Here is a 57,671-nt window from a genome sequence, read left to right as displayed (position 1 = left end):
CCGCAGCCCCTTTTCCTCCGCCACGGCCTTCTCCAAGTCCTCAAGGAGCTCCGGGGCGACGACCATGCCCGCCGCGTGGTGATGCGCGCGGGCAACGGTCGAGTCCACGCTGACCAGGCTGAGATCGACGTCGTCGCGGGCCGCTGCCTCGGCGATCACCGCTTCCATGAGGGTCTGGAAGACTTCGTCACGCGCCCACGTCCGGAACCGGTCATAGATCGTCGACCAGGAGCCGTAGCTCTCCGGCACATCCCGCCAGGGGCTGCCGGTACGGAACCGCCACATCACCGCGTTGAAGTAGCTGCGCAGGTCAGGAATCGGTCCGAACGCCCCCAGCGGCAGGTGCGGCTCGATCAACTCCCACTCGGCATCGGTCAGATCACCACGAGTCACGCGACCGGTCTACCGCAGCCAGCACCCTCCTGAAGCGGGAATGACCGATCCCGTGATCTCAACTCAGAACAGGCCCTAGGAGGAGGCCGAGCGCGTCGTCAGTCTCTGACGCGACCTCAACTGCCCTGATCCGTCCGATGCCGTCCTCTCGTTGCGCCGCGGCGCAACGAGAGGACGGTCGCGCGAATGCACTACCGGCGACCGATCGGAGTGATCGACGCCACCGAGGACCGGCCCGCGGCCCGCGCCCTCGGCCGCATCGGCCGGGATGGGGCGTGGCTGGTGTGTCAGAGGGTGAGCAGGACCTTGGTGGCGCGGCGCTCATCCATGGCCTTGTAGCCCTCCGGGGCCTGGTCGAGGGGGAGAGTGAGGTCGAAGACCTTGCCGGGGTCGATCTTGCGGTCCCAGATGAGCTGGATCAGGTCGGGCAGGAACCGACGCACCGGGGCCGGGCCACCGAGGGTGTGGATCCCGGCGAAGAACAGCTCGATCCCGGGGATGGACACGTCGTAGTTGACGCCCACGTACCCCAGGTGTCCGCCGCCGCGGGTGGCGCCGACGGCCTGCATGAACGACTCCTGGGTGCCGACCGCCTCGATGACCGAGTGCGCGCCGTATCCGCCGGTGAGTTCCTTGATCTTCGCGACGCCCTCGTCGCCGCGTTCCTCGACGATGTCGGTGGCCCCGTAGTAGCGGGCCAGCTTCTGCCGCTCGGGGTGGCGGGACATGGCGATGATGCGTTCCGCGCCCAGTTGCTTGGCGGCGAGGACGGCCATGAGACCGACCGCGCCGTCGCCGACGACCGCGACGGTCTTGCCGGGTCCGGCCTCGGCGGCGACGGCGGCGTACCAGCCGGTGCCGAGCACGTCGGAGGCGGCCAACAGCGCGGGGATCAGCTCGGGATCGGGCTGGCCCGGGGTGGCGACCAGCGTGCCGTCGGCGTGCGGGATACGGGCCTTCTCGGCCTGCGTGCCGATCCCCCCGTGGACGAACTCGGCGTGGACGCACTTGGACTGGAACCCGGCCTGGCAGATCTCGCAGGTGTTGTCCGAGATGACGAACGATCCGACGACGAAGTCGCCGACCTTGACGTTCTTCACCTCGGAGCCGACCTCCTCCACGACGCCCACGTACTCGTGCCCCATGAGTGTGTGGTCGGCGGGCTCGATGCCGCGATACGGCCACAGGTCGGAGCCGCAGATGCAGGTCGCGGTCAGCTTCACGATCGCGTCAGTGGGCTCGATGATCTTCGGGTCCTCGCGCTCCTCGACCCGGACGTCACCGGCTGTGTGCATGACTACTCCACGCATGGTGGGTCTCCTCTTTCTGTGCGTCGGCGCCTGTGGCGCCGGTGGGATTCAGGGAGGCGCGGGATTCCCGCACTCTTTTCGGTATGCGCATTTCGCGCCTGCCCCTGCTGGAAGGGCGTAACCGGCCCCGGGCGGGCGTCACGCCGTAGCGGCCTGGGTGCGCGCCGCAGGACGGCGACGCTGGATGAGGGCGATGGTGATCACGGGGATCAGGGTCAGCACGGCGATGCCGGTGCCGACAGCCGCAGGGCCCGTGGCCCCCAAAGGGGATGCAAGGGCGAGACCGGCGATCCAGGAGCCGATGGCGGTGCCGAGATTGAACGCCGACACGGTCAGCGCGGACCCCAGAGTGGGCGCCTGCCCCGCGAAACGCACCCCCAGGGAGATGAGCACCGGGTTCGCGCCCAGCCCGAACAGCCCCAGCAGGGCGATGAGCGCGACCGTGGGCGCAGCGTGGCCGGACAGCAGGCAGAGCGCCAGCAGCAGGACCGTGGTCGCCGCGGGCGCCACGATCGTCGTCATGTGCGGACGCCTGTCCCCGAGGCGGCCTCCCACGAGGAAGCCCGCCAGGGCGCCGACGCCGAAGCCGACCAGCACCAGCGGCACGACGCCTGCGGCCAGATGGGCCCGGTCTGTCAGCAGCGGCGAGACGTAGGTGTACGTCGACAGCACACCGCCGGCGGTGGTCGCGCAGGCCGCCAGGACCAGCCACAGGCGCCCCGAGCGCAGAGCGGACAGCTCGGATCGGACCGAGACCGCCTGATCGCCGTCCGTGTCGGACGGAACCTTGGAGGCGATGAGTGCCATAGCCGCCGCTCCGAGGGCGGCGAGTGCCCAGAACGGTCCCCGCCAGCCCATGAGCTGCCCGGCGAAAGCGCCCAGCGGCACACCGACGACGTTGGCGAGCATCGCGCCGGCGCCCACGACACCCAGGGCGCGGGAGCTTGCGGCGGGACCGGCAGCGCGGGCTGCCACCACGTTGCCCACCGCCCAGAACGCTCCGGTCGCCAGCGCCGTCAGGAACCGCGCGGCCAGCAGCAGCGCGAAGCTGGAGCCGAGCGCCACGATGACATGCCCGACAGCGAAGATGCCCAGCGCGATGATCAGTGTCTGCCGCTTGGGCAGCCGCAGGGTCAGCATCGCCATCAGCGGCGCGCCGACGATCATCCCGACCGCGAAGACGGTGATCATCAGACCGGCCCGGGCGACGCTGACCTGCACGTCGCCGGCGATCTCCGGCAGCAGGCCCGCCACCACGAACTCGGTCGTGCCCATCAAAAAGGTGCCGAGAGCCAGCACGTAGACGACGAGCGGAAGCCGGGTGGGCGGACGCTCGCCGTCGTCGAAGCGTACGTCGGCGGGGGCTTGGAGGGTTCCTCCTCGCGTGGTCATGCGTCATCTCCGCAGGGATTGAAAACGGGGTGCGCATCCCACTGAACCGCTCCTGTCGCCCGCGCGGGAGGCTGCGTTTATCGGGGGCACAAGCTCAACCCCCCTCCCCACGGTTGTGGGCCGTAGCGTTGAGAGCATGGAACGCCGCCTGGACAACCGCGCCGACATCCGTGACTTCCTCGCCCGCCGCCGCGCCCAGCTCACCCCCGAGCAGGTCGGCCTGCCCACCAGCGGCCGGCGCCGGGTACCCGGGTTGCGCCGTGAGGAGGTCGCCGTCCTCGCCGGGGTGAGCACCGAGTGGTACACGCGGCTGGAGAAGGGCCACATCAGCGGCGTGTCCGACGATGTCCTCGACGCGGTGGCCCGCACCCTGCAACTCGACGAGGACGAACGCACCTACCTCTTCGACCTGGCCAAAGCCGCCCAGCCCAGCCCCGCCACCCGGCGCCGCCGCAAGCCCGTCGACGTCCCACCGCGCGTCCAGTGGCTGCTGGACTCCATGACCCTGTCCGCAGCGTTCGTCACCAACGGCCGCCTGGACATCGTGGCCACCAACGCGCTCGCCCGCGCCCTGTCGGGCCGATGTTCGACAGCAGCACCACCGACGAACGAGGTCGCCCCAACTTCGCCCGGTACTACTTCCTCGACGACGCCTCCCACGACTTCGTCGACGACTGGGACCGCGCCGCCGACATCACCGTCGCGCTGCTGCGCGCGGAAGCCGGCCGCTACCCGGGCGACAAGGCCCTGCGCGCGCTCGTCGGCGAACTGTCCACGGTCAGCACCGAATTCCGCACCCAATGGGCCGCCCACAACGTGCGCATCCACCACGGCGGCGTCAAACGCTTCCACCACCCCGACGCCGGCCTCCTCGAACTCACCTACCAGCCGCTGGACCTGCCCATGTCCGCCCGGGAGGCGTACTCCCTGACCATCTACACCGCCGAGCCGGGCACCCCCCACGAAGACCGGCTCAAGCTCCTCGCCAGCTGGACGGCCACCCCTGCTCTGCACCGGGGTGCACCCGCCACCCACGCCGGCCGCCAGGACAGGAACGCCGGCACCCACGGCCGATCTGACGGATGAGCAGGCCGAGGCGTACGGGACGTTCACCAAGGTGCCCACGCGCCCTGAGCTGGAGCGGGCGCGCGCCAGAGGCGAGGCGGTCGGTGAGAGTTCGCGGGGTCTCGGGACCGCGCGGGTTGCCGGCAGCACGTCGATCCCCGCCTTGGCGGCCAGGCGTGCACCGCGCCGCCGATGATGCCGAACCTGTCGTTCATTTCTTTACCTTGTGGTGCTGGGTCGGTGTCTTCGGGTGTACCCGCGCCCGAAGACCGTGGGGAGTTGCGGTCTCCGGGCGCGGGCGGTGTGTGGGCTGCGCGGGGTGGTCAGTGGCCGGATTCGACGTGTTCTTTCAGGGCCCTGCCGTAGCTCGCGTAGCCCTCCTCCATGTGGGACCGGGCGGGCTCCACGGTCTCCACGGCGGCCGTGCCGGTGAACTCCTCGGATTCCGTGAAGCGCGTTCCGCCCTCATGCGGCTCGAGGACGAAGGAGTGCTGCCCCATGAGAACCTCCGGGATGCCGCCCTCCCAGGCAAGCCGTCGCGGTGCCTCGTAGTGGAGCACCGTGAATCCGTATTCCCCGTCGTTCTCGGTTCCCAGCGTCACCTGGGCCCGGAGCCGAGTTCCGGGGAGGATTTCCGGCGGAACGTCCACGAAACGCAGCGCCGGGTGCCACTGTGCGTACCCGGCGAAGTCGGTCAGGACCTTCCACACTTTCTCGGCGGGAGAGACGATGTCGGTGACCGCGGTGACGACCGCAGTGCGCTGCACATTTCTCATGCCGCCTCCCTGCGGTTCTCCAGGACGATCTTGCCCCGCGCGTGGCCGCCGGCCAGCAGCTGCTGGGCCTCAGCCGCCTGGTCGAGGGGGAACGTCCGGTCCACGTGCACCGTGAGCTTCCCCTCCTCGGCGAGCTCCACCAGCCGGATCAGGTCATCGCCGTCGAGGTGGAGGTAGACGTCGATGGTTCCCGCGTACTCAGTGGTGGATCGCGTGATGGAAGCGACCCGCGCTCCAAGGGCGGCGATCTCCTGTGTCGTGGACAGGGAGCCACGCCCCGCGGTGTCGAGGACCGCGTCGACCCCGTCCGGGGCGATCTTGCGCACCTGCTCGACGAGCTCGTCGCCGTAGCGCACGGGCGTCGCTCCGAGGGACTCGATGAACGCGTGGCTGGCCTCGGAGCCCGTCCCGATCACCCGTGCGCCCCGCGCTACGGCGATCTGGACGGCGAGGTGTCCGACGCCGCCCGCCGCCCCGTGCACCAGCACGGTGTCGCCGGCGGTCACTTCAAGGCTGTGCACGATGGCCTGGTAGGCGGTGAGCCCGGCGACCGGCAGCCCGGCGGCCTGGGCCCAGCTCAGGTTCCTCGGCTTGCGCACGAGCTGGCGCGGTTCGGCCGAGATCTTCTCGGCGTAGGTGCCGTAGTGCATGGCCTGGCCACGGACGTATCCGATCACCTCGTCGCCCGGCCGGAAACCGGTCGTCGCGGCTCCGGCCTGCTCGACGACCCCGGCCAGGTCCCACCCGGGCGTCACCGGAAAGAAGGAGTCCACGAGAGGATCCGGGGCTCCGCTCTGGAATGCCAGGTCCGCCGGGTTGAGGGCCGCTGCCTCGATCCTCACCAGAACGAGATCGGCGAACATCTTCGGATCCGGAACATCGACGACCTCAAGGACCTCGGGTCCACCGAAACTCTGGTACTGAACGGCTTTCACAGCTCTGCCTCTCGTGCGGCGTGCGGGTCGGCACGGCGTAAGCACCTCATCCGGCCGAGGGGCCGGGGGCGCACAACCAAGCTGACCAGGGCCTCTACGGCGGAGCAATGACTGTCTGGGCAACGGGTAATACCGTGGAAGCATGAATCAGCTGGAGACCCGGGAACTCGTCTACTTCGTGGCCGTGGCCGAGACGCTGCACTTCGGCCAGGCCGCAGAGCGCCTCGGCATCACCCAGCCGCCTCTGTCCCGGGCCGTCGCCCACCTGGAGAGGCGGGTGGGCGTCCCTCTGCTGGAACGCACCACACGGAAGGTGACACTGACGGACGCGGGCGAGGTCTTCCTGGCCGAGTGCCGAACGATCCTGGCCGCGCTGGACACTGCCGTACGCAAGGCGCGTAAAGCCGCCGAGCGGCAGCGGGTCACCATCGCGGTACGGCCCGCCGCCGGGCCCGGCATCCTGCCCGCCCTGCTTGCCGCCGGCGCACAGAGCCCGGACGGCGTGCTCGCCGAGGTGGTGTTCACCTACGACGAGATCGGCGCCCTTCGGGACGGCACCGCGGACGTCGCCCTCATGTGCCAGACGGCGGCCACCCCCGGTCTCGAACTGATGGAGCTCGGCCCGGAGCAGCCGGTAGTCCTGCTCCCGGCGGGCCACGCCCTGGCGGAGCGCCCGTTCCTGACACTGACCGAGGTGGAGGCGCTGCCCGGATACGAGGCGGAACTGCCCAACGAGGCACTGGACAGCATGGTCGACCGCGTCGCACTCGGACGACTCGTGGTCGTCGTCGGAGACAGTGTCCGCGACCGCCTCGGCGGATCCGTAACTGCCGTGCCCGTCCACGGATACCCGCCCACCCAGTTGGTGCTGGCCTGGCTCCCGGGCGCGCGCCCGGCCGCGTCCCGCCTCACCGCGACCGCCCACGCCGTGCTGGACCGGCGCACGCAGCTGACGCAGGTCCTGGAAGACAGCGATCTCAACGGAACTCGGCCGTACGCGGACCGCGGTCAGCAGGATGCACAGCGGGCGGCAGCAGCCCGCGCCCCGGGGTGAGCCCAGGGTGTGCCGGATGTGCGGTCGGTGAAGTGCTGGTCAGCCGAGCGGGTCGGTGGTGTCGCGCAGGGTGGCCAGGGCCGGGGCGTACATGCGGGCCTTGATGGTGCCGAGCGTTTCGCTGGCCTTGGCCACCTGTGCCTGAGCGATCTGGACGGCAGTGGAGCGCACGGCGTCCTCGGGAACAGCTTGGTCGACGATGCCGGTGGCGGCGGCGTCGGAGCCGCCGTAGCGGCGGGCGGTGACCATGGCCTCGTGAGCGGTCTGCGGCGTCAGGCGCGACTGGATGAGGGCTGCCATGCCGAGGGTGAAGGGGATGTTGATGTCCGCTTCGGGCAGGCACCAGTAGCCGCGGTCGGCGCGCATCACGCGGAAGTCGTGGGCGAGGGAGAACATCGCGCCGGCGGCGAAGGTATGTCCCTGCAGCGCGGCCACCGTGATGACCGGCAGCGACAGCATCCGCGCGAACAGCTCATGGACCGAGACGACGTAGTCGTGGTACTCGTCGGCATGGGCGAACAGCCAGTCCAGGTCGAGCCCGTTGGAATAGAACTTGCCGGTGGCGGCGGTGACCAGGGCGCGGGGGCCTTCCGCCTTCTCCACCTCGTCGAGCGCGGTGCTGACGGCGGTGAGCCAGTCGGGGTGGAAGCGGTTCTCACCGTCTCCGAGGTCGAGGACGAAGACGTTGTCGTGGCGGTCGAGCGAGGGCATGGGGACTCCTTCGAGCTACGTGGGTGATGCGGCTGGGCTGCTGCGGGCTACGACCGGGTCCTGGGTTCGGCAGCGGAGCGGTCGCGCAGGGCGTAGAGGATCAGGTCGTGGATCTCTGCGGCGGCTGCCTCGATCGGGGCAGTGCTCCGCTCGGCCCGGCACATGATCACCGCGCCTTCGACCGCGGCGATGACGAAGGCGCCCAGCCGACGGCTGCGTTCCTCGGTCAGGCCGTGCCGGACGAACAGGGCCGCGAGCGCCTGCTGCCAGCGGGCGAAGACAGCGGCTGCGGAGCGGGCGAGCTGGGGTGCGTCGTCGTTGGTCTCGACGGCCACCGCGACGATCGGGCAGCCGGCCCGGAAGCCGCTCTCCACGAGCCGGTCGCGCCACAGCGCGAAGAACGCGTCGACGGCCTCCACCGGGTCGCCCGCCTGCATCGCGGCGTCGATGAGTCCCGCGATGAAGTCCCCCGCCAGCGCGACCGCCTCGTCGATGAGCTGCGTCCGCCCGCCGGGGAAGTGGTGGTACACCGACCCCCGAGGGGCTCCACTGTGCGCGAGTACCCGGTCGACGCTGGTCGCGCTCGCGCCGTACTCACGCAGCAGAGCGGCAGCACTGAGGATCATCCGGTCACGGCTGTCACTCCTGCGCGGGCTCATCGCGACCACCCTTCCGACGGCGAGGTAGCCCGCTCGAGCGAGCTACCTGTCGGTAACTTATGGGGTATGGCATAGAACATGCAAGAGGGGATCAGGTGGCGGTTCGGTCGGAGCCGACAAGTGCCGCCGGATCGACGCGCAGAACCTTTAGCGCTCCGCTCGGCCACCACGACCTGCGCCTATTGGGCAGCGGCTCCGCCAGGACCCTTTGGCGGGTGCAGGTCCGTCCCGGCCGGGCCGCCGCCCGTGAAGCGCTGCCGCAGTTGTTGCTTCCGCACGTCCCAGGTGTCGGGCCCGCCTGTCGGAGCAGCGGTCCGGCCGTACCGGACGCGAGCGTGCTGCTCTCCGGCATCGTCGAACGCCGCCACCTGGGAATCACCGGCCGGCGCTGAAGTCGCCCGGCCCCCGACTCCGGCCAACGGTGCCACCAGTCGCCCCGCCCGCCCGCCCGCGCGCGGACCGCCGTGGGGCGCTGTCCGCCTCCTCGCGGAGGTCTCACCCCGAAAAGACTTGCACCTGACGTTAGCGTGAGGTTTTAGCGTAGCTGTTGTCGGCCCCATCCATGGTGCTCCGACGCCGCATTCCTACGTGAAGGACTTCCCCCCATGGACATCGCCAACTCCGTCGCTCTCGTCACCGGTGCGAGCCGCGGCCTCGGCCGCCACTTCGCCACCCAGCTGCTGGAGCGGGGAGCGTCCAAGGTGTACGCCACCGCGCGCAACCCTGAGACCGTCGATCTGCCGGGAGCGGAGGTGCTCCGGCTCGACATCACCGACCCGGCCTCCGTCGCCGCCGTGGCGGAAGTCGCCTCGGACGTGACGCTGCTGGTCAACAACGCCGGGATCATCACCATCAACGGCCTGGTCAACGGCGACCTGGAGCAGATCGAACTGGAGATGGACACCGCCTACTACGGCCCGTTGCGCATGATCCGATCCTTCGCCCCGATCCTGAGGGCGGGTGGCGGCGGGGCGATCGTCAACGTCCTGTCGGTCGCGTCCTGGACCCCGTCCGAGTACTGGGGCGCCTACAGTGCGGCCAAGGCCGCCGCCTGGAGCCTGACCAACAGTGTCCGCCTCGAACTCTCCGCACAGAACACCCTGGTCACCGGCCTGTATCTGGGGCCGACCGACACTGACATGGCCAAGGGACAGCCGTTCGAGAAGAACGATCCGGCCGACGTCGTCAGGGCCGCGCTCGACGGGGTCGAGGCGAAGCAGTCCGAGGTGATCGCCGACGCGCGGTCCGCGCAGGCCAAGGCGAACCTGGCCCTCGATCCAGCCACGGTCTACGCACCGGCCGCAGCCACCGCCTGAGATTCAGGATCACTCACCACGGGCGCCGCGATACGCAACCGAGGAGCGCCCCTCATTCCCCCTGCTCAGAACGGAAGAAAACCCGCCATGAACGCCCCCACCTCGTCCAGGCCCAAGGCACTGATCGTCATCCCGTCAGCCGCTCTCCTGCCGCTCACCGAACCGGCAGGCCACCCCGGCGTCTCGACCGGGTTCTACCTGGTCGAGCTGGCACAGATCCTCAAGGAATTCGGCGACGAGTACGACTTCACCTTCGCCACCCCCGGCGGGTTCGTCCCGCAGCTGGAGATCAACGGCCTGGCCCTGTCGATGCACGCCGCTGCCAAGTTCAGCTCCGCGACGGTCTCGGCCACCGCCGCACAGATCTTCCGGTTCGACGTCGACACCTTCCGCGCCAAGCGGCCGGAACTCGTCGCCCGCCGGGACAGCGAACTCGCCCTCGCCCGCCGCCACCTGGGCCGTCTGCCCGTCTCCGAGGCGCTGCCGGGCAGCGACAAGGAGGTCGTGGTGCTGCGTGACGACCTGATCAAGTCGATGCAGGACCTGCCGGAGCACACCTTCCCCTCCGTCGAGCAGCTCGTGCACAGACACCGAGACCCCGAGGACGCCTTCGACCTGGGCGCGTTCGACTTCGTGCACATGCCTGGCGGCCACGCCCCCATGGTCGACTTCGTCGACAACCCCTGGATCGGTGAACTCCTGCACACCGCGCGGGAGAACCAGGTGCTGATCTCGCTGATCTGCCACGCCCCCGTCGCCATGGCCTCGGCCAAGTACCGGGTGAGCCCCGACGGCAGCGTCGTCACCAACCCCCAGCACGCCTTCAACGGCGTGCGGGTGACCACGGTCGCCAAATCCGCCGAACTCTTCGTCCTCAGCAACGGCTACCTCAAGATCCCCGGCAAGAAGGTGCGGATGGGCTACTTCATCGACGAAGCCCTCAGGGACGCCGGCTACCAGGTACAGACGACCACCAACCCGACCGCCATCAAGGTCATCTGGGAGGCAGACGTCCGCCTGCTCACCAGCAACGGCCCCCAGGCCATCGACGAGCACACCGCACGCCTGCGCACGCTTCTGCCCCGCCACTGACCCTGCCTCCCGGCTCAGGGCGCCGACATCATTAGGCTGAAACCTCAAAGCTGACGTCAGATGTAACTCTGGCGGGACACGAAACAGCAAGGAGCAGCCATGCGAATCGGAGAGGTCGCCGAACAGGCGGGAGTGAGCGTTCGCGCGCTGCGTTACTACGAGGAGCAGCGGCTGCTCGGCCCCACGCGTACCGCCGGGGGGCAGCGGGAGTACCAGGACGGCTCGGTCGAGCGGGTCAGGATGATCCAGCAGTTGTACGCCGCCGGCCTGTCGAGCAGGCTCGTTCGCGAGGTTCTGCCGCGGTGCATGAACGAGGGAGATTCGCCCGTCGGGTTCACCGACAGCCTCATCACCGAACGGGCCCGCATCGACCGTCAGATCAACGACCTGACGGAAGTGCGCGCCCGCCTCGACGAGATCATCGCTGTGGCCACGGACCCCAGTCACCCCGACCACTGCCACCCCGTCCGCGCCGGCCTTCCCGATCCCGCTTGATATCGGCCCCCGGTACCGCCCGATAGGGCCTGCCGCACGCCACCCACAAGTGGTGTGCGGCAGGCCGATTCAGAGACGGACCTCTCCGTGACCTCAGGCCGCTCCGGACATCGCGACATCAACGCGGACGCGGCGCAGGCCACCGCCAAGCGCATCGGCGACGTCGGCGGAAGCGCCCTCGCCGCCGAGTTCGACCTCGCCGACGAGCGGTCGGTACGCGCCCTGTTCGACACAAACGCCGTCGACCGGCCCGGCAGAGCCGACGAGCTCTACAACGTCGCCGCCAACGCCTCGGCGGACGTGCTGGGCCGCGACGGCGACCTGCTGGACATGGATCCAGCCGTATGGCGGCGCACCCTTGAGGTGAACCTGATCAGCTTCGCGCTCACCCCCGCGCGGCCGTTCACCTACCGCTCGCACAGGGCGGCGGAACGATCGTCAATACCTCCTCCGCGTCCGCACACGTGGGCGACCACCAGCGCGCCGCGTACCAGTCCGGCAAGGCCGGGATCAACGCGCTCACCCGCCACGTCGCCTCCCGCTGGGGCAAGCAGGGCATCCGGTGCAACTGTGTGTCAACCGGGGGGGTGATGACCGAGTCCGCAGAGAAGATGGCCCTGACTCTCCGCCAGTTGCAGAACGTCACAGATCGGCGGTTGGGACAGACCTTCTCACCTGAGTGGTGGGCGGTCACTCGCCGAGCCGACCGCCGCCTCTGCCCGTTTCCTCGCGGGGTCTCACCCCGAAAGACTTGCACCTGACATTAGCGTCAGGTTTTACCGTTGCGGCTGAAGTTACAGAACAGCGCCGGTAGTTGGCCGCCGACCGGTCTGGATCACTGCCACCTGGCCAGCGCCTGCGGCTCCCCCTCCCTCACCCCACAGAGGAAATCGTGCCCTTCCATCACATCTGCATCATGGTGAGCGATCCAGCGCGATCGCTGCCCTCTTCACTGGTTCGACTCCTCGACGCTCGACGGCATTCTTGGCGCGAAGAAGGCGGCAACCCGGATCGTGAACGTCTCCGATGACTCCGGCGCGAAGTACCTGCGCCACGGGGTGACCGGCATCAAGGAGCCGGGGCTCACAGCGCCTGACATCGATGATCTGTTTCAGCGTGTCAAGGCCGCTGGTATTGAGGTTCAGACCGACCGCATCTGGACCCCGATGCCCGGACTTCGATCTTCCTCTTCTACGAACCCGACGGCGCGCTCATCCAGGCCACGGAGGTCTCGGACGGTCATTCCACGCAAGCGAGGCGATGCTCGACGCGCTCGCCCGTTGAACCGCTCCGGAGCTGATGAAGGCTGTGATGTGCTCCAGGACCGACGGAGTTACCTCGCTGCCTCCAGGCTTCGACGAGCGCATTCGGGGTCCAGGCTTCGGTGTTGCCGCGTGACCCCCGGTTCATGGCGATCTGTCAGTTCAGAGATCGTGCAGTGCGCCACCACCTGGCCATGTTGCTCGCGCTCACCGCGTGTGCCGTGCCGGCCGGGGAGACCTCGCAGTACATGCTCTGGAGCCGGAAGCTCGGCCAGGGCGAACCCGACACCCCCACCACTGCCACTCCCGGCGGTGGCCGCGGACGAGGGCCCCAACTCCAAGTGACCTGGCCTGCTTTGCAGGCCACGCGGTACCTCGGCCTCGTCGAACACGGCGACGGTTCGAGCCCCCCTCGGGTGCACGGTTTCGACAGTCACGCCGTAGCCCCCGCACACCCCCACAGCCGCAGAGGCGGATGGCGGCCGGACACCTGGCGCCCGACGCATCCGCGGCACCCGATCGATATGGATCACAAGTGACACGCACACCCATACGCCCGAGAGCGGCCATCACCACTCTCGCGCCCCTCCTCGCCGGAGCCCTGACCCTCATGGCGGTCATCGCTCCCACCTCCGCCGCTTCCGACCCCAACTCCACTGGGAGCGACAGCAGGTACGGCGACGACACCTACATCGTCAAGCTCGCCGACCCACCCGTCGCCGCGTACGAGGGCGGGCTGCCCCGGCTGCAGCGGACTGCGCCCACGGCAGGGAAGCGGCTCGACGCCGACTCCGCCACGGTCGAGAAGTACGTGGCACACCTGGACGACCGTCGGGAGCGGGTCCTCGACGCCGTGCCCGGTGTCAAGACGCTCTACGACTACTCCTACACGTTCAGCGGATTCGCCGCCGAACTGACCGGCCGGCAGGCCGCCAAGCTGGCCTCCACTCCTGGTGTCGTCTCGGTGACCCGCAACACGGTCGCTCAGCCGGCGTCGACAGGTCCGGACGATGGGCCGAGGACGGACGGCCGGGCGGAAACCTACACCCGGACCGTGACCGATGGCCGGGACGGGGCCGGCGGCAAGGTCCCGGCTCCTGCGGCCCAGCAGCCGACCCCTCCCGACAGGGTGAGCGGCCCCCAGGGCCAAGGTCTTTCAGAGGCGCGGGGCACTGCGCGATCAGCCCTCACCGCACCCGCAGAAGCCCGAACACCGCACACCCCCGGCTCCCAGGCACCCCGTACGGCCCACCACGCCCAGTTCCCCGACACCCCCCGACTCCTCGGCCTCTCCGGCGCCAAGGGTCTGTGGGCGAAGGCGGGCGGCCCCGAGCACGCCGGAGAAGGCGTGATCGTCGGGATCGTGGACACCGGATTCGACCCCTCGAACCCGATGTTCGCCGCACTGCCGAATCCGCGCCCCGACGCCGAGGCCATCGCCAAGAAGTGGCACGGCGACTGTGACCCGGGCGACGACCCCACGCACAAGGTGACCTGCAACAACAAGGTGATCGGCGCACAGTGGTTCGGCGCGGGAGTCCCTGCGGACCGCGAAGACACCCCCTCACCGTTGGACACCAGCAGCCACGGCACCCACACCGGCAGCACGGCCGCCGGCAACCACGGCGTCGCCGCGTCGGTACCCGGCAGCAACGCCGAGGGCCGGCTCAGCGGTGTCGCCCCGGCTGCCCGCCTCGCCTTCTACAAGGCGTGCTGGCCGGGCTTCGGCTGCCCGACCGCGGACCTCACCGCCGCGATCGACAGGGCCGTGGCGGACGGCGTCGACGTCATCAACTTCTCCATCACCGGCACACTCACCGAGCAGCCCGACATGGAGGCCATGTTCAACGCGGCCAAGGCGGGCGTGTTCATCGCCGCTGCCGCCAACAACGGCGGCCCGGACTCCGTGCACCACACCGGCCCGTGGGTCACGACGGTCGCCGCGTCGTCGCACGACACCCAGTACACCACCTCCCTGGTCCTCGGCGACGGCCGCCGCTACACCCGCGTCGGCCTGAACCCGGGTGCCGGCTCTGCCCCGCTGGTCGAGGCAGTCGCCGTACGCAAGGACGGCTCGGACGCGGGCCGGGCCGCGCTGTGCGCGCCGGGCACGCTCGATCCGGCACGGGCGAAGGGCAAGATCATCGTCTGCGACCGAGGCGGTGCCGGCATCTGGGAGGACGACAAGTCGGACGAGGTCCTGGCGGTCGGCGGCAAGGGTCTCGTACTCACCGACACCCCGGCCTACGACGAGTTCCTGCCCCCGTACGTCTTCTCGGTGCCCCTGATCCAACTCGACCTGGAGGACGCGACGGCAGTCCACGCATACGCCTCCCATGCCGGCGCGACCGCCCGGTTCACGCCCACCCAGAGCAGCCACCGGGCCACCCGGGAGATCCTCTCCTTCTCCTCCAGCGGCCCGGACCACTTCAGCGACGGCGACCTGCTCAAGCCCGACATCGCCTCCTTCGGTCAGACCATCCCGGCGGGCGTGGTGCCCGGCAGCACCAGCTATTACCCCGGCCGGTTCAGCTTCTCCGACGGCACCTCGATGGCGTCCCCGCACATCGCCGGCCTCGCCGCCCTGCTGCGGCAACTGCACCCGGGCTGGTCACCGATGGAGATCAAGTCGGCGCTGATGACGACGGCCACGCCCACCGACGAGAACGGCGACCCCATCGGCCGCGAACTGGCCGACTCCGCCTCGCCCCTCGACTACGGCGCGGGCCTGCCCCGAGTCACCCGGGCGGCCGACCCCGGCCTGGTCTACGACTCCACCTCCGCCGACTGGACCGCCTACCTCTGCGCGATCGGCCAGAAGCCGACCACCGAGGACGGCACCGATGCCTGCGCCACGGCCACGAAGACCGACCCCAGCGACCTCAACTACCCGTCGATCGCAGTCGGTGACCTGCTGGCCGGTCAGACAGTGACGCGCACGGTCACCAACGTCTCGGCGCGCACCGCCACGTACAAGGCGAAGCTCCAGACCCCGCCGGGCTTCCGCGCCGAGGTCACCCCGAAGCGGCTGACGGTCACGCCGGGCGCGTCGGCGTCGTACAAGGTGACCTTCGAGCGTACGAGTGCGGCCCACAACGCCTGGTCCTTCGGCTCCCTGACGTGGAGCGACGCGCACAGCCACCACGAGGTCACCAGCCCGGTCGCCCTGCGCTCCGTACCGTTGTCCGCCCCGAAAGAGGCCGTGGTCACCGGTGGTGACTCCGCGACGCTGAGGCCCGCAGTCGACTGGAACGGCGAGCTGACCGCGAAGGCGTCCCTCTACACCGGCGAGAAGACCACCGGCACCCTCACGGGCACCGACCAGGCCGACTTCACACAGAGTCAGCACACCAACGACGCCGTCGTGAAACACCACGTCCACGTCCCCGCAGGCACCCCGTTCACCCGGTTCGCCATCACCTCCGCGGACCACGTCCCCGGCAGCAACCTCGACCTGTACGCCTTCGACACAAACGGCAACCACATCGGCGACTGGCCCGGCCCCGGCTCCGACGAGCACGTCGACCTGCCGCCCGGCGACTACGACGTCTACGTCCTCCAGTACGAACTGCCGGCCGGCACCACCAGCCAGCAGTACACCCTGTGGAGTTGGAAGGTCGGCCAGGGCACCCCGGCCGTGACAGCCACGGTCACCCCGACCGAGCAGAAGGTCTCGGCGGGTGACCGTCCGGAGGTCACGGTGTCGTGGCCTGACGCGAAACGCGGCCAGCGGTACGTCGGCGCCGTCGAGTACGGCGACGGGTCGACCACCTTCGGGCACACGGTGTTGACCGTCACGCCGTAGCCGCGCACCGGTAGCCGTTGGTGTGAACCATCGGTGAGCGATCCGCCCGTGCACTCCCCGAGGGCACGGGCGGATCGCAAACACCTGGCGTTCATCTCTCTGTCAGCCCAACTGCCCCGCTGGCACGTGAGGTTGGAAAGGATTCACTGTCCTTGAGGGCCGCGGTCTCCAGGCCCTCCAGCGGCTCCCCGATGTTCACCCGCTCCGTCTCCGCCATCGCTGCGAAGAAGCCGAAGCAACAGCAGCCTTCCGGGGCCGGTGGGGTCGTAGATGCCGGGCAGCGGCCCGGCGCGCATCTCAAGCACCAGGCCGTGCTCGGTCAGCGGGGCGGGGTGCGTTCCGTGATCACCACGCGGTGTTCACCGATGCTGTTGATCGGCGGTGCCGGGGCTGCTGGTGGGCGACGTCTTCTCGGTGGCCGCCCAGCTGGCGAGGAGTTGCAGGGCGTCGCCCTCGGAGGTACCGGGCGCGGCGGAGTAGGCGGTGAGGGTCAAGCCGGGCTGCGCGGGCAGTTCCATCGCGTCGAAGTCCAGGGTGAGGGCGCCGACGGCGGGGTGGTGGAAGGACTTGCGGCCGGTGTGGTGCAGGCGCACGTTGTGCTTGGCCCAGGCGGTGCGGAACTCCTCGCTGCGGGTGACAAGCTCGCCGACGAGTCCGGTGAGGTCACTGTCGTGCGGGGCGCGTCCGGCCTCGGTGCGCAGCAGGGAGACGGTGGTGTTCAGGGACTCCTCCCAGTCGGGGAAGAAATCCCGGCCCCGCGGGTCGAGGAACTGGAAGCGGGCGATGTTGACCGGGCGCGGGGCATCGTCGGCGTACAGGGGTGCGTACAGGGCCCGACCGAGGGGGTTGACGGCGAGGATGTCCAGGCGGCCGTTGCGGATGAAGGCCGGTGAGTCGGTCATGGACTCCAGGACGCGCAGGACGCTGTCCGGGAGAGGACCACGGGCGGGCCTGCGGCGGGCCGGGCGTTTGGCGGCGGCGCGGGCCAGGTCGTAGAGGTGGGCACGTTCGGCGTCGTCGAGCTGGAGGGCGTTTGCGACGGCGTCGAGGACTTCCTCGGAGGCTCCGGCGATGTGGCCGCGTTCCAGGCGAACGTAGTAGTCGATGCTGACGCCGGCGAGCAGGGCGACTTCCTCGCGGCGCAGCCCCGGCACCCGCCGGTTTCCACCGTAGGCGGGCAGCCCGGCCTGCTGCGGGGTGATCTTGGCGCGGCGGGAGGCCAGGAATGCGCGGATGTCGCTCTCGGTACTCACGCGTTCCAGGCTAAGCCGGACGGAGCACGAGTGGGGGGCCCTGTCAGTACCTGTAAGCCCAGGCCCTCCCCCACCCCTGCGATCCGCGGTTTCCTCGATATCGGCAGCAGCTGAGACCCCGGAAACCGGGCTGTGGCGGCTGCCGGAGGACCGGCCCGCCACACAGTGGTCCTGACCGCCCCGCACCGTTTTGATCAAGGAGTCACCGCATGCCGAAGCAGTCCGCACCCCAGGAACTCGCCGCCATCGCGCCCAAGCTCGTGGAGGTCACCGACGAGGTCCTCTTCGCCGACGTCTGGGAGCGCCCCGAGCTCTCCCCGCGCGACCGCAGCCTGGTCACCGTGAGCGTGCTGGCCGCCCTCTACCGCTCCGAGCAGCTCGGCTACCACCTTGGCGTCGCCCTGGACAACGGCCTGAGCGTCGAGGAGCTGTCCGAGGCCATCACCCACCTCGCCTTTTACGCGGGCTGGCCCAACGCCATGACCGCGATCAACCAGCTCAAGAAGATCGCCGACGAGCACAACGCCGCCTGATCAGCCCTCCCTCGCATTTCCCTCGCACCACTCCCACCACAGTGACGATCAAGGAGTAGAGCCATGGAACACATCACGTCCACGCCCACCATGAAGGCCCCCGCCGAGCGCTTCACCGGCGACGTCTACCTCAACATGATCGAGGCCCCCACCGAGCCCGCCCGCCTTGCGGCCGGCCTGGTGCGCTTCACCCCCGGCGCCCGCACCAACTGGCACTCCCACGTCAACGGCCAGGTGCTGTACGTCACCGACGGTGTCGGCCTGGTCGGCACCCGCGACGGCAGTGTCGTACGCATCAGCGCCGGTGAGACCGTCAAGTGCCCGGCAGGCGAGGAGCACTGGCACGGCGCGACCGACACTACCCTCATGGCGCACATCGCCCTCGTGGTCGGCGACGACAACGGCGACGGCACCGCCTGGCTGGAGCCCGTCACCGACGAGCAGTACGACGCCGCCCTCACCAACAGCTGACCGGCAGCCATCGCTCACTCCTCGCCCGACAGGGCCGTTGACCGGTGCCGCGCGTCGTGGTGATCTGGGCGAGGGCTCCGTCGGACAGCCCGAGTTTCTTTCGCTGGTTCGCCACTCGTCAGACCGAGACTTCAGGGATACGGCGCGGTGCGGGGGCGCTGCGGCCTGACCTCGGACGGCCTGCCCCCCGTGTCCCCCGTCCTCGGCGTGATCGAGAAGTGGCTGATCAGGCGCCGTGGGACGGGGGGCCGATGTGGTGGCCGGCACGGGTGACCGCTTTCCGCGCCAAGCCGACGGCAGCGACCGCCGGCACTCAGGCGAGGTCTGCCGGTATGGCGGCGGACGTGGAGGCGGAGGTGGACCGGTGGGTGGTGCGCCGTGGCCGCCAGGTCGTGGTGGTGGTGCCGGGCGCCAGGGTGGTCACGCCTCCGTCGGGCCAGTCGATCTGTGCTTTCGCGCCGGTGGGCACTGTCGTGTGCACCTTGATGCCCGAGGCGTGCAGCTCCCACCGTATGGCCACGCGCCCGTACGGCGACTCGTGGGCGGCAGCGGCCGAAGTGATGCCTCCGCCCGGGCGTGGGCGGAAAACGATGTCACGGTAGCCGGGTGAGGCAGCGGTGAGGCCGGCGACCGTGGTGTGCAGCCACTGGGCGATCGCGCCCAGGGCGTAGTGGTTGAAGGAGGTCATCTCGCCCGGGTTGACGGTCCCGTCGGGGAGCATGCTGTCCCAGCGTTCCCAGATGGTGGTGGCATCGTGCTTGAGCGCGTACAGCCAGGATGGGCACTCCTGTTGGAGAAGCAGTTTGTAGGCGGTGTCGGTGTGGTCCGTGGAGCTCAGTGCGGGTGTGACGAGCGGTGTGCCGATGAATCCCGTCTGGATGGTGTGCCCGCCTGCGGCGACCAGTTCGGCCAGACGCCGTCCGGCGACGTCCCGCGCTGCCTGACCGGGCAGGAGGTCGAACTGGAGGGCGATGGCATACGCGGTCTGGGTGTCGCTGGTCATCAGGCCGGAGGCAAGCACGTGGGCATTGATGAAAGCCTGGCGTATGCGCTGCGCGAGCTGCTCGTAGTGCTGCCGGTCGTCGTCGTGACCGAGGACTTCGGCCATCCGTGCCAGATGCGCGGTGGACCAGGCGTAATAGGCGGTGGCGATGAGGTGGCGGTCGGTGCGGCCGGCGCCTGGGTCGTCCGGGGGCGCCGAGGGGTCGAGCCAGTCGCCGAGTTGGTAGCCGCGGTTCCACAGGCCCGACGGGCCCGCGAGCTCGGTGATGAGATCGACCCAGCGGCGTGCGCTGTCGTACTGGGCGGCCAGCAGCCCGGTGTCGCCGGAGTCCTGGTACAGGGCCCACGGGGTCAGCGTCACGACGTCGCCCCAGCCGGCGCCGGGTCGGGCCGGCGTCCACTGCGGGCCGCCGGGGATGGTGGGTACGAACCAGGGCACGGTGCCGTCGTCGTGCTGCTCGACGGCGACGTCGCGCAGCCAGGACGCGAGCATGCCGTGGCAGTCGTACAGGAAGGCGGCGGTGGGCGCGAAGACCTGGATGTCCCCGGTCCAGCCGAGCCGCTCGTCTCGCTGCGGACAGTCGGTGGGAACGTCGACGAAGTTGCCGCGCAGGCTCCACACCACGTTCTCGTGCAGCCGGTTCACCTGCTCGTCAGAGCATTCGAACCAGCCCGTGCGGGCCATGTCGGTGTGGTGGACGCGGGCGACGATGTCGCGGTGGGGGTCCCCGCCGCGCCAGCCGGTGATCTCGGCGTAGCGGAAGCCGTGGATCGTGAAGCGCGGTTCCCATGTCTCCCGGTCCCCGCCCCGGAGGATGTACCGGTCGGTGGAGGTGGCGTCGCGCAGGGGGCGGACGCACAGCTCTCCGTCCTGGAGCACCTCGGCGTGGCGGACGACGACCGTGTGCCCGGCCGACCCGGTCACGGTGATACGGACCCGGCCGACGAGGTTCTGTCCGAAGTCCACCAGGAGGCGGTCGCCGTCGAGGGTGGTCACCCGGGCCGCGGCGACCTCCTGGGTGCAGCGCACCGGTGGGCCGGTGGGGGCGACCAGCGTTGCCGGATCCCTGGTGACAACGCCCACCGGTGACCAGTCGCCGTCGTCGAAACCAGGGCTGGACCAGCCGGGCTGTTCGTCCCGGGCGTCATGGGTCTCGCCGTCGAGCAGGCCGGAGGAGACGATCGGCCCCTGAGCGGCTCGCCAGGAGGTGTCCGTGCCGATGATGGTGCGGGTTCCGTCGCGGTGGACGATCTCGAGTTGGGCGAGGAGGGCGAGCCGGTCGCCGTAGAGGTTGGAGTGGCCGCCGTGGAAGCCCAGCCGTCCGCGGTACCAGCCGTCGGCCAGCCACGCGCCGATGGTGTTGTCACCGGCGCGCAGGTGTTCCGTGACGTCGTGGGTCTGGTAGCGCAGCCGGTGGTCGTAGCTGGTCCAGCCGGGCGCGAGGGTGTGGTCGCCGACCCGTCGGCCGTTGATCTCGATCTCGTACAAGCCGTGGGCGGTGACGTACAGCCGCGCCTGCTCCACCTCCGCACCGGCGTGGAAGTCCTTGCGCAGCAGCGGCGGGCGCCGGTCACCGTCGGGCGACTCCAGTGACTGCCACTGCGGTGAGATCGCGTGCGCCGTCCAGTCCGCCGGCTCCAGCAGTCCTGTTTCCAGGTGCAGGGCCGGGCTCCAGTCACTGGCCGGGCCGTCGGTCCCGCGGACCCGCACGCGTATCGCGGCGCGTTCCCGTGATGCCAGTGGCCTGTCGCAGGGCCAGTCGACGAGTACGGAGTCTTTGGAGATCACCCAGTCCGCGCGGTGCGTTCCATCCGTGCGGGTGACCTCGATCTGGTACGCCTGCTGCGTCCAGCCGGCCGGTGCGGTCGTCTTCCAGGAGACGCGGGGGGCGGGCTCACCGATGCCGAGCGGTTCCCGGTGGTGTTCCGCGGTCGGTGTGGCGACCGCCGGTTTCAGCTCGTGGTTCATCCCTTCACCGCCCCGGCGGTCAGGCCCTTGATGATGCGCTGGTTGATGAGCAGGTACAGCACCAGGGCGCCGACCACGTTGATGCTGATCGCGGCGAACAGTGGTCCGTAGGCCGTCTCGCCGTACTGTCCGGTGAAGTTGAGCAGACCCACCTGGATGGTGCGCAGGTCGTCGTTGGTGGTGAAGGTGAGCGAGATGAGCAGGTCGTTCCAGATGAAGAAGAACTGCACCAGCCCCACCGTGAAGACGGCGTTGCGGACCATGGGGAAGGCGATCCGCCAGAAGGCTTTGAGGATGCTCGCCCCGTCGAGGGTGGCGGCTTCGAAGACCTCGCGCGGGATCGACCGGAAGTAGGTGGCCATCATGAAGACGGTCAGCGGGAGGCCGGCCGCGGTGTAGGTGAGGATGAGGGGCCACAGAGTCCCGGACAGGCCGGTCTGGAAGTACACCCGGAACAACGGCAGCAGGATCATCTGGCTCGGCACCATGATGCCGACGAGAAACACGAGCAGGACCTTGTGGCGTCCGCGCCAGACCATCACCTCCAGGGCGAAGCCCGCGGCGACGCCGAGCAGGATGATGAGGGCGAGCGAGGGCACGGTGGCCAGCAGGCTGTTGCGGATGTACAGGGCGACGTGCCCGGTCGTCCACGCCTCGGTGTAGTTGTGCAGGCCCCAGCTCTTCGGCAGCGACCAGGCGGGGTCGTTGACGAACTCGGACTGGGTCTTGAAGGAGCTCAGCAGCAGCCACAGCAGCGGTGCCACCTCGATCACCAGCAGCAGGGCGACGAGTGTGTTGCGCACCAGGGGCCGGGTGTGCCGGCCCTTTTGCCGGGGCGCCGTGGGCGGGCGGGTGAGGAGTTCCCGCGGCGGTGCCGTCAGGGAGTCGGTCATCGGAGTTCAGCCCTTGGTCGGGTCGCGGCGCGAGAAGCGGAAGATGATCAGGGAGACGCCCAGGCAGACAACGGTGAGCAGTGACGCGATGGTGCTGCCGTAGCCGTAGTCGCCGTAGGAGAACGCGGTGCGGAACATGTACAGGGTCAGGGGTGTGGTGTCACTGCCCGGGCCGCCGTTGGTCAGGGCCAGGACCGAGTCGAACACCTTGAGCGTGCCGTTGATGCTGAACACCACGGACGACAGCACCACCGGCCAGGACAGCGGCAGGACGATGTGCCGGATCAGTCGCCATCCGGTGGCGCCGTCCATGCGCGCCGACTCGATCGTCTCCTCGGGGATGTCGAGCAGTCCCGCGTAGATGAGCACGCCGTAGAAGCCCATGGAGCGCCATACGTCCATCACGACCAGGACGAGGAAGGCCCCTCCGCCGCTGGCGAACCAGTCCCCGTGGTGGATGCCCAGCGCCTCGATGGCGGTGTTGGCCAGGCCGTTCTGCGGTGCGACGGCGAAGAGCTTCTGGAACATCAGGGCCACGGCGACGGTCGGCAGGATCACCGGGAAGAACACCAGCGTGCGGATGAGCGCGGACGACTTGCGCAGCACGAACACGTAGAGCAGGGCGAGCAGGTATCCGAAGAGCACCTGCCCGACGCTGACGACGACCCCGTACTTGAAGGTGAACCACAGGGCCGAGTGCGCCTGCGGGTCGTGCCACAGCTTCTCGAAGTTTCCGAACCCGTCGAAGGTGAACCCCTCGATGACGTTCCCCTTGAAGAAGGTGTAGCCCAGGGACCAGCCCATCGGTACCAGCATCACCAGTGTGTACACGAGCAGTGCCGGACCCAGCAGGATGGCGAGGGCGCGGCGGTCTCCCAGAACGGAACGCATGTCGGCTCTTTCAGGTCTTTCACGAAGGGTTCGGAACGGTTCGCGGGTGGCGGCGGACGGGTCAGCCGTTGTCCAGGTCCGTCTGGATCTTCTGCATGAAGTCCTTCGCGGAGAGGGACCCGTTGACCAGCGGCGCGGCGTTCGTCTGGCTGGTCTCGGTCGCCTTCGTGTTGAACAGCGCCTCGAACCACAGGGTGCTGGTCGTGGTCTTCGAGATGGTGTCCTGCACCTGCTGCGTGAGCGGCGGCAGCGTGCCCGTGTCGCCCTTGGGCTTGAACCCGGAGATCGTGCCCTGGTCCTTCAGCGAGCCGGCGCCGTAGTTCTTCGCGGTGCAGGAGAGCCAGTCGCCGACCTTGGCGTTGTACGCCTTCGCGGAGACGGCGACCGGGAGACCGACGTTGGCCGGAATCTGGTCCGCGGACCCCTTGCCGCCGGACACGGTCGGGAACGGCATGAAGCCGACGTTGTCCGCACCGATCTTGTTCTTGGTCTTGTCGTTGAAGTCGCCGAGCTCCCAGCTGCCCATGTAGAACATGGCGGCCTTGCCGGTCAGGAACTGCTGCACCCCGGTGTCGTAGTCGATCGATCCGACGCCCTTGCCGAAGTAGCCCGCCTTGCCGAGGTCGGCGATGGCCTGCGCGGCCTTGACGTACTCGGGGTCGGTCAGCTTCGCCTTGCCGTCCGCGACCGCCTGCAGGGCATCCGGGCCCAGCTCCCGGTAGAGGTAGCCGCTGATGAGACGGGTGAGGGGCCACCCCTCCTTGCCGGCCGCGGAGAAGGGGGTGACGCCGGCGCCCTTCAGCTTCGCCGCGGCCGCGACCAGTTCGTCGTACGTCGTCGGGGCGGCGATGTGGTGGGCGGCGAGAAGCTTCTTGTTGTACCAGATGCCCTCGATGTTGAACTGGTAGGGCATCACGTTGAACTTGCCGTACAGGTTCTGCACCGTCTTGACCGCGGCCGGCTGGACGTCGTCCCACACCCCGAGGTCCTTGAGCGTCTTCTCGAGGTCGAGGACCTGGCCGGCCTTGTCCAGCGTCTTGGTGAGCTGCGGGGTGCCTCCCGCCGCGAACTGCACGGGCAGCGCGTCCTGCCCGGCGAGAAGCTGCACCTTCTGGTCGACGTTGCTGATCGGCAGCGTCTGGATCTTCAGCGGCAGAGCGGCGTCCTGCGTCTTGCACGCGCCGGTGCTCAGGGTCTTGAGCTCCTGCTGGACGATGTGGTTGTCGTCGTTGATGGTGAGGGTGTACGCCTTGGCGCCGCTGCTCGACGCGCTCGTGCCGCCGCCGCAGCCGCTCAGCAGCAGGCCGGCGGTGGTGGCTGTCGCCAGGATGGCGAGGTTTCGGGGCTTGAGGGTGTGGTGCACGGGGTTGCTCCTCGCGGTGCACAGCGCTTTGAAGCGCTTCAATGTTGCCCGGAACCTACGGCCCGCTACACGGCCGTGTCAAGGATGATTCGTCGGTATTTCCGAACCGCAATGTGTGCACGACGACAGGAATCGGGCGCGGCGAGGTGCCTGGCTGAGGGCACGGGCCTGGCCCTGGGGCGGAGGCGGGTGCGGGCTCCGGCTCCGGCTCCGGCTTCGTGTGGTGCGCGCGCTGGGGCGGGACTTCGGGCAGAACTGCGGAAGCCGAGCTCCCTTCGAGGCAGAGCACCGGTGCGGGACTCGGGGGCAGAGCTCGGGGTACGGGACAACTCCGGCGGAAGACTCCGCTGCTCAGCGCGGCGCGCTGGTGCGGATGATCAGCTCCGGCTCCAGCACGACGGTGGCATGACGATGCTGCTCACCCGAGGCCACCTCGTCCATCAGCAGCCGCATCGCTTCCTGCCCCATCGCCCGCCCGGGCAGGTCCACCGCGGTCAGGGGCACCGCCGCAGAACCGGCCGTGCGGTTGTTCTCGCATCCGACGACCGCGATCTGGTCGGGTACGCCGATTCCCGCCACCGTGTGCAGCTCGTGGATGATGCCGTTGGCCAGTTCGTCGGCGACGACGACGAGGCCGTCCGGCAGGTCGCCGGGTTTCCGCCGGGCGAGGTCCTTGCCGACCAGGTGCCCGTGTGCCGTGGTCAGGCCGCCGCTGTCGATCTCCTCCAGCGTCACGCGGGCGCCGGCCTCCTCGACCGCCGCGCGCACTCCCCTGCGCCGGTCACGCACGGGCTGGTAGTCGTCATGTGCGACGACGTAGGCCAGCCTGGTGCGTCCGGTGTCGATGAGGTGGCGTGCCGCGAGATACCCCACGTGCTCGTTGTTGACCAGCACCGAGCAGCACGTGCCCGGTTTGGGCGCGAAGTTGAGCAGCACGATCTGGCGTCCGTGCGAGCGCATCCGGGCGATGCCGTCGGTGGAGTCCTCCATCGGGGCCAGCAGCACTCCGGTGACCCGGGCCTCGTCGAAGAGATCCAGGTACTCGTCCTGGAGCCCCATGTCGCACGTGGTGTTCGCGAGCAGCAGGTTGAGGCCGGCCGCGCGGGCCGCCTCCTGGGCGCCGTGCGCCATGTCGATGAACAGCGAGTTCTCGATGTCGGCCAGCACCAGCCCGACACTGTCGTTCGACCCGGACGCCAGCGACCGGGCCGCGTCGTTGCGCACGAAACCCAACCGGGAGATGGCTTCGCGCACGCGCTGCGCCGTCACCGGGCTGACCTTGGCCGGATGGTTCAGCACGTTGGAAACCGTGCCGAGCGAGACGCCCGCCGCCTTCGCGACGTCCTGCATGCTCGGACCGGCGTGTCCATTTGCTCGTGGACCTGCGGCTGCCACGACGCTCCTCGACTTCCGGTCTCGTTCGACCTGAACACGACATTGACGTGACCAGGCTGGGGTGGACACGCGCAGGATACATGCTTCTGTTAAAGCGCTCCAATGCTCCTTCCTGACCCCGCACTTCGGCACGACGGGTACGGGCACGGACACCGAGGTCACGGCACACCTTCCCGGGTGACGGGCGAGTCGCCGGACGCTCCCGAGCTCAGCCGCCGCCCGACCGGCGTCCGACCGGCGTCCGAGGAAACACCCCTGTGCGCACCGAGCCTCGCCTGCGGAATCACTGCGCAGACTCTTGACGAGCGGCACAGAGGGTGCCAGCCTCGCACCGCTGAAGGGATTGATGCGCTTCAATCCCGACCCCCCACCTCTCGCATCCCCATCCCAAGCGTTGACGGTCCCGGATCCTCGCCGGTAATGGCTCGGCCGATCAGCTGCCGTTCTCCGTCCGGAGCACACAGCGAGCTCCCCGCCCGCGCGCCGTCCTCGCCGTCCTTCTCTCACCGCCGAGGGAGTTACCCACCCATGCACAAGAACAGAAGATCGTGGGCAAAGGCCGCCGCCATCGGCGCCGTGGCCGCTCTGGCGCCCTTCGCGATACCGGCCGTGTCCGCCCACGCCGTCACCTACAGCGGCGGCGTCATGTGGCAGCCGCCGAGCGGGGCCCCCTCCTACGGCTCGCTCTACGCCCACGCCATCCGGCTCGAGCACAGCACCGACTCCAACGGCACACTGCTGGCGTCCTTCGAGCAGTACTCCGGAAACGGCATGCCGGTGTACCGCAGCACCGACTCGGGGCGCACCTGGACACAGATCTCCACGATCCACGACCAGGTCAACTCCTGGAACAACATCCAGCTCGAACCCGTCCTCTACGAGCTTCCGCAGGCGGTCGGCTCGTTCCCCGCGGGCACGATCATCGCGGCGGGTGACTCCATCCCCACCGACAACTCCAAAACCAAGATCGACATGTACGCCAGCACCGATCACGGAGTGACCTGGAGCTTCGTCAGCTCCATCGCCACCGGCGGAGACGCGGTCGCCTCCAACGGGCACACCCCCGTGTGGGAACCGTTCTTCCTCGTGGCGAACAACAAGCTCATCGCCTACATCTCGGACCAGCGGGACCCCGCACACGGCCAGAAGCTCGCCCACTTCACGACGACCGACGGCGTCAACTGGTCGTCCGAGGTCGACGATGTCACGTACGCGGACTACAGCGCCCGGCCGGGAATGGCGATCGTCACGCGCCTCGGCAACGGCAACTACATGCTCACCTACGAGGTCTGCAACGCGTCGAGCAGCAGTTGTCCCGTGAACTACAAGATCGCGTCCAATCCGGAGACCTTCGGATCGGTCACCGGAACGCAGCTCGTGACCACGGACAACATTCGCCCCGGAGGCAATCCGTACGTCACCTGGCTTCCGACGGGCGGCCCGAACGGCACGATCGTCGTACAGGCGTACAGCGACCAGCAGCTGTACAAGAGCACCGACAACGGGGCGACCTGGGTGCGCATGTTCTCCAACACGGTTTCGGGTTACAGCCGCGGGCTGCTCCCCCTCGCCGACGGCAAGAGCCTGCTGGTCACCCGAGGCGGCGTGCTGACCACCAACGGCACGAACAAGGTGACCTACGGCATCGACGACTACGGCGGCGGCATCTCGACAGGCGCCGGCTACAAGGTCCAGAACGTCCTGAGTTCCCAGGTGCTGGGCGTGCCCAACGCCAACTCCGGGTCCTCGGTCGTCCAGGCGCCGGACAACGGAACCCCGGACCACAACTGGCAGTTCCTTCTCCAGAGCAACGGGTACTACCGCATCCTGAACACCTTCAGCGGCAAGTACCTCGCCGTCCCCGGTGGATCGCTGTCGTCGGGCGCCGGTGAGATCCAGTGGACGTCGACGGGCGGTGCGGAGCAGGACTGGTCGGTCGAACCGGCGCCGGCGGGCGGATACACCATCACCAACCGGCGCAGTGACCTGGCGCTGACCATGGCGACCGACGCGAACGGTCAGACCTCGACGAACGAGCAGGTCACCCAGGCGCCGCTCACGTCCTCGGCGAACCAGCGATGGAACCTCGTGCAGACCGCGGCTCCCGACTTCACCAGCGGACAGTTCGTGATGGCCAACGTCAACAGCGGAAAGTACGCGGAGGTGGTCGGAAGCGGCGACGGAACACAGGCCGACCAGTACCGCAACGTTAACCATCCGGACCAGTACTGGACCTTCACCCAGACCGGCTCCTACTACACGATCACGAACGCGGCCTCGGGCGACCTCCTCGACTCGGCCGGGGGCACCAGCAGCGGCAGCGCGGTCGTCCAGAAGCCGGCCTCAGGCGGAACGTCCCAGCAGTGGTCCCTGGTCGACACCGGAGCCGGTAAGTACCAGGTGGTCAACCGTGCCAGCGGACTGGCTCTGTCCGTGACCAACGCATCGACCGGCGACGGAGCCCTGCTGGACCAGGAGTCGACCTCGACGGCGTCCGCACAGCGGTGGGCGATCACGAAGATCAACTAGCCGCGCTTTCCAGCAGGCGGCCGGTCGGCCAAGGCACCCCACGGCAGAACGCCCACCTGCGCCTGCGCCGTTCACGCGAGCCGGTCGGGCGGCCATCAGCCGCCGCCCGGCACTGCTCCTCGCCCGGCCTTCGCCCCCGTGCCCGTGTCCGGCCCGCCTCACGAGCACGGGGGCGTGAGGCGGGCCGTATCGGGCGGCGGACCACCACGGGCCGACCATGGCGAGCCGACCGACGACCACCGAGCGCCGGCTGTGCGGCCGAACCTCGCATCAGCCACACAAAGGAGTTGCGCATGACCAGCCAACGCAGCGGAGGCCCACGCCCCGCAGGCCGCCGGCGACACGTCCATCCCACCCTCGCCGCCCTGCTGGCCGCCGCACTGGCCGTTCTGGGCCTGGTCGCAGCCGGCCAGGCGCACGCTCTCAGCGGGGACACCCGGATGCACGACCCGTCCGTCATCAAGGTGGGCAGCTGCTACTACGGGTTCTCCACCGGGTTCGAGCACGACTCGCTCAACCCGAGCGGCTCCATCACCGAACGCAAAACGTGCGACAGCACGGCGGCAACCGGCTGGACCAAGATCGGCAACGTCTGGGACTCCACCCCGTCCTGGATCACGGCCAAGCTCGGTTCCACGCCGCCCAACATCTGGGCCCCCGACATCAAGTACTTCAACGGCACGTACCACCTGTACTACGCCGGTTCGCTCTGGGGTTCTTCGTATGCGGTCATGGGCCTCGCCACCGCCACGAACATCGAAGGCCCCTGGACCGACCAGGGCATGGTCACCGACGTCAACTACCCGATCGACCCCAACGTCGACTGGGGACCCGACGGCCGGCTGTACATCTCCTGGGGGTCCTGGACCGGCTCCGGCACCTACATGCACGTGCTGGACCAGTCCACGGGCAAGCTGTCCACGACCGACAACAACCTCTGGCACATCGCCGTCGGCATCGAGAACCCGACGATCATCCTCAACGGCGGCTACTACTACCTCTTCGGCTCGAAGGGCACCTGCTGCAGCGGGGTCAACAGCACCTACTACACCGCGGTCGGACGGTCCACCAGCATCACCGGGCCCTACCTCGACCAGAACGGCGTGGACATGGCCGCCGGCGGAGGAACCCCCGTGCTCGCCGGCGCCTACCCGAAGGTGGCGGCCGGGGGCGCGGACGCCTACGACGACGGCACGTCGAAGTACCTCGCCTACCACTACTACGACGGGAACAACAACGGGCAGGAGACCCTCGACATCCGCCAGGTCACCTTCGCGAACGGCTGGCCCGTCCTGGCCGCCCCGCTGGGCTCCGCGAACAACCACCTCCTGAACCGCAACACCGGCAAGTGCGCCGACGTCTGGTACGCGAGCACCGCTGACGGGGCAGCCGTGAACTCCGGGAACTGCAACTCCGGAACCAACCAGCAATGGGTGCCGACCCCCGTCGGGTCCGCCTACCGGCTGGTCAACGTCAACAGCGGGAAGTGTCTGGAAGTCGGCGGCGCCTCCACCGCCGACGGCGCTGTGGTCGACCAGTCGACCTGTAACGGCGGCGCACAGCAGCTCTGGACGAAGAGGCCGGTCATCGGTGGATACGTCACCTTCACGAACGCCAACAGCGGCCGATGCCTCGAAGTCGCCGGGGCGTCGACCGCCAACGGAGCGGCCCTGGACCAGTCGAGCTGCGACTCCGGGACGAACCAACAGTGGCTGGTCGTCTGAGACGAGCGAGCAGTCCTCGACGGCCCCCGGACCGAGCCCGTCGAGGAAGCCCGGCCGACTCCGGCAGTGAATAGCTCCGGGTCTGGTGAAGGCTCCACCGGTCCCGGAGCGGTTCACTCTGCTGGAACCGGCTCTTCGGACGCATGTGCGAATGCAATCGCAAAGTAGGCGCACCCCGAAAACGTCACAGGGACACGGGCAACATGAGGCGCCGACCGCATCGTGCCCGACAGCGCAGCCGCTCTCATGACGAAGCCGCGCCGGAGCTCTCCGGTGCGGCCTCGTCGTCTCACGGCTCCACGCAAAGCCCCCAGGCGGGGCCTCGCCGTATCACAGCCCCTATGAGCGGGGGGCTGACTGTAGCTGTTTTACCAGGTGGAAGACCTCCCGGGCCGCGTAGCGTTTGAGGCAGCGGACGATTTCGCGCCGCGTCTTTCCCTCCTTGATCCGCCGCTCGTAGTAGTCCTGAGTGCGCGGGTCGACCCGCAGGCGGGTGAACACGATGCGGTGAAGCGCGGCGTTGGCCTGCCGGTCGCCGCCGCGATTGAGGCGACGGAAATTGCCTGCGTCCCGAGGAACGCTCGACAGGGCTGACACCGCACAGCGCGGCGAACGACGCCTCGCTGTCCAGCCGTTCCGGGTTGTCCCCCACCGTGATTAGCAACGTGACCGCTGTGTCCGGGCCGATCCCCACCACGTCGAGCAGCTGCGGGGCATGCCGTTCCACAAGCCGGGTCAGACGAGCCTCCACGTCGCGGACCTCCTCGGAGAGCTGGCCGATCCGGTGGGCCAGAAGGCCCAGCGTGATCCGGGTGGCCTCCACCACTGACTCCGCGCCGGCCTCCTCGCGACTACGCGCATCGGTGAACTGCGCGCAGGTACGGAAGAGTTCGGCATTGCCCAGTCCGGCCAGTTCCTCCCGCAAGACGGGGTCCGCAGTGACGAGTACGGCCTTGAGCTGGTTGATGGCCTGGGTGCGGGCTTTGACGGCCGACGCCTTCGTGAGTTTGTACATTCGCGCGATCTGTACCGGCCCGTCGCCCGTTTTGGCCCGAGCGGAGGCCCGCCCGCTAAACACGGCTCGCGCCGCATTCTGGGCATCGAGCGGATCCGACTTGCCACGCCGCCGGCGATCCGCCTGGTCCATCCAGTTCACGTCGAACACGTCCACACCCTGGGCCAGCAGATAGCGGGACAGGGACGCTCCATAGGAGCCGGTCCCCTCCACCCCGGCCCGCCTCACGGCTCCCGACTTCCTGGCCCACTTCAGCAGATCACGGTATGCAGCCGCGGTGGCCGGGAACTCGTCGGTGGCAAGGACTGCCCCTGTCACTGAGAGCACCGAGGCTACGTGGGCATCCCGGTGCGTATCCACTCCCAGAACCACCTCCCCTGCCGGGCGACGACGGCCGGTCTTGGGAGCAGGCGACGTACTGGGCACGGTCGCACCAGACATGCCCGTTCCTCTCCTCCCGTCCGATACCACGTCGCGTTGCCGGTACCGGGCCGCGTCAGACGGTCAGAATCGTGAGGACGCCACAACTATCGACAGGCCCCTATCGGGACACACCCCGCCGGCCCGGCACCGACAACGCACCATCCCCGACCACCGGCCGACACTGTGACACCAGGACACTTCAGTCAGAAATATAATGAGTCAGGCCATGGGCCCGGGACAGCACCCGCCCATCCTCCCGCCCCCGTCTCACCACCGCTCAGGAACCGCAGGACATGCTCAATCCCCTTCACGCAACACCCCGAAACTGATCCCGGCCGAGCGCAACAGGCGCACGGAGACAAACTGTGCGTTCAGGGGGCGGAGTTGCTCGTCGGCGGAGGCACCGCCACCGGCCAGCCCGACTGCGGCAACCAACCCTGTTGTCAGAGACAGTACTTACTCTCAAAATATGCCCCACAACGTGCTGCAACGCGGTCACGGGATCACTATCAACCTGAGTGCACCAGACCTGGGTAACCCCGACCGCCCGTGGCTCCTGCTGGAGATTCACCGCAATTACAAGCCCGACCTTCTCTACTGCCTCGGGGCCCATGAATACGGGACCGTCTGCCGCGGGTTCATGACCATCGTCGAGAAGAACGGCCGCTACCACGCCCGGCATGTGACCAGGGGCGAGGTGTCCGAGACAGCGGGCGAGAGCGAGCTGCACAAGGCGCTCAAGAAGCCGGGACAGCAGCGGCACGTCCGCATCGCGGTCCTGCACGCTCGCCGCCGTCACCAGCACCACCAGCAGCAGCAACCCCAGCGCGTCCACAGCCAGGTGCCGCTTACGGCCGCCCACCTTCTTCCCAGCGTCCCAGCCCGACGTGGTGCACGGCACGCTTGCCGCCGCCCGCAGCGACTGCGAGTCCACGATCGCCGCCGTCGGATCGATCTTGCGGCCCTCCTTGACCCGGACCGCATCGCGCAGCCGGTCGTGCAGTTCGGTCAGCAGCCCGCTGACCTGCCAGCGGCGGGCGAAGGCATGCACCCGCCGAAACGGCGGAAAGTCCGCCGGTAGATTCCGCCTTATGTGGAATCGAGTCGGGCTAGTACTGCGGCCGATTGCAGAGGAAGCAGCCGTCCCAGAGCGGGAGCGCGCTGAGGACGCGGTGGCGCACGCACGAGGCCATCGCGGCCTCTTCCGGGCCGGGGAAGCCGCGTGCGGCGCTGCTGTCGGCGGGCGTGAGGTTCCCCCGAAGAGGTGTGGAAGGTCCTGACCGACTTCGCCGGATACACACAGTGGCACCCCGACCTGAGCTTCGTCGATGTGCCCACCGAAGTCCGGCCCGGAACCGTGCTGCGGGCCCGTCTGTCGACCGGATCCGAGATCGACGGGGAGTACGACTTCACGGTCCTGCACTACGAGGCACCGCGACGCCTCGCACGGGAGGGCGGCATCCCCGGCGTCGTCACGGGGGACCATTCCTTCCTCCTCGACCCCCATGACGGCGGAACGCGCTACACGGAATCCGAGACTTTCACCGGCCCGGCCGCCGTGGAAACCGTGGAGCCCAACCGGGCCCAAATGGAGAAGAACTCCGCGAGCTACGGCAGGGCCCTGAAAGAGCGACTCGAATCCGGCCACTGACCACTCCCCTCGCAGCCCACACACCGGACGTCCGTCCGCGCACCGGAACACTTCCGCGCCCGCAGACCACACGGTCTGCGGGCGCGGGTGTACTCGAGAACGCAGCCCCCGAAGGAACAGCAATGAACCACACGCTCGGCATCACCGGAAGCGGCAACATAGGCGGCGCGGTCGCGCGCCTGGCCGTCAACGCGGGGATCGACGTGGTGCTCAGCAACTCGCGCGGTCCCCAGACCCTGCGAGGCCTCACCGACCGCCTCGGCCCCCGGGCGCGTGCGGCCACTCCGGCAAAGGCCGCCGCGGCAGGCGACTGGACACTCGTCGCCGTTCCCTTCAGCGCCGTGCCCCACCTGCCCATGGACGCCCTGGCGGGGAAGATCGTCATCGACGCGAACAACTATTACCGCCTGCGGGACGGCGTCATCGCCGAACTGGAGACGGGCAGCCTCACCGCGGGAGCTCTGTTCCAGCGGTACGTGCCGGGCGCGCGGACGGTCAAGACGTTCAACACCATCTACTTCGAGCACCTCGTCTCCCTGGCCCGTCCCGCCGGCTCCGCGGACCGCAGCGCGCTCCCCCTCGCCAGCGACGACGACGTGGCCAAGCAGTCCGTCACCGCTCTGCTCGACCGCCTCGGCTACGACACCGCCGACGCCGGCACCATGTCGGAGAGCTGGCGCATCCAGGAGGGCAGCCCCGCCTACGTCCTCCCCTACCTGTCCGACCCCCGACTGCCCTGGCCTCAGGACCCGGGAAAGCCAGCCGCCGCCAAGGAGATCCACACGGCCCTGGAACAGGCAGGCAGCAGTTCCTGAGGAGGACGGATCCGACCAACGAAACGCACCTCAATTCCGGGGCGGCGAGCCCGGACAGGCGACAGCTCAACAGCGCATAACCGAAGTGGGACGGATTTCGGGCTCTCGTCTCCGTCGACGCGGGCCAGGTGGTGCTGCGCTCGAGGCGCGGCACCGACATGGGCCGTCGTTTCCGGAGGTTGTGGGAGGGGCCGTGCAGTAGCCGGACGCGACCGCCTGGACGGCGAGCTGGTCGTATGGGACGCCGCGGGCCGCCTCGCGTTCGAGCGGTTACAGAACCGGCTTGTCCGGCGTGGTGCCGGGGCGGCTCGGGCGGCGGAGGAGTGGTCGGTCCACTTCGTCGCGTTCGATCTGCTGCGGCTGTCCGGGACGACACGACCGAGTGGGCGTATCGGCGACGCCGGGTCGCGCTGGAGTCCGTGTTCGCCGCCCGTCGGCTGTCGGCGCCGTGGGCGCTGTGCCCGTCGACCACCGAGGCCGACGTCGTGCGCGAGTGGCTGACGTGGGCGTCGGTCGAGATGGGGAAGTCGGCGTCGACGTCGCCCGCGACGGCGGCCAGGTCGTGGCATCCCTGCATGCAAGAGACCTGCTGATGGTCAGCCGACCGTGCGACTCAGGTCCAGAATGGCGGTGCGGTTGGCCCCCAGGAGGTCGAAGACGTCGAGTTCCGTGGTGTCGATTTCGGCGATGTGCCAGGCCAGATGCTCGCCGGCAGCAAGTAGCGCAGGAATTTGGACGTCGCCGGTGCCGATGGGGGTCTGCTGCTCCCCGTGGCCCACTGGCCCGTCCTTGAGGTGCACGGCGACGGCGCGTCGGCCGAGCTGCGTCAGTACCGCTACGGGGTCCTGGCCGGCGGCGGTGGCCCAGTAGACATCGAGCTCGGCGAGGAGCCGCTCGCCCGCCAGTTCCCAGAAGACGTCGTAACCAGCACGGCCGTTGGGGAGCTTGGCCCACTCGAATTCATGGTTGTGATAGCCGAGGTTGATGCCGTGACCGGCCAGTTCTTCGGAGGCTGCGGTCAGCCGCGCCGCGAAGGCGGGCAATTGGTCGGCGTCGCCGAACACGTTGCGTTCGAAGCCCTCGACGAGCTCTGGAACCGGGACGAAGACCGTGTCCGTGCCGAGGATGCGGCACTCTTCCACGAGTGGTGCGAGGCCGCCGTCAGAGAGAGCAGCATGTACCGACGAGACCGTGAGCCCGGCCGAGTCCAGGGCGGAGCGCAGCTCGCGGGCCCGCTCGACGCGCTCAGCCGGGGTGGCCTTCCAGTGTCCGAAGCCGAACGGCTCGACGTGGCGGTACCCGAGATCTGCGATGCGTGCGAGCGTACCGGCGAGGTCGGAGAAGAGCGCTTCGCGGACGCTGTAGAGCTGGACGGACAGGCGGGCCTTGCTGCTCATGGAGTCCTCCACGGACCGAAAGGGACTGGACGGCGGGCAGGGATATCCGGGGCGCGGAACCCGCGCTGGATCGTGTGCCAGTGCTGCGGGAGTGAGTGGTGTGTCAGCTGAGGCCCGTTTCAGAAGATCAGGGGACGCAGGGTGCGGTGGGCGATCTCCAGGCCCTGGGTGACCTTCTCGGGCGACCCACCCCACACGGGGTCCTCGTGTTCGACGGAGAGCGTGCCGGTGTAGCCGTGCTCGTAGAGGCGGTCGATGATGCCGGACCAGTCGACCTGGCCGAGACCGGGGACGCGGTAGCGCCACCAGCCCATGTCCCAGGGGTTCGCGGAGCGGTCGACGGCGGGTCCGAAGTGGCCGTAGCGCTGCCGGTCGGCGGGACGCAGTTGGACGTCCTTCGCCTGGGCGTGCACGATGCGATCGATGTACGGGGCGATCGTCTCGACCGGGTCGATGCCGATCCATGTCAGGTGCGAGGGGTCCCAGTTGAGGTAGAGACCGAGGTCGAACATCCACTCCCACAGCTCGGGCGAGTAGGCGAGGTTGCCCGGGGATCCGTCGGGATGCCAGCCCTCCATCACGCAGTTCTCGATGATGATCCGCACGTCGCGCTCGCCCGCGTACTCGACGAGTTCGGGGAAGACGCGCTCTGCCTCGGCGAGGTTCTCGGCGATGGGACGTGTCCAGTCGCGGCCGACGAACGTGCCGACGTACGGGACGCCGAGGAGATGGGCGGTGTCGATGGCGTGCTTGAGATGGGTGCGGATCTCTTCGCGGCGGCCAGGGTCGGGGTGGAGGTTGTTCTCGTAGTAGGCGAGGGCGGACAGCTCCAGAGCGTGCTGTTCGAACAGGCCACGGGTCGCGTCGGCCTCGCGCTCGCCGAAGGTGGCGACGGGGAGGTGAGCGGCCTCGAAGTCGCGGCCGCCGGAGCCGGGCCAGACCGCGACCTCCAGAGCCTGATAGTCGTGACCCGCCGCCCAGGAGGCGATCGTGGGCAGGTCCCACTGCGGGAGGCAGGCTGTCAGGAATCCCAGTTTCATGCGTACTTCACCTTGGTCCAGTCACCGGTACGGGAGGAGGAGAGGAAGGCGTCGACGAGGCGCGCGGCGCGCAGCCCGTCGGCGAAGGTCGGCAGCCCTTCCGGGGCGGCGCCCCCGATGGCCGCGTAGGTGTCGGAGACGAACGCGGCGAAGCAGTCGGCGTATCCCTGGGGGTGGCCAGCCGGCAGGACGGACAGCCGGCGTTGCTCGGCGCTGCCGTGATGCGGGTCACGGTGCACGACGCGGCTTTCGTGTTCGGCGCCGAGCCAGATGGTCTCCGGGTTCTCCTGGTCGAAGACCGCGCTGCCGCGGGATCCGTCGAGCTCGAACCACAGGCGGTTCTTGCGCCCTGCGGAGACCTGCGAGACGGTCAGCGAGGCGAGCAGGCCGCGCCGGGTCCGCAGCAGGAGGGTGGCGCAGTCCTCGGTTTCGACGCGGGTGCGCGGGCCGTCCGCGGAATGGGCCGAGAAGGATGCGGTGTCCGCTGCGGGCCGCTCGCCCACCGCCACCGAAGAAGCGGCGGTCAGCTCGGTGAAGGTCTCGCCGGAAACCCATTGGACCAGGTCGCACCAGTGCGATCCGATGTCGGCGAAGGCCCGGGAAGCGCCGCCGCGCGCCGGGTCCACACGCCACCCGGACGCCTCGGGCGAGAGCATCCAGTCCTGCAGGTAGCTGCCGTGCAGCAGATGCCACCGGCCGAATTCACCGTCCAGGCGTCGACGGCGGATCTCCCGTACGAGCGGGTGGTAGCGGTAGACGAACGGCACGGTGGCGGTCAGTCCGCTCCGCTCCGCCGCCGCTGCCAGCCGTTCCGCCTCCTCGACGGAGACGCCGAGCGGTTTCTCACAGACGACGTGCTTGCCGGCCGTCAGAGCCTGAAGGGTGTAGTCGGCGTGGGTGTGGTTGGGAGTGCAGACGTGCACGACGTCGACACTGCCGTCGGCGAGCAGTGACGGCAGATCGTCGTACGGGGTGGTGCCCCACCGTCGGGCGACCTCCTGGCTGCGTGCGGGTGAGGAAGCGAGCACGCCGACGACGTCGCCGCCCGCGGCGCGGATCGCCCGGCGGTGGACCTCGGCGATCATCCCCGCGCCGATGACCGCGGCGTGGAGCGGGCGACTGGCCTGTGTTGCGGACGGGTTGGTGGGCGGAGCCATGACGGACGCCCTCCCTTCAACTTGTGCGATTTCTTGCGCCCCATGGGGGAACTGACGCTGCGCGGTGATGGGTTCAGCGGCCGGCGAGGGCGCCACCGATGCCGCCCACGCTGAAGTACCGGTGCAGCGCGGCGAAGACGATGCACGGGGGGAGCAGCATGATGACCGCGACGGCCATGACGCCGCCCCAGTCGGTGGCGTTCTGCTGGAAGAAGTTCTGCAGGCCGACGGGCAGGTTGAGGACTGCGTCGGAGTGCAGGAACACCAGGGCGACCAGGTAGTCGTTCCACGCCAGTAGGAAGGCGAACACCGCCGCGGACAGGATGCCGGGGTAGGAGTTGCGCAGCACGATTCGGGAGAAGGAACCGAACACGGAGAGGCCGTCGACCCAGGCGGCCTCCTCCAGGCTGGCCGGGATGGAGTCGAAGTAGGCAGCCATCATCCAGGTGGTCACGGAGATGGTGCTGCCGACGTAGATGATGGTCAGCCCGAGAAGGTTGTCGACCAGGCCCATCCGGGAGAACAGGATGAACAGCGGGATGACTGAGGTGATCACAGGGAGGGACTGGAGGACGAACAGCAGGAGGGAGAAGCCGCCGACGACCTTGCCCCGACCTCTGGAGAGCACATAGCCGGCCGGTGCGGCGACCACTACCGAGACGACAACCGTGGAGCATGCCACCAGCAAGCTGTTGGCGAGCCAGCGCAGCACGTCGGTGCCACGGAGGACTCTCTCGAAATTCTCCAGGGTGAACAGGGACGACTCGGAGCTGCCCGCTGCGGGACGGAAGGCCAGCAGAACTGTGGTCAGTACCGGAGCCATCGCCAGGAGGGTGATGACGAGCAGGACGGCGAACCGCAACCACTTTGAACGGGAGGCCCGGGCACTGATCCCGGTCGTGGGCGGCTGCACTGTCGCGGGTGCGGCGGCTTGAGGGGCGAGGCTCATGCGACATCGGCCTTTCGGATCCGGCTGAAGAGCAAGGCGGAGACGATGACCAGGACGAAGGTCATGGTGAACGCGATGGCGACGCCCGGGCCGGTCTGGAAGTCCTGGAACACCTTGCGGTAGGCGAGGACGATCAGGGAGGACGTGGCGTCGACGGGACCACCGCCGGTGAGGAGGTAGATGGTGGGAAAGTCGTTGACGCAGAAGATCGCCATGAGGACCCAGGAGATGTATGTGCTCTTGGCGGTCATCGGCAGGGTGATGAACCGGAAACGCTGCCACGGCCCGGCGCCGTCCAGGCGGGCTGCCTCATAGACGGAGTCGTCGACGGAGGCCAGCGCTGAGGAGCTCATCAGCATCATGAACGGAAAGCTGAGCCACACTTTCACGACGCACACAGTGATCACGGCGAGGGTGGGGTCCGCGAGGAACAGGACGTCGCCGAAACCCAAGGCGCGCGCGATCGTCGGCAGCGGACTGTCCCGCGTGGCCACCAGCCAGTTCCACGCAGTGGCGGACACGACGATCGGCATGACCCAGGGGAGCAGCAGCAGGACGCGGAACACCTTGGCTCCGGGCACCGGCATGCGCAGCAGGAGGGCGAGGCCGAGGCCGATGGCCCAGCTGCCGAACACGCCGGCCAGCAAGAACACGACGGTGAACAGAGCCGCGTTGCGGAACTCGGGGGTGGGGAGTGTCAAAGTGAAATTCTGGAGTCCGACGTACTGCCCCGTGTTGATCAGCGAGCCGTTGTGGACGGCTTGGATCGCTGCGTAGACAAGGGGATAGGTGCAGATCAACAGCAGCAGAACGACCGATGGTGCGGCCAGGAGGAGCATGGTGCGCTTGCGGGAGGGTCGCATCCTCGTCGTGGTGGGCGCGGTGGTCATGGCGCGTTCTCCGGATCGGTCGTGATCACAGGGCGATGGAGGCGATGCTCTTTTGAAGGGTGGTCAGGGCCTGCCTGGGCCCGGTGTCCCCTCGGAGGATCGTCTGAGTGAAGCGGTACAGGGCGCTTCCGCCGTCGACGGCGGCCAGCCGGGCGGTGCCGCGCTCGGCGTAGGTGCGTGAGATCGGCTGCCACTCCCGGACGATCTTCACCTGGCGCGGATCACGGGCGAGCGCTTCGCTGTCGGCGATGGACTTCAGCACGGGCAGTGCGGTGATGAGGCCCTCGTCCCAGTAGGTTTGCAGGTGTTGCAGGTAGTAGCGGAGAAAGCGCTCGGTTGCCGCGGGCCGAGTGCCCGAACTCTTGTACATCATCAGGTTGTTGACGTAGTAGAGCGCGCCCTTGTCGCCGTGCGGTCCCGTCAGCGGTGACGCCACGTCCAGAAGGTCGCCCGTGTCGCCGACTCGGCTGGGCAGGCCGGAGTCGTGGATCCCCATGGCTACCTCACCGGACTTCCACTGGCCCAGGACGTTGTCCGCGGAGTAACCGAGGCAGGCCGGATCGATGATCTTCTCTTTGACGAGCTCCTGGGCGAAGTCCATGGCCTCGATGTTGCGATTGGTGACGCAATCGGGATTGCCGTCGGGGTCGAAGAGACCGCCTCCGTTGCCGAGCATGAGGCCGATCAGCATCTGCGTCCCGGCGGTGTTTCCGGCGCCGGCGCCCGTGCCGTACGCGTAGTGGCCGGCTTTCTTGAGCCGGCGTCCGGCGTCCAGCAGCGAGTCCCAGTCGGTGGGCACTGAGGTGCCGGTCTCGTCGAGAACGCGCTTGTTGTACCAGAGCACGCGCATATCAAGTTGCCAGGGGATGCCGACATAGCCGTCGGCGGTGCGCATGGTGTCCAGTACGCCGGGCAGGAAGACGTCGTCCGCACCCGCAGCGTGCAGGTGCTCGACGACATTGTCGGCATGGTGGATCGCCCCCTGCTGCTCGAACAGGAACGCCTGGAAACTGGCTCCAGTGCTGATCGCGGGACCCTTGCCAGCGGCGATGCCCGTGGCGAAGGTCATGTAGTAGTTGTTCCACGGCACGGACTGGTACGACGCGCCGCGCGCTCCGTCAGCGGTGCGGTAACCCCGTGTGACCCGTTCGGCGAGGCCGCTGTAGGCGGGCGGGCCCCACGGCATGTCCCAGAACCGGACGACACGTGATGCGGTTGCACTGCCGCAGGCGCTCAGGAGCGGCGCGGTGGCGGCGGCGCCGAGCAAGCCGAGGAAGGCCCGCCGCCGACTGCCGCCGGGGGCGTGGGTGGTCCGTGCGGTCATGGCGATCCCTCGTGGTGTGTAGTGGCGCGACCCATGGTGTGCAGGTCCGCAGCGAGCGCGTGCAGGTCGGCAGTGGCTGCCGCTTCGAACCCCGGCGACTCGGAGACGCTGAGCAGTCGGTGTAGTCGGCGCCAGGCGGCTCGGTGCGGCGATTCGTAGTGGGTCGGCCAGGTATGAGAGCCGTCGGGCGAGGTGACGGTGAGGAGTGCCGGGCGCGCCGTGCGCCAACTGGGAATCTGCAGGTGGACAGCACGACCTGCGCCTATGAGCCGCACGGACGCGGTCGACGCGAGAGCATCGGTCAGTACGGTGCCCAGCAGCCCGGTACGCCCTCCGACGGTGGCGGTCGCGAGGAGACCGCGCTCGGTGCGCAGGTGAGTACGGATCTCATCCGCCGGGTTGCCGAGAACACGCAGCAGTGCCAGCTGGTCCAACAGCGCCTGACCGAGGTCATGGTCGGTCGGGAGGGTGAGGCGGCATTCGATCGCGCTTGCCGGATCTGAGGCAGCGGTGTCTCGCAGGGCTTCGGCGGCCCGAGCCGACGTCGGGGTGCCCGCCCAGGGGCTGTCGAGGACCACGGCGGTACCGTGCTTCCCGGCCAGCTCGGCCAGGGCCACGACGTCGGCGGGGTCGGCCGGAGCCGGGTGGCGGACGACGAGGCCCACTGCGCCGTCCTGGACGGCGGCGGCGGCCGTATCGACCCAGCCTCGACTACCCGACAGCGCACGCACGGGCACGCGATCGACGGTGACCGGACGGAAAGAGAGTGGAAGCGTGGCAAGGACGGCCGCGGTGTCGGCGTCCGCGTAGACATCGAAGGTCCGCCGGACGTCGGTTCGGGCGGTGCCGTTGGTGCCGGTCATGCGGCTTCCCTTGAATCCGGTGCGATCAGTTCGGAGGCTGCGTCGGCGAGGCGCAGGGCCAAGCGCAGGTCGGCCAGGTCATGTTCGTGGCGGACGCCGTCGACGACCTCGCCGCGGGCAAGCGCGGCAACCTGTTGCCACTCGCCTGCGTAGCCGTTGCTGTCGGCGGGCTCCGCCATCGTCGTCGAGTCGCGGGTGCGCAGCGCTGCTCGGGCCGACCCCGCCTGCACATAGCTGGGGGTGAAGTCGAGACGGAGGGCCTCGGTGTCCGAGACCACCTCCAGCGTCCAGTCCGGTTGCCATGTGGCATTGACGACGGCGTGCAGTTCCACGGTCCGCCCGGCAGCGGTGAAGACGATGTGGTAGCCCCAGGGCAGCAGCGGTCGAGCCTCATGGACTACGAGGTCGTCGATCTGCGGAAGGAAACTCCTGATCAGTGGGAGGTCGTGGACGGCGAGGCCGAGGACGCCGCCTACCACGACCTCGGCCTGAGCGGCTGGGTCCGCCATGTCCAGGGCGGTACTGGCTGTGTGGCGTCCGTATACCTCGGTGGCCAGTTCCTCGTAGCGCGAGTTCGGTGGCAGGACGATGGAGGAGCGGATGGTGTGGGCTGTGCACCTCAACTCGGCTGACCGGCGGTCGGCCCACAGCCAGCCCGGATCGAACAGGTGCATGGCGCCGACGACTACAGGTACCCCGGTGCGCCGGGAGGCTTCGCCGATCAGTTCGGCTTCGGCTATGGAAACCGCGAGAGGCTTTTCGCACAGGACTGCGCGTTTGCCCGCCTCGCAGGCTGCGATGACCTGCTCGGCGTGGAACCGGTGCGGACTGCACACGGCCACCACCTCTACGGCGGGATCGGCGATCAGGGCATCGGCGTGAGCGGAATGCCGGGCACCGACCGCCGCACCTACACGAGCGGCAAGACTTTCGTCAGGGTCACTGAGGTGGCGGACAGCGAAGGTGTCCGCCAGGGAGGCAAGGGCGGGCAAATGAACGGTCTGTGTCACAAGCCCGGCGCCAATGAGGCCGACGCCAAGCCGTTCGGGGGGAGCCATCCCACTCCTTCACGCCAAAAGTAATCAGTCGTTCATGTTTCAACGCGGTGAACAGTAAGCAGGTGATAGCTTTTGGGGCAAGGGGTTGTACGAGGATTTCCGAAGGGCATGGCATGGCGAGTGGGACCAGGGGGCCGCGCGGGCCGTACCGCACCGGCATCAAAACGCGCGAGCAGATCGTGCTCGCGGCGGCCAAAACCTTCGGAGAAAAGGGATACCGGGCCGCCTCGCTCCGACAGATCGCCGCAGACGTCGGTCTGTCGCCTGCAGCCCTGCTACGTCACTTCGAACGCAAGGAGGACCTGCTCGCCGCGGTCCTCAAGTGGTGGGAAGACGAGACCGCCCACCGCGAGAACCCCGACCTCCAAGGTCTGCGCGCCATCGACCAACTGCGCACGTCGATGGCCTACCACCTCGAGCACCGCGGACTGCTGGAGCTCTTCATCACGTTGACCGCGGAGGCGGCGGCCAACCCTGAGCACCCGGCCCGGGACTTCGTCCGACGCCGCTACGCCCAGGTCGTCCGCACCAAGACCGACCAGCTCCTCCAGGCCGTGCAGACCGGTGAGATCCCGCCACTCACAGAGGCCGACGCCGAGTCGGACATCCGTGCGCTGCTCGCCGTCATGGACGGCCTCGAACTCCAGTGGCTGCTCGACCCGAACATGGATCTGGTGGGTACCTTCAACCGGTACCTCGACCACGCTTTGGCCTGTTGGAGGGCCGGCACGCGACCGATGCCCTGAGACTGAGCTTGGCGTTTAACGTTGCAGGTCACCCGACCTGCTGATCTGCGGTTCTTTCCGGGACAGCGGAGGCGGCCGTTCTCCACGCTTCGAGATGTCGAGTCACGAAGTACAAGAGAACGGCCGCTGTGTATGAGTCTGTCTGCTGATGCGCCCGCGGGTGAGGCGTTGGACGTGTTGTCCCGCTTTCGGGTCGAGTTCTACGAATGCCTCTACGCTCGCGCGGATGCGCTCTTCGAGCTCACTGACGCGGTGCTGTGCGCGGACGGGCCGGTGAAGACGCTGGTCGAGCTGTCGCTGGCGGTCGAGCACCGGCGCGGGCACGGTGCGCTGTACGCGGCTTTGGACCGCGGTTGGCTGGAGCCGACGCGCCTACGTCGCACGCTGGCCGGCCTGCCGCTGCCGAAGGCGGCCGACGGGCGGATCGTGTTGGCCGTGGACGTGAGCAACTGGCTCCGTCCTGATGCCCCGACCAGCGACGATCGGCTGTTCTGCCACGTCTACGGACGTGGTGACCGCAAGACGGACCAGTTCGTGCCGGGCTGGCCGTACTCCTTCGTTGCCGCGCTGGAGTCCGGCCGCACCTCCTGGGTCGCGCTGCTGGACGCCGTGCGCCTGGGACCCGCCGACGACGCGACGCTCGTCACTGCCGCCCAACTGCGCGATGTCGTTCAGCGGTTGACGCAGGCCGGGCACTGGCGGCCGGGCGACCCGGAGATCCTCATCGTGATGGATGCCGGCTACGACGTCGCCTACCTCACCCACGCCTTGGCCGACCTGCCGGTGATGCTGCTCGGGCGCCTGCGCTCGGACCGGGTCATGCTCCGCGACCCGGGCCCGACCCGTTCCGGCCCGAAGGGCGGGCGACCCCGTCGGCACGGCGGTGTCCTTACTTTCGCCAAGCCTGACAGCTGGCACGAGCCCGACGTCACCACAGTCACGGACACCACCCGCTACGGCAAGGCCGAGACGATCGCCTGGGACCGCATGCACCCCAGGCTCACCCACCGCGGCCCGTGGCTGAACCACGCCAAAGAGGAACTGCCCATCCTGCACGGCATGTTGATCCGCCTCCAGGTCGAGCGCCTGCCGGGCGACCGCGACCCGAAACCGGTCTGGCTGTGGTGCTCCGCCAACGCCGCAACACCGGCGGACGTGGACCGCTGGTGGCAGTCCTTTCTCCGCAGATTCGACCTGGAGCACACCTTCAGACTCCTGAAGCAGACCCTCGGCTGGACGGCACCGAAGGTCCGCCACGCCGACAGCGCCGATCTGTGGACCTGGCTCATCATCGCCGCCCACACCCAGCTCCGCCTCGCCCGCCCACTCACCGAGGACCTGCGCCGCCCCTGGGAGCGACCCGCCGCACCCCGCCGCCTCACCCCCGCCCGCGTCCGCCGGGGGTTTCGCAACGTCCGCGCGACGGCGGCCCGTCCGTCGGCCGCACCGAAACCGTCCAAGCCGGGACCGGGACGGCCTCCCGGCTCGAAGAACAGGCAGCGGGCCACACGTCACGACGTCGGCAAGACGGTCAAACGTGCTGAATCGATCAAGGAACACCAAGCCCGCCGAGGATAAACGCCAAGCTGAGTGGGTGTTCTGCAAGCCATCGTGTCAGGTTGTCCGGTTGAGGAGTGCGGTTGACCGCTTCAGGAAGTAGCCGCCCCTGCTCACGTCGAAACCGATGCGGTCCTCCTGACCGCATGCGGTCAGGGGTCTGCGCCACGTACTCGTTCTGCGAGACTGGGGTGACGCTCTGGAGGCACAGCCCTTGAGGAGTGGATCTCCCGGTGCTCCGCGCGTTCGGTACCCGCTTAAAGCGCAGCAGATCCTCTGCCACACCGCCGCCTGGCCGCGCCCTCCGGCCACGAGGATGACCTGCGCCAGCTCCTCAGGTGTACGTCTACGCAGGACCGCCGTCGGAGCGAGCTGACGCGGGTCCCCCCTGTCACGAGCGATCACAAGCGGGTCACCAACCCCGCGGACTCACTCATGTCACAAGACTCTGACCTGGACTTACGCGCTCGCCCTGGATCAACTGGACGCCCATGGACGGTTTCTACGACATGTGCCAGGTCGTGCCGAGCGAGGGGCCCAGGATGAGGACTGGTGCCTCTTCCGGCCCGTCAAAGCGGTATTGCAGGGTGTTGGACGTACTCTCACTCACCCGACTCACGCTCCCACATCTCACGAATTCTCACGTACTTGGGTCGGAACCCCGTGCAAGGCGTCCCACGTTGTGGCAGCCTCGCGAAGATCCTCCGCATCGGGCTTCACATGTCGCCTGTCGCCGGCCGGTGGCGGCCGGGTGCGTGAGACACGATGCGCGTGCATCGTACAGACGGAACCTCAGCGGGTCAGCTTCACTTGGCGACCGGGCCCGGGGTGTGACGGTGTGGCCGGTGCGGTGGCGGCCTCGGTGCCGAGGGCGGCCAGCCCCAGGGAGGCGCCGATCTGGCGCGAGCTGTTGGTTGTAGCCGTTCGCACCGGCGACCCAGCGGTTGGCGAACAGGCCGAGCCGGACCGGCGGTTCGCGGGAGGTGGTCCGCTCGACCTGGAGGAACGCGGCCAGCAGCGCGACGGCGACCGCCAGGGTCGTCGGGGTGACCGGCGAGGTCCACGCGTACCGATCGGTGCGGACGACGCCGAAGACCAGCAGGATCAGACCGGCCGTGCCTGGCCGCCATCGGCGACCAGTGGGCCGCGTCGGCCGCACGGGACACACCTCCCGGGCCTGCGCGCGTTCGTCGACGGGCTGCTGCCCGAAACCGCGTCCGCGCACCCGGCGAGCCACTCGGCCGACTCCCGCTGAGGCGGCATGAGCGGCGGCCCGGACGGACGTGGTCGACGTGGTCGACGTGGTCGACGTCGGCCGCGGGTCGTCGCTCAGAAGTCGTCGGAGCCGCCCAGGCCGGTCAGGGCGCCGACCGGGTCCGGGTCGCAGGTGCCGCGCGGCCACCAGTCGTCACGGCCCGGCTCCGACTCGTACGCGTACCACAACCCGTCGCGGCCGAAGCGGAGTTGGACGTGACCTCGGGGGTGGGTGAGGTGGTTGCGCCAGGGGCGGAAGGCCGGGAGGTCGGCGGCGAGGAGGAGCGAGCGGGCCCGGTCGAAGCGTCCGGCGGGCGGGTCCCAGGGCTCCTCCAAGGCCGTGAGCCCGTCCGCTCCGCCCTGCCGCCAGGCGGCGACCGCGCGCGCCAGCTCGGCCGGGGTGCGTCCGGCGGCTGCGGAGAGCGAGGCGTACAGCGAGCGTGTGGCGACGGTGAGGCCCGCGCCGGGGCGGGCCGCGGCGAGCCGTACGGCGTCCTGCCAGAGGGTCAGTTCGCCGATGTCGTCGTGTCCGGTGAGGAGCAGGGCGTGGGCGCGGGCCGCCGCGTCGGTGGCGAGGTGGTCCAGCGCGAAGGAGTCGGGTCCGTTCGGGGCGGACGGGTAGGCGGGAGGCTGCTCGGGGTGGGGCGGCACCGTCAACGGGGCGGGGAGGGACGGGAGTCGGCGCCTGCGCCCGTCCGCGCGGTCCGTGACGTCCGTGAGCGCCTCGGTGGCCCGTACGCCGGGCAGGGACTGCGGCTCCTGCTCCTGGGCGGCGCGGGCCGCGCGGGCGGCGTTGCGCCGGGACAGCGCGTCGAGCAGCTCGCGTTCGCCCCGGCCGCGCAGCAGGAGCAGCACGAACGGGTCGGCGTCCAGGAGACGCGCGGTCTGGTAGCAGAGGGCGGCGGCGTGCTTGCAGGGGTGGCCGCGGTCGGGGCAGCTGCACTGCGGATCGAGGTCGCCGGGGCCGGGCAGCAAGGGCACCCCGCACTCGGCGAGGGACTCCGGCATCTCCTTGTCGAGCAGCGCGGCGATGTGCCCGGGGCGCTCCACGGCCGCCTCCAGGAAGCGCTCCCAGTCGTCGTCGGCGAGGGTGCGCAGCCGTACCTGTACGCGGTACGGGCGCGGGCGGCTGCCGTGCACGTAGGCGAGGACGAGCCCTGGGGTGACCGTGATCGCGTCCACGTTCCCCTGCTCGGCGTAACCCCGCCCGCGCACCAGCCGCTTGACGTCCAGCGCGCCCTCCTCCAGCGCACCGACCCAGGCATTGCCCCACCAGGTCCCGGCGAAGCGGGCGCCTGCGGCGCCGCCCGCACCGTCGGCACCGGCGGTCCGGGGGGAGAACGCCGGGAAGGTACGCCGGTGATCGCCGTCGCGGGAGGGTGCGGCCATGGAGCGGGGGGCGCGGTCGGGGGCCGGAGCGGGAGCAGGAGTGGGAGTGGGAGTGGGGTGGTCGGCGGGGGCGGGTTCGTCGGCTGGGGCGAGCCGGTCGCCAGGGGCGGGTCGGTCAGCAGGGGCGGGTCGGTCAGCAGGGGCGGGTCGGTCAGCAGGGGCGAGCTCGGCGTCCGGGGCGGGCGAAGTCGTCTCGCGGGTGACGTCATCGCCCTCGCCCTCGTCCTCGCTCTCGCCCCCGTCCCACGGCATCCGAAAGGCCCCCGCGAGCAACTCCCGCACGTCACGCGGGCGCTCACCGGGGGGACGGTCCTGGGCACGGCTCTGGGGGCGGGCGGGGGTCCGGGACGGCCGGCGTGAGGCTTCGCCTCCCGGCGCGGCCGCGTCGGCCGAGGCCTGCCGTGCCTCGGCGCGGGCCGCCCGCAGGGCCTCACGAGCGATGTCGCCGGGGCGCGCGCCGTTCGCGGCCTGCGGCGCGCCCGGGTCTGCCGGGGGCGGGGGATCATCCGTCTCCGGCGCGACCGACGCAGCGGGGTCCGTTCCGGCCGCGCCGGGCTCCGGGGCCCGCCCGGCGGATGGGTCCGCCGCCTGCCGTAGTGCTGCGCGCACGGCGTCACCGGGCCTGGACGTACGGCTTGCGGTGTCTTGTGCCGGCTCGCCGTGCGGCCGCCCCTGTTCGGGCGACGGCTCGCCCCCGCTCCCCCGTTCCCGCGCGGCCCGCAGCGCACGACGGGCCGCGTCGGCGGGCCGCTCGGCCGCTGCGGAGCCCTCGTCGTGCTGCGCCCCCTCCTCCACGTCGCTCACCCCCGCCTCCGCCTCCTCGTCCCCCGGCTCCCGTGTCATGTCTCCCTCCGCAGTCTGACCAGGTCGGTCAGTTCGCGGTGGGTGAGTTCGGTGAGGGCCGACTCGCCGGAGCCGAGGATCGCGTCGGCCAGGGCTCGCTTGGCCTGGAGCATCTCGGCGATGCGGTCCTCGACCGTGCCCTCGGTGATGAGGCGGTGGACCTGCACGGGCTGGGTCTGGCCGATGCGGTAGGCGCGGTCGGTGGCCTGCTCCTCGACGGCCGGGTTCCACCAGCGGTCGAAGTGGACGACATGGCCCGCGCGGGTGAGGTTCAGTCCGGTGCCGGCGGCCTTCAGGGAGAGGACGAGGACCGGGGTCGCGCCGTCCTGGAAGCGGTCCACCATCCGCTCGCGCTCGGGCACCGGAGTGCCGCCGTGCAGCAGCTCGACGGGGACCGCGCGGGCGGTGAGGTGGGCGGTGATCAGACGGGCCATGCCGACGTACTGCGTGAAGACGAGCGCCGAGCCGTCCTCTGCGAGCAGGGTGTCCAACAGCTCGTCCAGGAGGGCGAGTTTGCCGGAGCGGGCGGCCAGGGCGTCGCCCACGGAGCCGGTCTCCTCCTTGAGATACAGCGCGGGGTGGTCGCAGATCTGCTTGAGCGCGCCCAGCAGCTTCAGCACCAGGCCGCGTCGCGCGATGCCGTCGGACGTCTCGATGGCCAGCAGCGACTCCCGCACCACCGCCTCGTACAGCGCGGCCTGTTCGCGGGTGAGCGGGACCGGGTGGTCCGTCTCCGTCTTGGGCGGCAGCTCGGGGACGATGCCGGGGTCGGACTTCTTGCGGCGCAGCAGGAAGGGCCGCACCAGGCGGGCGAGGCGCTGCACGGCCTCCTCGTCCTCGCCGTTCTCCACCGCGCGCGCGTGCCGGGCGCGGAAGGACTTCAGGGGGCCGAGGAGTCCGGGTGTCGTCCAGTCGAGCAACGCCCAGAGTTCGGAGAGGTTGTTCTCGACGGGGGTGCCGGTCAGCGCCACGCGTGCGGGGGTCTGGATGGTGCGCAGGGCCTTCGCCGTCGCCGAGTACGGGTTCTTCACGTGCTGCGCCTCGTCCGCGACGACCATGCCCCACGGCTGGCGGGCCAGCGTCGGGGCGGCCGAGCGCATCGTGCCGTACGTGGTGAGGACGAAGCCGTCGGTCAGGTCGTCCAGGCTGCGCTCGGCGCCGTGGAAGCGGCGGACGGGGACGCCGGGCGCGAAGCGGGTGATCTCGCGCTGCCAGTTGCCCAGGAGGGAGGCCGGGCAGACCACCAGGGTCGGTTCGGTGCGGGCCCGCTTCAGGTGCAGGGCGATGACGGTGACCGTCTTGCCCAGGCCCATGTCGTCGGCGAGGCAGCCGCCGAGGCCGAGGGAGGTCATCAGGTCCAGCCAGGCCAGGCCGCGCAGCTGGTAGTCGCGCAGGGTGGCGTGCAGACCGGGCGGCGGCTCGGCCGGCCGTACGCCTGCCGTCAGTCGGTCGCGCAGGGCGGCCAGGGCCCCCACGGGGACCGCCTCGACGCTTTCGCCGTCCACCTCGGCGGCGCCGGTGAGGGCGACGGACAGGGCGTCGACCGGGTCCAGCAGGCCCAGTTCGCGTTTGCGGGCCTTGCGGACGAGGGCCGGGTCGACGAGGACCCACTGGTCCCGCAGCCGTACGACCGGGCGGTGGGCCTCGGCGAGCGTGTCCATCTCGGCCTCGCTGAGCGGGTCGCCGCCGAGCGCGAGCTGCCAGCGGAACTGCAGCAGGTCCTCGCTCTCGAAGAACCCGGTTCCGTCGGTGGCCGAGCCGGGCGCGGGCCGGACCACCGCGGCCGCGCTCAGGTCGTGGGCCAGGTCCCGCGGCCAGTGCACGGCGACCCCGGCCGCCGCGAGCCGGGTCGCGGCCACGCCGAGCAGGTCGCTCAGCTCGTCCTCGGACAGAGCCAGCACGTCGGGGGCGTCCTGCTCGGCGAGCCGGGCGAGCGGCGGCCAGACGCGGGCCGCGCGCCGCACGGCGAGGGCCGCGTCCACGCGCGCACGTGCCCCGAAGGCGGCGTCGGCCTCCCCCGCCCACAGGGTCGCCGCGTCGGTCACGAGGGTGGGGTCGGCGAGGCTGTGCACCTGGACGATCGCCGCGCCCGCGCTGCGCACGACCGCGTCGCCGTCGAAGAGGTCGTACGCGGACAGGTCCAGGCGGAGCGAGATCCGCACGCCCGCGTCCATGCCGGCCGCGACCTCCGCGGCCCAGTCGTGGGCGCCGGGCAGCCGCTGGGGCCGGCGGTCCGCGAAGGGCTTCCCGCACGCGTGCGGTGCGGCGGGCGTACGGGGCAGGGTGTCCGCGACGGCGTCCAGGAAGGACCGCATCAGCGCTTCGGGCTGCGGCAGCCGGAGCGGGCCCGGGCCGGACAACGGCACCGCGTGCCCCTCGTACGGCAGGGCCGCGGCGATCGCGCGCAGGTGCGCGATGTCCTCCGGGTCCAGGGGGCCCGCCCGCCAGGCGTCGTGACCGGCGGGGGTCAGGCCGGGCAGCAGACGGCCGCGGGCGGTGAGCCGTAGCGCGTGCAGCGCGGCCGCGCCCCAGCAGGCGGTGGCCGGGTGTGCGGCGGGGTCGCGCCGGGCGCGCACGAGCAGCGGGAGCGCCTTGTCGACCGGAAGGGTCAGGGCGGGGGCCTGCCTGCGGCGGACGGAGGCTCCATGGGGGCGTACGACGGTGAGGTCCTGGCGCTCGGCGGCCGTGGTGACGGGCAGGGGCCCTTCGTCGGGGTCCCAGAAGGCGACGCGTCCCTCGCGCGGGAGCGGCGCGGGCAGGAAGACCGCGGCGAGGCGCACGCCGATCGCGTCCACCGAGTCCCCGCTCTCGTCCCCGGCCGTGTCCCTGGCCGCATACCTGGCCCCCGGGTACCTGGCCCCGGGGTACCCGGTCGGAGCGGCCGTGTCCCTCGTCCGCACTGTTCACCTCCCGCCCGCGTGTCGGATCAATCGTCTTCGACTCTACGGGCGGGGTCTGACATTGATGCTGATACTCAGGTCCCGGTGGCCGTGGCTCGGGGTCTGACTGACGCCCTGCTGGGTTGTCTTCCGGTTGTTCTGTCCGGCCGCCGGGACCTGTTCTCATGGCTCCGGCCGGGCGGAACATGACCTGATAGGAGCTTGGTCCAGAAGCCCCTTCAATGTCCTGTCTGCGCCACCCGGCCGGTGCCCACCTCCGGTTGGGAAGGCATCATCAGCATGACATCAGAGGTTGTGGAGGACACCGCGGACCAGGACGTGTTCGGCGGGGTCGACTCCCATGCCGACACCATCCACGTCGCGGTGATCAGCGACAACGGCGGCCACCTCGCGGACGCCGAGTTCGCCACCGCCGCCGCCGGATACGCCGCGGCCCTGGCCTTCCTGAACGCCCACGGTCACGTGAGAGCGATCGGCGTGGAAGGCACCTCCTCCTACGGCGCCGGCTTCACCCGCGCCGCCCGCTCACACGGGCACCCGGTCATCGAGGTCAACCGGCCCGACCGGGCCGAACGCCGCCGCATCGGCAAGTCCGACCCCATCGACGCCTACGCCGCCGCCCGCGCCGCCCTGTCCGGCCGGGCCTCCAGCGCCCCCAAGGACGACACCGTCGCCGGCACACGCGCCCTGCACAACGCCGCCCGCTCCGCCGTCAAGGCCCGCACCGCCGCCCTGAACCAGACCACCCACCTTCTCTTCACCGCACCTGAAGCCATCCGCACCCAATACGGGCAGCTCAAAGGGACAGACCGCACTGATGCCCTGGCCCGGCTGCGGCCGGCCGGAGACGCGGTGCACACAGCGGTCCTCACCGCGCTGAAGAGCCTCGCCCGACGCGTCAAGGAGCTGACCGCCGAGCACGGAGCCCTGACCCAGGCCCTGGACAGCGAGGCCAGCGCGCACAACCCGGCCTGCGAGCCGCCTACGGCGTCGGCCCCGACACCGCGGCCCAGCTGCTGGTCACCGCCGGAGGCAATCCCGAACGCATGCGCAGCGAGGCATCCTTCGCCGCCCTGTGCGGCGTCGCCCCGGTCCCCGCCTCCAGCGGCAGAACGAACCGGCACCGCCTGTCCCGGGGCGGAGACCGGGATGCCAACGCAGCTCTCTACCGCATCGCCCTCGTCCGCATGTCCAGCGACTCCAGAACCCGCGCATACGCGGCACGGCAGACCGCCGCCGGCCGGACGAAGAGGGAGATCATCCGGCTCCTGAAACGAGCCATCGCCCGGGAGATGTTCCGCTGTCTCACCACCACCGTCACCGTCCCCGGCATCGCCGACCTGCGACCCCTACGGCAAGCCAAGAACATCACCCTCACCGCCGTCGCCCAGCACTTCGGTGTCTGGCCCACCACCATCTCCAGACTTGAACGAGGCCTCAGCCGGGACGACGACCTCGCCCACGCCTACCGCGAATGGGTCCAGACCGCTTGACAGCAATAGGAGCATCAATCGGTCCCGGCGACCGGCCGGAGCGGCCCCCGGCGGCTCTACGACGCCGGGCCGGCGCCGGCGCGTCAGGGAACCGTGCGCGAGACGACGTACACCATGGGATACGTCGGGTTGCCGGTGTTCACCACCACGTCCAGCGTCGGCTTGGGGTTCTTCTGCTCGCGGACGAGGCCGAAGTAGTCGCCGGTGCGGGAGCCGGGGCCGGCGAACTTCCAGCCGGTGACGCTCTGGTCGCGGGCGCTGATGACGATGTGGTCCTTCTTCAGGTCGGCCCGGGCGACGCCGATGTCGGCGAGGAACTGGTCCAGGCCCGCGTGCGTGGTCTGGAACTGCACATAGAGACGGCTGGTCTTCCAGTTGTTCGTCTCGTAGTAGGCGACCTGGTTGGACGGGTGCGGGACAGGCACCTGGTAGAGGCGGCGCTGGACCTTCGACGGCCAGCCCTGGGTCAGGCCGGTCGCCGAGTACTTGGCCTCCTTGTCCTTGCCGCTGTCGCGGCTCTGGTTGGCGGAGATCACCAGGTAGCCGGCCGGAACGCCGATGAGCAGCACGATGATCAGCAGGGTGAGCGCCCTGCGGCGGATCACGTGCCGACGGTCCTCCGGCGGGCGGGACGGCTCGTCGGGGGGTGCGGCCTGGCGGGGCAGCGAGGCGGTCATGCGGTGTCCCGGGTCGTGCGGGGCGGTGCGGGGGTCATGCCGTGTCCCGGGTGCGGCGGGCCGCCTCCGTGAACCGTTCGAAGCGCTCGTAGCGCTCCACCCGGCGGCGCTTGGCGCGCCGGAAACGGCGGGCCACCAGCCGGGCCAGATCCGCGGCGCCGACCATGCCGGCCTCGGGACCGAGCTGGGCGCGGACGATCCGGGCCTCGGGACGGTAGCCGCGGCCGGTGAGCTGGCGCTTGAACGCGTCCCGCGCGGGGCCGATCAGCAGGTCGTCGGCGGCCGAGACCCCGCCGCCGATCACGAAGCAGGACGGGTCGAGGGCGGCGGCCAGGTTGGCGATGCCGACTCCGAGCCACTGCCCGATGTCCTGGAGCAGCTCGATGCACATCGCGTCGCCGTCACGGGCCAGCTCGGTGATCATCGGGCCGGTGATGTCGCCGATGTTGCCCTTGACGTGCTCGATGATGCCGTAGGCCACCGGGGAGTCGGCCGCGGCCAGCTCGCGCGCCTCCCTGACCAGCGCGTTGCCGGAGCTGTACTGCTCCCAGCAGCCGCGGTTGCCGCACGGGCAGCGGTGGCCGCCGGGCACGACCTGCATATGGCCGAACTCGCCCGCGACGCCGTACTTGCCGCGCTTGACCTGGCCGTCCTCGAGGATCGCGCCGCCGATGCCGGTGCCGAGCGTGATCATGACCAGATGGTCCTCGCCGCGGCCGGCGCCGAAGCGCCACTCCGCCCAGGCCGCCGTGTTCGCGTCGTTGTCGACCAGGACCGGTACGGAGAGCCGGCTCGAGATGCGGTCCCGCAGGGGCTCGTTGCGCCAGGACAGGTGGGGCGCGAACAGGACGCGGTTGCGGTCGGCGTCGACCCAGCCGGCGGCGCCGATGCCCACCGCGTGCACGTCGTGCCGGTCGGACAGGTCCAGGACCAGCTCGACGATGGTGTCCTCGACGACCTTCGGGCTCTTGGACTTGTCCGGGGTCTCCGTGCGGAGTTTCTCCAGGATGTTGCCGTCGGCGTCGACGACGCCCGCCATCACTTTGGTGCCGCCGATGTCGATGCCGACCGTGGGCACGCGGGGTGCGGTGAGGTGCGAGCGGCGCTCCCTCGTGCCTACCGTGCGGAGCGCTGGCGCGCGGCGGGAGCCGATGGGGGCGGTGAAGTTGCCGTAGGTGCTCATCGTGGCCGATTCTGCCGCACGCCCACGGTGCGTGCCGAGCGGGGGAGGTCAGGGGGTGCGTGAGACGTGCCGCGCGCGGGCGCGTCGCGGTGGGGCAGGGTGGGGCGCGTCCACGGCATCAAGTCGCCTTGTTCGGACAATACGACCGTTGTCGGCCTCTGGGTGGACGCGCCGCGCTCAGGACCGTACGCGCTCAGGACCGTACGAGCAGCTGGAACTCGAAGGAGTAGCGGGTCGGCCGGTAGATGTGGTCGCCGAACTCCACCGCACGGCCGGTGTCGTCGAAGGTCGTGCGCTGCATGGTGAGGAGGGGGGTGCCCTCGGCCTCGGCGAGTCGCTCGGCCTCGGCGCCGGTGGCGGCGCGGGCGCCGATGGACTGGCGGGCGCTGTGCAGGGTGATGCCGGCGGCCCGCATCAGGCGGTACAGACCCGTGGCCTGCAGCTGTGCGGTGTCCAGGTCGAGCAGAGCGGTGGGGATGTGGTTGCACAGGTACGCCATCGGCTCGCCGTGCGCCAGGCGCAGCCGCTCGACCCGGTGCACCTCGCTGCCCTCGGCCACCGCGAGCGCGGCGGCGATCTCGGCGGACGCCGCGACCATGGTGTTGACCACGACGGTCGTCGCCGGACGCTGCCCGGCCGCCTCCAGATCGTCGAAGAGGCTGCTGAGCTCCAGCGGACGCTTGACCTGGCTGTGCACGACCTGGGTGCCGACGCCCCGGCGGCGCACCAGCAGTCCCTTGTCGACGAGCGACTGGATGGCCTGGCGCACGGTCGGACGGGACAGCCCGAGCCGGGCGGCGAGCTCGATCTCGTTGCCCAGCAGGCTGCCGGGAGTGAGGGATCCGTGCTCGATCGCGGCCTCCAGCTGCTGCGACAGCTGGAAGTACAACGGCACCGGAGAGCTTCGGTCCACACGGAGTTCGAGCTGCACGGTCGGGTCCATCTCTGGTTTCGGCACGGGCCGAGCGTAGCTCTGCGCGCTGTTGACGGGAAGTAATGCAGTTAGATTGTCCGGACATACGCATTGACAGGGTGCGGGCCAGCACCGCACCTTGATGACATGCGCATCGGGGTCATCGGGACGGGCCGCATAGGCACCATTCATGCGAACACACTCAGCCGTCACCGCGAGGTCGGATCCCTGATCCTGACGGACGCGGACCACACGCGGGCCCAGGAACTCGCACTACGACTGGGCGAGACGGCCGCCCCCGGAGTGGAAGAGATCTTCCGCTGGGGCGTGGACGCCGTGGTGATCACCACGGCGACCTCGGCCCACGCCGAACTGATCGGTCGGGCAGCACGCTCCGGGCTTCCGGTCTTCTGCGAGAAGCCGATCGCCCTGGATCTGGCGGGGACCTTACAGGCGATCGCGGAGGTCGAGAGTGCGGGAACGATCCTTCAGATGGGCTTCCAGCGCCGGTTCGACACGGGCTACATCGGAGCCCGGGAGGCGGTGCGCTCGGGGCGGCTCGGGCGACTGCACACCGTACGAGCGCTGACGTCCGACCAGTCGCCGCCGCCGGCCGCGTGGCTGCCGGTGTCCGGCGGGATCTACCGGGACGCCCTCATCCACGACTTCGACTGTCTGCGCTGGGTGACCGGGCGCGAGGTGGCCGACGTGTACGCCGCCGGGTCCGACGCCGGGCCCGCGATGTTCCGGGCGGCGGGCGACCTGGACACGGCGGCCGCGGTCCTCACCCTGGACGACGGAACCCTGGCCACGGCCACCGCGACCCGGCTGAACGGCGCGGGCTACGACGTCCGCATGGAGCTGGCCGGGGAGCTGGACCAGATCGTCGTCGGTCTGGACGACCGGACGCCGATCGCCTCCACCGAGCCCACCGGTCCGCCGGCCGCGGACAAGCCGTGGACCGGGTTCCTGGAGCGCTTCGGTCCCGCGTACGAGGCGGAGCTGATCGCGTTCGTGGACGTCGTCCGGGGCGGGCGGCCCAACCCCTGCGACGGACGCGAGGCCCTCCAGGCCCTGCGCATCGCCGAGGCCTGCGAGGTGTCCCGACGGGAGCGCAGGGCTGTGCCGCTGGCGGAGATCCCGGGGGCGACGGGAGTGGGGGCGGGCGCGGGCGCGTGGCCCGGGTGAACCGCGCCTGCGGACGCCCTGACCGGCGGGGCTCGGCGGCACTTTGACCGGCGGGATTCGGCGGCACTTTGACCGGCGGGTCCTGCCTGCACCCTGACCGGCCGTGTCCGCCTGCACCCTGACCGGCCGTGTCTGTCGGCACTCCGACAGCTCGCGTCCGCCGGTGCTCCGGCAGGCCGCGCCCATCGCCACTCCGGCAACCCGCGTCCGCCAGTGTTGCGGCCCGCCACGGCCATGTCTGCCGGCACCCCGACCGGCCGCATCGCCGGGACCCCGACAGGCCGCGGCCGCCAGTGCTGCGGCCCGCCGCGTCCGCCCGTGCCGGAGTCAGGGTCGTGCACACCCCGCCCTGTGCCGTGTGTCTACCAGCGGACCGGAAGGCTGCGCATTCCGCGCATCAGCAGGCCCGGGAGCCAGTCGCCGGGTGGGCCGTCGAGGGTGAGGGCGGGGGCGCGCTCCAGTAGGGACCGTAGCGCTGTGCGGGCCTCCAGGCGGGCCAGCGGGGCACCCAGGCAGTAGTGGATGCCGTGGCCGAAGGCGAGATGGCCCCGGGGCTCGCGGTGGATGTCGAAGCGGTCGGGGTCCGGATAGCGGCCCGCGTCCCGGTCGGCCGCGGTGAGGCCGATCATCACCGCCTCGCCCTGTGCGACGGGCGTGC

The 57,671-nt window shown here is 69.8% G+C and carries 46 protein-coding genes and 6 pseudogenes (2 of these 52 only partly in view); 22 read left to right on the top strand and 30 right to left on the bottom strand.

The window, feature by feature from the left end; genetic code table 11:
- The 3 genes and pseudogenes from OG562_RS34375 to OG562_RS34365 all read right to left on the bottom strand — a co-directional run.
- Nucleotides 1-393: pseudogene (locus OG562_RS34375) on the bottom strand (IS5 family transposase); it reaches 605 nt to the left of the window's first position.
- 287 nt (nt 394-680) lie between these two features.
- Complete coding sequence (locus OG562_RS34370; protein ID WP_266405014.1) at nt 681-1,703, bottom strand: zinc-dependent alcohol dehydrogenase family protein; 1,023 nt, start codon at nt 1,701-1,703, stop codon at nt 681-683.
- 138 nt (nt 1,704-1,841) lie between these two features.
- The gene (locus OG562_RS34365; protein ID WP_266405012.1) at nt 1,842-3,095 is read right to left on the bottom strand and encodes an MFS transporter; all 1,254 of its coding nucleotides are present in this window, start codon (nt 3,093-3,095) and stop codon (nt 1,842-1,844) included.
- Between the two features lie 136 nt (nt 3,096-3,231).
- Here OG562_RS34365 and OG562_RS34360 point away from each other — a divergent pair.
- Nucleotides 3,232-4,181 (top strand): annotated as a pseudogene (locus OG562_RS34360) (helix-turn-helix domain-containing protein).
- Between the two features lie 302 nt (nt 4,182-4,483).
- Here OG562_RS34360 and OG562_RS34355 read toward each other — a convergent pair.
- Nucleotides 4,484-4,936 (bottom strand): SRPBCC domain-containing protein, encoded by a 453-nt coding sequence (locus tag OG562_RS34355; RefSeq protein WP_266405009.1) that lies wholly within the window; start codon nt 4,934-4,936, stop codon nt 4,484-4,486.
- Nucleotides 4,933-5,799, bottom strand: coding sequence for an NADP-dependent oxidoreductase (locus OG562_RS34350; RefSeq protein ID WP_323187584.1), 867 nt, complete (start codon nt 5,797-5,799; stop codon nt 4,933-4,935). The genes OG562_RS34355 and OG562_RS34350 overlap by 4 nt, the downstream gene beginning before the upstream one ends.
- A gap of 214 nt (nt 5,800-6,013) precedes the next feature.
- On the opposite strand from OG562_RS34350, the gene OG562_RS34345 reads away from it, so the two are divergent.
- Nucleotides 6,014-6,925, top strand: coding sequence for a LysR family transcriptional regulator (locus OG562_RS34345; protein ID WP_266405005.1), 912 nt, complete (start codon nt 6,014-6,016; stop codon nt 6,923-6,925).
- A gap of 39 nt (nt 6,926-6,964) precedes the next feature.
- Here OG562_RS34345 and OG562_RS34340 read toward each other — a convergent pair whose 3' ends face one another.
- Together OG562_RS34340 and OG562_RS34335 are read right to left on the bottom strand one after the other, a co-directional pair.
- Nucleotides 6,965-7,636 carry an enoyl-CoA hydratase-related protein gene (locus OG562_RS34340; protein WP_266405002.1) on the bottom strand — a complete coding sequence of 224 codons (672 nt, stop codon included), beginning with the start codon at nt 7,634-7,636 and terminating at the stop codon, nt 6,965-6,967.
- A 47-nt stretch (nt 7,637-7,683) separates the two neighbouring features.
- Nucleotides 7,684-8,295, bottom strand: coding sequence for a TetR/AcrR family transcriptional regulator (locus tag OG562_RS34335; RefSeq protein ID WP_266405000.1), 612 nt, complete (start codon nt 8,293-8,295; stop codon nt 7,684-7,686).
- Between the two features lie 215 nt (nt 8,296-8,510).
- Here OG562_RS34335 and OG562_RS34330 point away from each other — a divergent pair, with 215 nt between their 5' ends.
- The 7 genes and pseudogenes from OG562_RS34330 to OG562_RS34305 all read left to right on the top strand — a co-directional run bounded on the left by OG562_RS34330 (nt 8,511) and on the right by OG562_RS34305 (nt 16,265).
- Complete coding sequence (locus OG562_RS34330; protein WP_266404997.1) at nt 8,511-8,687, top strand: hypothetical protein; 177 nt, start codon at nt 8,511-8,513, stop codon at nt 8,685-8,687.
- 213 nt (nt 8,688-8,900) lie between these two features.
- Complete coding sequence (locus OG562_RS34325; RefSeq protein WP_266404995.1) at nt 8,901-9,611, top strand: SDR family oxidoreductase; 711 nt, start codon at nt 8,901-8,903, stop codon at nt 9,609-9,611.
- An 87-nt stretch (nt 9,612-9,698) separates the two neighbouring features.
- Nucleotides 9,699-10,703 carry a hypothetical protein gene (locus OG562_RS34320; RefSeq protein WP_266404992.1) on the top strand — a complete coding sequence of 335 codons (1,005 nt, stop codon included), beginning with the start codon at nt 9,699-9,701 and terminating at the stop codon, nt 10,701-10,703.
- A gap of 99 nt (nt 10,704-10,802) precedes the next feature.
- Nucleotides 10,803-11,198, top strand: a complete 396-nt coding sequence (locus tag OG562_RS34315) for a MerR family transcriptional regulator (RefSeq protein ID WP_266404989.1) — start codon at nt 10,803-10,805, stop codon at nt 11,196-11,198.
- Between the two features lie 54 nt (nt 11,199-11,252).
- Nucleotides 11,253-11,573 (top strand): annotated as a pseudogene (locus OG562_RS46270) (SDR family NAD(P)-dependent oxidoreductase); the annotation flags it as partial.
- Nucleotides 11,574-11,662: 89 nt separating this feature from the next.
- A complete protein-coding gene (locus tag OG562_RS46265; RefSeq protein ID WP_353962839.1) occupies nt 11,663-11,959 on the top strand; it encodes an SDR family oxidoreductase in 297 nt (98 codons plus the stop codon).
- Nucleotides 11,960-12,995: 1,036 nt separating this feature from the next.
- Nucleotides 12,996-16,265, top strand: a complete 3,270-nt coding sequence (locus tag OG562_RS34305) for a S8 family serine peptidase (protein WP_266404985.1) — start codon at nt 12,996-12,998, stop codon at nt 16,263-16,265.
- A 359-nt stretch (nt 16,266-16,624) separates the two neighbouring features.
- Here OG562_RS34305 and OG562_RS34300 read toward each other — a convergent pair whose 3' ends face one another.
- Nucleotides 16,625-17,518: a helix-turn-helix transcriptional regulator gene (locus tag OG562_RS34300; protein ID WP_266404982.1), complete on the bottom strand. Its 894-nt coding sequence runs from the start codon at nt 17,516-17,518 to the stop codon at nt 16,625-16,627.
- 209 nt (nt 17,519-17,727) lie between these two features.
- On the opposite strand from OG562_RS34300, the gene OG562_RS34295 reads away from it, so the two are divergent.
- Together OG562_RS34295 and OG562_RS34290 are read left to right on the top strand one after the other, a co-directional pair.
- Nucleotides 17,728-18,051: a carboxymuconolactone decarboxylase family protein gene (locus OG562_RS34295; RefSeq protein ID WP_266404980.1), complete on the top strand. Its 324-nt coding sequence runs from the start codon at nt 17,728-17,730 to the stop codon at nt 18,049-18,051.
- Between the two features lie 63 nt (nt 18,052-18,114).
- Complete coding sequence (locus OG562_RS34290) at nt 18,115-18,522, top strand: cupin domain-containing protein (RefSeq protein ID WP_266404978.1); 408 nt, start codon at nt 18,115-18,117, stop codon at nt 18,520-18,522.
- A 313-nt stretch (nt 18,523-18,835) separates the two neighbouring features.
- Here OG562_RS34290 and OG562_RS34285 read toward each other — a convergent pair whose 3' ends face one another.
- The 5 genes from OG562_RS34285 to OG562_RS34265 all read right to left on the bottom strand — a co-directional run bounded on the left by OG562_RS34285 (nt 18,836) and on the right by OG562_RS34265 (nt 25,990).
- Nucleotides 18,836-21,493 (bottom strand): alpha-L-rhamnosidase, encoded by a 2,658-nt coding sequence (locus OG562_RS34285; protein WP_266404976.1) that lies wholly within the window; start codon nt 21,491-21,493, stop codon nt 18,836-18,838.
- Nucleotides 21,490-22,386, bottom strand: a complete 897-nt coding sequence (locus OG562_RS34280) for a carbohydrate ABC transporter permease (RefSeq protein ID WP_266404974.1) — start codon at nt 22,384-22,386, stop codon at nt 21,490-21,492. The genes OG562_RS34285 and OG562_RS34280 overlap by 4 nt, the downstream gene beginning before the upstream one ends.
- Before the next feature lie 6 nt (nt 22,387-22,392).
- Nucleotides 22,393-23,277: a carbohydrate ABC transporter permease gene (locus OG562_RS34275; RefSeq protein WP_266404972.1), complete on the bottom strand. Its 885-nt coding sequence runs from the start codon at nt 23,275-23,277 to the stop codon at nt 22,393-22,395.
- A gap of 61 nt (nt 23,278-23,338) precedes the next feature.
- Nucleotides 23,339-24,640 (bottom strand): ABC transporter substrate-binding protein, encoded by a 1,302-nt coding sequence (locus OG562_RS34270; protein WP_266404969.1) that lies wholly within the window; start codon nt 24,638-24,640, stop codon nt 23,339-23,341.
- A gap of 351 nt (nt 24,641-24,991) precedes the next feature.
- Nucleotides 24,992-25,990 (bottom strand): LacI family DNA-binding transcriptional regulator, encoded by a 999-nt coding sequence (locus OG562_RS34265; RefSeq protein ID WP_266404967.1) that lies wholly within the window; start codon nt 25,988-25,990, stop codon nt 24,992-24,994.
- Between the two features lie 573 nt (nt 25,991-26,563).
- Between OG562_RS34265 and OG562_RS34260 the strand changes: the two genes are divergently transcribed.
- On the top strand, nt 26,564-28,564 hold the full coding sequence (locus OG562_RS34260; RefSeq protein WP_266404965.1) for an RICIN domain-containing protein: 2,001 nt from the start codon (nt 26,564-26,566) through the stop codon (nt 28,562-28,564).
- A 293-nt stretch (nt 28,565-28,857) separates the two neighbouring features.
- A complete protein-coding gene (locus OG562_RS34255; RefSeq protein WP_266404963.1) occupies nt 28,858-30,288 on the top strand; it encodes an RICIN domain-containing protein in 1,431 nt (476 codons plus the stop codon).
- A gap of 289 nt (nt 30,289-30,577) precedes the next feature.
- Here the strand turns inward: OG562_RS34255 and OG562_RS34250 are convergent, their stop codons facing one another.
- Nucleotides 30,578-31,744, bottom strand: a complete 1,167-nt coding sequence (locus OG562_RS34250) for a transposase (RefSeq protein ID WP_266404960.1) — start codon at nt 31,742-31,744, stop codon at nt 30,578-30,580.
- 289 nt (nt 31,745-32,033) lie between these two features.
- The gene (locus OG562_RS34245) at nt 32,034-32,627 is read right to left on the bottom strand and encodes a transposase (protein ID WP_266409674.1); all 594 of its coding nucleotides are present in this window, start codon (nt 32,625-32,627) and stop codon (nt 32,034-32,036) included.
- Nucleotides 32,628-32,990: 363 nt separating this feature from the next.
- Between OG562_RS34245 and OG562_RS34240 the strand changes: the two genes are divergently transcribed.
- The 3 genes from OG562_RS34240 (at nt 32,991) to OG562_RS34230 (ending at nt 34,785) form a co-directional block, all read left to right on the top strand.
- Nucleotides 32,991-33,377 carry an SRPBCC domain-containing protein gene (locus OG562_RS34240; protein ID WP_266404957.1) on the top strand — a complete coding sequence of 129 codons (387 nt, stop codon included), beginning with the start codon at nt 32,991-32,993 and terminating at the stop codon, nt 33,375-33,377.
- A 122-nt stretch (nt 33,378-33,499) separates the two neighbouring features.
- Nucleotides 33,500-34,192, top strand: a complete 693-nt coding sequence (locus OG562_RS34235) for an NADPH-dependent F420 reductase (protein WP_266404954.1) — start codon at nt 33,500-33,502, stop codon at nt 34,190-34,192.
- A 419-nt stretch (nt 34,193-34,611) separates the two neighbouring features.
- Nucleotides 34,612-34,785: a hypothetical protein gene (locus OG562_RS34230; RefSeq protein WP_266404952.1), complete on the top strand. Its 174-nt coding sequence runs from the start codon at nt 34,612-34,614 to the stop codon at nt 34,783-34,785.
- Between the two features lie 3 nt (nt 34,786-34,788).
- On the opposite strand, the gene OG562_RS34225 is transcribed toward OG562_RS34230, so the two are convergent.
- The 8 genes from OG562_RS34225 to OG562_RS34190 form a co-directional block, all read right to left on the bottom strand.
- Nucleotides 34,789-35,589: a sugar phosphate isomerase/epimerase gene (locus tag OG562_RS34225; protein ID WP_266404949.1), complete on the bottom strand. Its 801-nt coding sequence runs from the start codon at nt 35,587-35,589 to the stop codon at nt 34,789-34,791.
- A 119-nt stretch (nt 35,590-35,708) separates the two neighbouring features.
- On the bottom strand, nt 35,709-36,629 hold the full coding sequence (locus OG562_RS34220; RefSeq protein WP_266404947.1) for a sugar phosphate isomerase/epimerase: 921 nt from the start codon (nt 36,627-36,629) through the stop codon (nt 35,709-35,711).
- Nucleotides 36,626-37,786, bottom strand: coding sequence for a Gfo/Idh/MocA family protein (locus OG562_RS34215; protein WP_266404944.1), 1,161 nt, complete (start codon nt 37,784-37,786; stop codon nt 36,626-36,628). The genes OG562_RS34220 and OG562_RS34215 overlap by 4 nt, the downstream gene beginning before the upstream one ends.
- A 73-nt stretch (nt 37,787-37,859) precedes the next feature.
- Nucleotides 37,860-38,648 carry a carbohydrate ABC transporter permease gene (locus OG562_RS34210; protein WP_266404943.1) on the bottom strand — a complete coding sequence of 263 codons (789 nt, stop codon included), beginning with the start codon at nt 38,646-38,648 and terminating at the stop codon, nt 37,860-37,862.
- Between the two features lie 83 nt (nt 38,649-38,731).
- Nucleotides 38,732-39,625 carry a carbohydrate ABC transporter permease gene (locus tag OG562_RS34205; RefSeq protein ID WP_266404941.1) on the bottom strand — a complete coding sequence of 298 codons (894 nt, stop codon included), beginning with the start codon at nt 39,623-39,625 and terminating at the stop codon, nt 38,732-38,734.
- Between the two features lie 25 nt (nt 39,626-39,650).
- Nucleotides 39,651-40,892, bottom strand: coding sequence for an ABC transporter substrate-binding protein (locus tag OG562_RS34200; protein ID WP_266404938.1), 1,242 nt, complete (start codon nt 40,890-40,892; stop codon nt 39,651-39,653).
- Between the two features lie 53 nt (nt 40,893-40,945).
- Complete coding sequence (locus tag OG562_RS34195; protein ID WP_266404936.1) at nt 40,946-41,812, bottom strand: hypothetical protein; 867 nt, start codon at nt 41,810-41,812, stop codon at nt 40,946-40,948.
- Nucleotides 41,809-42,870, bottom strand: coding sequence for a Gfo/Idh/MocA family protein (locus tag OG562_RS34190; protein ID WP_266404934.1), 1,062 nt, complete (start codon nt 42,868-42,870; stop codon nt 41,809-41,811). The genes OG562_RS34195 and OG562_RS34190 overlap by 4 nt, the downstream gene beginning before the upstream one ends.
- A gap of 113 nt (nt 42,871-42,983) precedes the next feature.
- Between OG562_RS34190 and OG562_RS34185 the strand changes: the two genes are divergently transcribed.
- Nucleotides 42,984-43,616, top strand: coding sequence for a TetR/AcrR family transcriptional regulator (locus OG562_RS34185; protein WP_266404931.1), 633 nt, complete (start codon nt 42,984-42,986; stop codon nt 43,614-43,616).
- A gap of 132 nt (nt 43,617-43,748) precedes the next feature.
- On the top strand, nt 43,749-45,194 hold the full coding sequence (locus OG562_RS34180) for an NF041680 family putative transposase (protein WP_266404929.1): 1,446 nt from the start codon (nt 43,749-43,751) through the stop codon (nt 45,192-45,194).
- A 487-nt stretch (nt 45,195-45,681) separates the two neighbouring features.
- On the opposite strand, the pseudogene OG562_RS34175 reads toward OG562_RS34180, so the two are convergent.
- The 3 genes and pseudogenes from OG562_RS34175 to OG562_RS34165 form a co-directional block, all read right to left on the bottom strand.
- Nucleotides 45,682-45,783: pseudogene (locus tag OG562_RS34175) on the bottom strand (3-oxoadipate enol-lactone hydrolase); the annotation flags it as partial.
- 719 nt (nt 45,784-46,502) lie between these two features.
- Nucleotides 46,503-48,659 (bottom strand): SWIM zinc finger family protein, encoded by a 2,157-nt coding sequence (locus OG562_RS34170; protein ID WP_266404926.1) that lies wholly within the window; start codon nt 48,657-48,659, stop codon nt 46,503-46,505.
- Nucleotides 48,656-51,454 carry a DEAD/DEAH box helicase gene (locus tag OG562_RS34165; protein WP_266409673.1) on the bottom strand — a complete coding sequence of 933 codons (2,799 nt, stop codon included), beginning with the start codon at nt 51,452-51,454 and terminating at the stop codon, nt 48,656-48,658. The genes OG562_RS34170 and OG562_RS34165 overlap by 4 nt, the downstream gene beginning before the upstream one ends.
- 384 nt (nt 51,455-51,838) lie before the next feature.
- Between OG562_RS34165 and OG562_RS34160 the strand changes: the two are divergent.
- The 3 genes and pseudogenes from OG562_RS34160 to OG562_RS34150 form a co-directional block, all read left to right on the top strand.
- A pseudogene (locus OG562_RS34160) lies at nt 51,839-52,255 on the top strand (transposase); the annotation flags it as partial.
- A 275-nt stretch (nt 52,256-52,530) separates the two neighbouring features.
- Nucleotides 52,531-52,716, top strand: a pseudogene (locus OG562_RS34155) (transposase); the annotation flags it as partial.
- A 135-nt stretch (nt 52,717-52,851) separates the two neighbouring features.
- Nucleotides 52,852-53,052 carry a helix-turn-helix domain-containing protein gene (locus OG562_RS34150; RefSeq protein ID WP_266396426.1) on the top strand — a complete coding sequence of 67 codons (201 nt, stop codon included), beginning with the start codon at nt 52,852-52,854 and terminating at the stop codon, nt 53,050-53,052.
- A gap of 83 nt (nt 53,053-53,135) precedes the next feature.
- Here the strand turns inward: OG562_RS34150 and OG562_RS34145 are convergent, their stop codons facing one another.
- The 3 genes from OG562_RS34145 to OG562_RS34135 all read right to left on the bottom strand — a co-directional run bounded on the left by OG562_RS34145 (nt 53,136) and on the right by OG562_RS34135 (nt 55,843).
- Nucleotides 53,136-53,729: a sugar kinase gene (locus OG562_RS34145; RefSeq protein ID WP_266404924.1), complete on the bottom strand. Its 594-nt coding sequence runs from the start codon at nt 53,727-53,729 to the stop codon at nt 53,136-53,138.
- Between the two features lie 34 nt (nt 53,730-53,763).
- The gene (locus OG562_RS34140; protein WP_266404921.1) at nt 53,764-54,912 is read right to left on the bottom strand and encodes an ROK family glucokinase; all 1,149 of its coding nucleotides are present in this window, start codon (nt 54,910-54,912) and stop codon (nt 53,764-53,766) included.
- Between the two features lie 193 nt (nt 54,913-55,105).
- Entirely contained in the window at nt 55,106-55,843 is a 738-nt protein-coding gene (locus OG562_RS34135; protein WP_266409672.1) for a GntR family transcriptional regulator, read from the bottom strand.
- 129 nt (nt 55,844-55,972) lie between these two features.
- On the opposite strand from OG562_RS34135, the gene OG562_RS34130 reads away from it, so the two are divergent.
- Nucleotides 55,973-57,013, top strand: coding sequence for a Gfo/Idh/MocA family oxidoreductase (locus OG562_RS34130; RefSeq protein ID WP_266404919.1), 1,041 nt, complete (start codon nt 55,973-55,975; stop codon nt 57,011-57,013).
- Nucleotides 57,014-57,375: 362 nt separating this feature from the next.
- Here OG562_RS34130 and OG562_RS34125 read toward each other — a convergent pair whose 3' ends face one another.
- On the bottom strand, nt 57,376-57,671 hold the final stretch of the coding sequence (locus tag OG562_RS34125) for a cytochrome P450 (RefSeq protein ID WP_266404917.1). It continues 889 nt past the right edge of the window; 296 of the gene's 1,185 nt are visible here — the last part of the coding sequence; its start codon lies beyond the right edge, outside the window; its stop codon occupies nt 57,376-57,378.

The organism is Streptomyces sp. NBC_01275, assembly GCF_026340655.1.
Taxonomy (GTDB): Bacteria; Actinomycetota; Actinomycetes; order Streptomycetales; family Streptomycetaceae; genus Streptomyces.
This window is presented reverse-complemented; position numbering and strand designations above follow the sequence as displayed.

Coding starts and splice junctions, on each gene's coding strand:
- OG562_RS34355 (WP_266405009.1), bottom strand. CDS start 4,936: ATGAGAAATGTGCAGCGCACTGCGGTCGTCACCGCGGTCACCGACATC.
- OG562_RS34255 (WP_266404963.1), top strand. CDS start 28,858: ATGACCAGCCAACGCAGCGGAGGCCCACGCCCCGCAGGCCGCCGGCGA.
- OG562_RS34225 (WP_266404949.1), bottom strand. CDS start 35,589: ATGAGCAGCAAGGCCCGCCTGTCCGTCCAGCTCTACAGCGTCCGCGAA.
- OG562_RS34345 (WP_266405005.1), top strand. CDS start 6,014: ATGAATCAGCTGGAGACCCGGGAACTCGTCTACTTCGTGGCCGTGGCC.
- OG562_RS34235 (WP_266404954.1), top strand. CDS start 33,500: ATGAACCACACGCTCGGCATCACCGGAAGCGGCAACATAGGCGGCGCG.
- OG562_RS34325 (WP_266404995.1), top strand. CDS start 8,901: ATGGACATCGCCAACTCCGTCGCTCTCGTCACCGGTGCGAGCCGCGGC.
- OG562_RS34265 (WP_266404967.1), bottom strand. CDS start 25,990: ATGCAGGACGTCGCGAAGGCGGCGGGCGTCTCGCTCGGCACGGTTTCC.
- OG562_RS34320 (WP_266404992.1), top strand. CDS start 9,699: ATGAACGCCCCCACCTCGTCCAGGCCCAAGGCACTGATCGTCATCCCG.
- OG562_RS34220 (WP_266404947.1), bottom strand. CDS start 36,629: ATGAAACTGGGATTCCTGACAGCCTGCCTCCCGCAGTGGGACCTGCCC.
- OG562_RS34285 (WP_266404976.1), bottom strand. CDS start 21,493: ATGAACCACGAGCTGAAACCGGCGGTCGCCACACCGACCGCGGAACAC.
- OG562_RS34315 (WP_266404989.1), top strand. CDS start 10,803: ATGCGAATCGGAGAGGTCGCCGAACAGGCGGGAGTGAGCGTTCGCGCG.
- OG562_RS34205 (WP_266404941.1), bottom strand. CDS start 39,625: ATGACCACCGCGCCCACCACGACGAGGATGCGACCCTCCCGCAAGCGC.
- OG562_RS34145 (WP_266404924.1), bottom strand. CDS start 53,729: ATGACCGCCTCGCTGCCCCGCCAGGCCGCACCCCCCGACGAGCCGTCC.
- OG562_RS34340 (WP_266405002.1), bottom strand. CDS start 7,636: ATGCCCTCGCTCGACCGCCACGACAACGTCTTCGTCCTCGACCTCGGA.
- OG562_RS34215 (WP_266404944.1), bottom strand. CDS start 37,786: ATGGCTCCGCCCACCAACCCGTCCGCAACACAGGCCAGTCGCCCGCTC.
- OG562_RS34150 (WP_266396426.1), top strand. CDS start 52,852: ATGTTCCGCTGTCTCACCACCACCGTCACCGTCCCCGGCATCGCCGAC.
- OG562_RS34280 (WP_266404974.1), bottom strand. CDS start 22,386: ATGACCGACTCCCTGACGGCACCGCCGCGGGAACTCCTCACCCGCCCG.
- OG562_RS34295 (WP_266404980.1), top strand. CDS start 17,728: ATGCCGAAGCAGTCCGCACCCCAGGAACTCGCCGCCATCGCGCCCAAG.
- OG562_RS34190 (WP_266404934.1), bottom strand. CDS start 42,870: ATGGCTCCCCCCGAACGGCTTGGCGTCGGCCTCATTGGCGCCGGGCTT.
- OG562_RS34275 (WP_266404972.1), bottom strand. CDS start 23,277: ATGCGTTCCGTTCTGGGAGACCGCCGCGCCCTCGCCATCCTGCTGGGT.
- OG562_RS34170 (WP_266404926.1), bottom strand. CDS start 48,659: ATGACACGGGAGCCGGGGGACGAGGAGGCGGAGGCGGGGGTGAGCGAC.
- OG562_RS34130 (WP_266404919.1), top strand. CDS start 55,973: ATGCGCATCGGGGTCATCGGGACGGGCCGCATAGGCACCATTCATGCG.
- OG562_RS34365 (WP_266405012.1), bottom strand. CDS start 3,095: ATGACCACGCGAGGAGGAACCCTCCAAGCCCCCGCCGACGTACGCTTC.
- OG562_RS34335 (WP_266405000.1), bottom strand. CDS start 8,295: ATGAGCCCGCGCAGGAGTGACAGCCGTGACCGGATGATCCTCAGTGCT.
- OG562_RS34260 (WP_266404965.1), top strand. CDS start 26,564: ATGCACAAGAACAGAAGATCGTGGGCAAAGGCCGCCGCCATCGGCGCC.
- OG562_RS34370 (WP_266405014.1), bottom strand. CDS start 1,703: ATGCGTGGAGTAGTCATGCACACAGCCGGTGACGTCCGGGTCGAGGAG.
- OG562_RS34290 (WP_266404978.1), top strand. CDS start 18,115: ATGGAACACATCACGTCCACGCCCACCATGAAGGCCCCCGCCGAGCGC.
- OG562_RS34185 (WP_266404931.1), top strand. CDS start 42,984: ATGGCGAGTGGGACCAGGGGGCCGCGCGGGCCGTACCGCACCGGCATC.
- OG562_RS34250 (WP_266404960.1), bottom strand. CDS start 31,744: ATGTCTGGTGCGACCGTGCCCAGTACGTCGCCTGCTCCCAAGACCGGC.
- OG562_RS34195 (WP_266404936.1), bottom strand. CDS start 41,812: ATGACCGGCACCAACGGCACCGCCCGAACCGACGTCCGGCGGACCTTC.
- OG562_RS34350 (WP_323187584.1), bottom strand. CDS start 5,799: ATGTTCGCCGATCTCGTTCTGGTGAGGATCGAGGCAGCGGCCCTCAAC.
- OG562_RS34140 (WP_266404921.1), bottom strand. CDS start 54,912: ATGAGCACCTACGGCAACTTCACCGCCCCCATCGGCTCCCGCCGCGCG.
- OG562_RS34180 (WP_266404929.1), top strand. CDS start 43,749: ATGAGTCTGTCTGCTGATGCGCCCGCGGGTGAGGCGTTGGACGTGTTG.